The 56,175-nt window shown below is 71.9% G+C and carries 52 protein-coding genes and 1 pseudogene (1 of these 53 only partly in view); 19 read left to right on the forward strand and 34 right to left on the reverse strand.

The window, feature by feature from the left end:
- Window positions 1–176 carry the beginning of an alpha/beta hydrolase gene (locus F7R91_RS30015; protein WP_150953804.1) on the reverse strand. 952 nt of this gene lie to the left of the window's left edge, so 176 of the gene's 1,128 nt are visible here — the first part of the coding sequence; it begins with the start codon at window positions 174–176; its stop codon lies beyond the left edge, outside the window.
- A gap of 222 nt (window positions 177–398) precedes the next feature.
- Between F7R91_RS30015 and F7R91_RS30020 the strand changes: the two genes are divergently transcribed.
- From F7R91_RS30020 to F7R91_RS30045, 6 genes are all read left to right on the forward strand, one after another.
- The gene (locus tag F7R91_RS30020; protein ID WP_150953806.1) at window positions 399–2,219 is read left to right on the forward strand and encodes a phosphatidylglycerol lysyltransferase domain-containing protein; all 1,821 of its coding nucleotides are present in this window, start codon (window positions 399–401) and stop codon (window positions 2,217–2,219) included.
- 381 nt (window positions 2,220–2,600) lie between these two features.
- Window positions 2,601–3,500, forward strand: a complete 900-nt coding sequence (folP, locus tag F7R91_RS30025) for a dihydropteroate synthase (protein ID WP_150953810.1) — start codon at window positions 2,601–2,603, stop codon at window positions 3,498–3,500.
- The gene (locus tag F7R91_RS30030; protein WP_150953813.1) at window positions 3,497–4,000 is read left to right on the forward strand and encodes a nuclear transport factor 2 family protein; all 504 of its coding nucleotides are present in this window, start codon (window positions 3,497–3,499) and stop codon (window positions 3,998–4,000) included. The genes folP and F7R91_RS30030 overlap by 4 nt, the downstream gene beginning before the upstream one ends.
- 281 nt (window positions 4,001–4,281) lie before the next feature.
- Complete coding sequence (gene folB, locus F7R91_RS30035; RefSeq protein WP_150953816.1) at window positions 4,282–4,641, forward strand: dihydroneopterin aldolase; 360 nt, start codon at window positions 4,282–4,284, stop codon at window positions 4,639–4,641.
- Window positions 4,638–5,249, forward strand: coding sequence for a 2-amino-4-hydroxy-6-hydroxymethyldihydropteridine diphosphokinase (gene folK / locus F7R91_RS30040; protein ID WP_150953819.1), 612 nt, complete (start codon window positions 4,638–4,640; stop codon window positions 5,247–5,249). Before folB ends, folK begins: the two co-directional genes overlap by 4 nt.
- Before the next feature lie 61 nt (window positions 5,250–5,310).
- Complete coding sequence (locus F7R91_RS30045; protein ID WP_150953822.1) at window positions 5,311–5,796, forward strand: DUF3180 domain-containing protein; 486 nt, start codon at window positions 5,311–5,313, stop codon at window positions 5,794–5,796.
- Window positions 5,797–5,808: 12 nt separating this feature from the next.
- Here F7R91_RS30045 and folE read toward each other — a convergent pair whose 3' ends face one another.
- From folE to dacB, 6 genes are all read right to left on the reverse strand, one after another.
- On the reverse strand, window positions 5,809–6,414 hold the full coding sequence (gene folE, locus F7R91_RS30050; RefSeq protein WP_150953824.1) for a GTP cyclohydrolase I FolE: 606 nt from the start codon (window positions 6,412–6,414) through the stop codon (window positions 5,809–5,811).
- Between the two features lie 128 nt (window positions 6,415–6,542).
- A complete protein-coding gene (gene ftsH, locus F7R91_RS30055; RefSeq protein WP_150953969.1) occupies window positions 6,543–8,582 on the reverse strand; it encodes an ATP-dependent zinc metalloprotease FtsH in 2,040 nt (679 codons plus the stop codon).
- Window positions 8,583–8,777: 195 nt separating this feature from the next.
- Window positions 8,778–9,338 (reverse strand): hypoxanthine phosphoribosyltransferase, encoded by a 561-nt coding sequence (gene hpt, locus F7R91_RS30060; protein ID WP_150953971.1) that lies wholly within the window; start codon window positions 9,336–9,338, stop codon window positions 8,778–8,780.
- A 75-nt stretch (window positions 9,339–9,413) separates the two neighbouring features.
- A complete protein-coding gene (tilS, locus tag F7R91_RS30065) occupies window positions 9,414–10,460 on the reverse strand; it encodes a tRNA lysidine(34) synthetase TilS (protein WP_150953827.1) in 1,047 nt (348 codons plus the stop codon).
- A gap of 189 nt (window positions 10,461–10,649) precedes the next feature.
- Window positions 10,650–11,783: a zinc-dependent metalloprotease gene (locus F7R91_RS30070; protein ID WP_150953830.1), complete on the reverse strand. Its 1,134-nt coding sequence runs from the start codon at window positions 11,781–11,783 to the stop codon at window positions 10,650–10,652.
- A gap of 3 nt (window positions 11,784–11,786) precedes the next feature.
- Window positions 11,787–13,439 (reverse strand): D-alanyl-D-alanine carboxypeptidase/D-alanyl-D-alanine endopeptidase, encoded by a 1,653-nt coding sequence (dacB, locus tag F7R91_RS30075; protein ID WP_150953974.1) that lies wholly within the window; start codon window positions 13,437–13,439, stop codon window positions 11,787–11,789.
- Between the two features lie 124 nt (window positions 13,440–13,563).
- Between dacB and F7R91_RS30080 the strand changes: the two genes are divergently transcribed.
- Window positions 13,564–14,055 (forward strand): inorganic diphosphatase, encoded by a 492-nt coding sequence (locus F7R91_RS30080; protein ID WP_003991985.1) that lies wholly within the window; start codon window positions 13,564–13,566, stop codon window positions 14,053–14,055.
- A gap of 101 nt (window positions 14,056–14,156) precedes the next feature.
- A complete protein-coding gene (locus F7R91_RS30085) occupies window positions 14,157–15,785 on the forward strand; it encodes a threonine/serine exporter family protein (RefSeq protein ID WP_150953833.1) in 1,629 nt (542 codons plus the stop codon).
- 45 nt (window positions 15,786–15,830) lie between these two features.
- Here the strand turns inward: F7R91_RS30085 and F7R91_RS30090 are convergent, their stop codons facing one another.
- Entirely contained in the window at window positions 15,831–16,703 is an 873-nt protein-coding gene (locus F7R91_RS30090) for a DedA family protein (RefSeq protein ID WP_150953835.1), read from the reverse strand.
- Between the two features lie 132 nt (window positions 16,704–16,835).
- Here F7R91_RS30090 and F7R91_RS30095 point away from each other — a divergent pair, with 132 nt between their 5' ends.
- Window positions 16,836–17,201, forward strand: a complete 366-nt coding sequence (locus F7R91_RS30095; RefSeq protein WP_150953838.1) for a YbjQ family protein — start codon at window positions 16,836–16,838, stop codon at window positions 17,199–17,201.
- 20 nt (window positions 17,202–17,221) lie between these two features.
- Here the strand turns inward: F7R91_RS30095 and F7R91_RS30100 are convergent, their stop codons facing one another.
- Window positions 17,222–17,992 carry a MerR family transcriptional regulator gene (locus tag F7R91_RS30100; protein ID WP_150953841.1) on the reverse strand — a complete coding sequence of 257 codons (771 nt, stop codon included), beginning with the start codon at window positions 17,990–17,992 and terminating at the stop codon, window positions 17,222–17,224.
- A 110-nt stretch (window positions 17,993–18,102) separates the two neighbouring features.
- Between F7R91_RS30100 and F7R91_RS30105 the strand changes: the two genes are divergently transcribed.
- Window positions 18,103–19,386, forward strand: a complete 1,284-nt coding sequence (locus F7R91_RS30105) for an ion channel protein (protein WP_150953844.1) — start codon at window positions 18,103–18,105, stop codon at window positions 19,384–19,386.
- A gap of 31 nt (window positions 19,387–19,417) precedes the next feature.
- Window positions 19,418–20,830 (forward strand): glutamate decarboxylase, encoded by a 1,413-nt coding sequence (locus F7R91_RS30110; RefSeq protein WP_150953847.1) that lies wholly within the window; start codon window positions 19,418–19,420, stop codon window positions 20,828–20,830.
- 30 nt (window positions 20,831–20,860) lie between these two features.
- Here F7R91_RS30110 and F7R91_RS30115 read toward each other — a convergent pair whose 3' ends face one another.
- The 6 genes from F7R91_RS30115 to F7R91_RS30140 form a co-directional block, all read right to left on the reverse strand.
- Window positions 20,861–21,622 (reverse strand): ABC transporter permease, encoded by a 762-nt coding sequence (locus F7R91_RS30115; protein WP_225320861.1) that lies wholly within the window; start codon window positions 21,620–21,622, stop codon window positions 20,861–20,863.
- Complete coding sequence (locus F7R91_RS30120) at window positions 21,619–22,575, reverse strand: ATP-binding cassette domain-containing protein (protein WP_150953850.1); 957 nt, start codon at window positions 22,573–22,575, stop codon at window positions 21,619–21,621. The genes F7R91_RS30115 and F7R91_RS30120 overlap by 4 nt, the downstream gene beginning before the upstream one ends.
- A 76-nt stretch (window positions 22,576–22,651) precedes the next feature.
- Complete coding sequence (locus F7R91_RS30125) at window positions 22,652–23,293, reverse strand: PadR family transcriptional regulator (protein ID WP_150953854.1); 642 nt, start codon at window positions 23,291–23,293, stop codon at window positions 22,652–22,654.
- Window positions 23,294–23,318: 25 nt separating this feature from the next.
- The gene (locus F7R91_RS30130; RefSeq protein WP_150953857.1) at window positions 23,319–23,867 is read right to left on the reverse strand and encodes a DinB family protein; all 549 of its coding nucleotides are present in this window, start codon (window positions 23,865–23,867) and stop codon (window positions 23,319–23,321) included.
- Window positions 23,868–23,977: 110 nt separating this feature from the next.
- Window positions 23,978–25,441 carry an aldehyde dehydrogenase family protein gene (locus F7R91_RS30135; RefSeq protein ID WP_150953860.1) on the reverse strand — a complete coding sequence of 488 codons (1,464 nt, stop codon included), beginning with the start codon at window positions 25,439–25,441 and terminating at the stop codon, window positions 23,978–23,980.
- A gap of 135 nt (window positions 25,442–25,576) precedes the next feature.
- A complete protein-coding gene (locus F7R91_RS30140; protein WP_150953980.1) occupies window positions 25,577–26,401 on the reverse strand; it encodes a helix-turn-helix domain-containing protein in 825 nt (274 codons plus the stop codon).
- Window positions 26,402–26,744: 343 nt separating this feature from the next.
- On the opposite strand from F7R91_RS30140, the gene F7R91_RS30150 reads away from it, so the two are divergent.
- Entirely contained in the window at window positions 26,745–27,248 is a 504-nt protein-coding gene (locus tag F7R91_RS30150; RefSeq protein ID WP_161067561.1) for an ATP-binding protein, read from the forward strand.
- A 73-nt stretch (window positions 27,249–27,321) separates the two neighbouring features.
- On the opposite strand, the gene F7R91_RS30155 is transcribed toward F7R91_RS30150, so the two are convergent.
- Window positions 27,322–27,600 carry a DUF397 domain-containing protein gene (locus F7R91_RS30155; protein WP_191971691.1) on the reverse strand — a complete coding sequence of 93 codons (279 nt, stop codon included), beginning with the start codon at window positions 27,598–27,600 and terminating at the stop codon, window positions 27,322–27,324.
- A 545-nt stretch (window positions 27,601–28,145) separates the two neighbouring features.
- On the opposite strand from F7R91_RS30155, the pseudogene F7R91_RS43065 reads away from it, so the two are divergent.
- From F7R91_RS43065 to F7R91_RS30170, 3 genes and pseudogenes are all read left to right on the forward strand, one after another.
- Window positions 28,146–28,282, forward strand: a pseudogene (locus F7R91_RS43065) (30S ribosomal protein S14); the annotation flags it as partial.
- A 209-nt stretch (window positions 28,283–28,491) separates the two neighbouring features.
- Window positions 28,492–29,028 carry a hypothetical protein gene (locus tag F7R91_RS30165; protein ID WP_225320862.1) on the forward strand — a complete coding sequence of 179 codons (537 nt, stop codon included), beginning with the start codon at window positions 28,492–28,494 and terminating at the stop codon, window positions 29,026–29,028.
- Window positions 29,029–29,055: 27 nt separating this feature from the next.
- Entirely contained in the window at window positions 29,056–29,580 is a 525-nt protein-coding gene (locus F7R91_RS30170) for a DUF4232 domain-containing protein (RefSeq protein ID WP_150953870.1), read from the forward strand.
- A 28-nt stretch (window positions 29,581–29,608) separates the two neighbouring features.
- On the opposite strand, the gene F7R91_RS30175 is transcribed toward F7R91_RS30170, so the two are convergent.
- Complete coding sequence (locus tag F7R91_RS30175) at window positions 29,609–30,739, reverse strand: DUF2786 domain-containing protein (RefSeq protein ID WP_150953873.1); 1,131 nt, start codon at window positions 30,737–30,739, stop codon at window positions 29,609–29,611.
- Window positions 30,740–30,826: 87 nt separating this feature from the next.
- On the opposite strand from F7R91_RS30175, the gene F7R91_RS30180 reads away from it, so the two are divergent.
- A complete protein-coding gene (locus F7R91_RS30180; protein WP_150953876.1) occupies window positions 30,827–31,594 on the forward strand; it encodes a Clp protease N-terminal domain-containing protein in 768 nt (255 codons plus the stop codon).
- 53 nt (window positions 31,595–31,647) lie between these two features.
- Window positions 31,648–33,333: a bifunctional 3'-5' exonuclease/DNA polymerase gene (locus F7R91_RS30185; protein WP_150953879.1), complete on the forward strand. Its 1,686-nt coding sequence runs from the start codon at window positions 31,648–31,650 to the stop codon at window positions 33,331–33,333.
- Here F7R91_RS30185 and F7R91_RS30190 read toward each other — a convergent pair whose 3' ends face one another.
- The 8 genes from F7R91_RS30190 to F7R91_RS30225 all read right to left on the reverse strand — a co-directional run bounded on the left by F7R91_RS30190 (window position 33,334) and on the right by F7R91_RS30225 (window position 43,873).
- Window positions 33,334–36,483, reverse strand: coding sequence for an AfsR/SARP family transcriptional regulator (locus F7R91_RS30190; RefSeq protein ID WP_191971693.1), 3,150 nt, complete (start codon window positions 36,481–36,483; stop codon window positions 33,334–33,336). It lies immediately after the preceding gene.
- Between the two features lie 297 nt (window positions 36,484–36,780).
- Complete coding sequence (locus F7R91_RS30195; RefSeq protein ID WP_150953882.1) at window positions 36,781–37,677, reverse strand: glycosyltransferase family 2 protein; 897 nt, start codon at window positions 37,675–37,677, stop codon at window positions 36,781–36,783.
- Window positions 37,678–37,824: 147 nt separating this feature from the next.
- Window positions 37,825–38,262, reverse strand: a complete 438-nt coding sequence (locus F7R91_RS30200; RefSeq protein WP_150953884.1) for a DUF3052 domain-containing protein — start codon at window positions 38,260–38,262, stop codon at window positions 37,825–37,827.
- 20 nt (window positions 38,263–38,282) lie between these two features.
- Complete coding sequence (locus tag F7R91_RS30205) at window positions 38,283–39,968, reverse strand: putative PEP-binding protein (protein ID WP_150953887.1); 1,686 nt, start codon at window positions 39,966–39,968, stop codon at window positions 38,283–38,285.
- On the reverse strand, window positions 39,965–40,591 hold the full coding sequence (gene dhaL, locus F7R91_RS30210) for a dihydroxyacetone kinase subunit DhaL (protein WP_150953890.1): 627 nt from the start codon (window positions 40,589–40,591) through the stop codon (window positions 39,965–39,967). Before dhaL ends, F7R91_RS30205 begins: the two co-directional genes overlap by 4 nt.
- A 448-nt stretch (window positions 40,592–41,039) precedes the next feature.
- Complete coding sequence (gene dhaK, locus F7R91_RS30215) at window positions 41,040–42,038, reverse strand: dihydroxyacetone kinase subunit DhaK (RefSeq protein WP_150953893.1); 999 nt, start codon at window positions 42,036–42,038, stop codon at window positions 41,040–41,042.
- Window positions 42,035–42,802 carry an MIP/aquaporin family protein gene (locus tag F7R91_RS30220; RefSeq protein WP_150953895.1) on the reverse strand — a complete coding sequence of 256 codons (768 nt, stop codon included), beginning with the start codon at window positions 42,800–42,802 and terminating at the stop codon, window positions 42,035–42,037. The genes dhaK and F7R91_RS30220 overlap by 4 nt, the downstream gene beginning before the upstream one ends.
- Window positions 42,803–43,096: 294 nt before the next feature.
- Window positions 43,097–43,873: an IclR family transcriptional regulator gene (locus F7R91_RS30225; protein ID WP_150953899.1), complete on the reverse strand. Its 777-nt coding sequence runs from the start codon at window positions 43,871–43,873 to the stop codon at window positions 43,097–43,099.
- 61 nt (window positions 43,874–43,934) lie between these two features.
- Here F7R91_RS30225 and dhaM point away from each other — a divergent pair, with 61 nt between their 5' ends.
- Both dhaM and F7R91_RS43070 read left to right on the forward strand, forming a co-directional pair.
- Window positions 43,935–44,327 (forward strand): dihydroxyacetone kinase phosphoryl donor subunit DhaM, encoded by a 393-nt coding sequence (dhaM, locus tag F7R91_RS30230; protein WP_150953904.1) that lies wholly within the window; start codon window positions 43,935–43,937, stop codon window positions 44,325–44,327.
- Window positions 44,311–44,724, forward strand: a complete 414-nt coding sequence (locus F7R91_RS43070) for an HPr family phosphocarrier protein (RefSeq protein ID WP_225320863.1) — start codon at window positions 44,311–44,313, stop codon at window positions 44,722–44,724. The genes dhaM and F7R91_RS43070 overlap by 17 nt, the downstream gene beginning before the upstream one ends.
- Window positions 44,725–45,110: 386 nt before the next feature.
- Here F7R91_RS43070 and F7R91_RS43075 read toward each other — a convergent pair whose 3' ends face one another.
- From F7R91_RS43075 to F7R91_RS30280, 9 genes are all read right to left on the reverse strand, one after another.
- Window positions 45,111–45,803 (reverse strand): NADase-type glycan-binding domain-containing protein, encoded by a 693-nt coding sequence (locus tag F7R91_RS43075; protein ID WP_225320866.1) that lies wholly within the window; start codon window positions 45,801–45,803, stop codon window positions 45,111–45,113.
- 640 nt (window positions 45,804–46,443) lie between these two features.
- The gene (locus F7R91_RS30245) at window positions 46,444–47,007 is read right to left on the reverse strand and encodes a phage tail protein (RefSeq protein WP_150953910.1); all 564 of its coding nucleotides are present in this window, start codon (window positions 47,005–47,007) and stop codon (window positions 46,444–46,446) included.
- Window positions 47,004–48,965, reverse strand: coding sequence for a putative baseplate assembly protein (locus tag F7R91_RS30250; protein ID WP_150953913.1), 1,962 nt, complete (start codon window positions 48,963–48,965; stop codon window positions 47,004–47,006). Before F7R91_RS30250 ends, F7R91_RS30245 begins: the two co-directional genes overlap by 4 nt.
- Entirely contained in the window at window positions 48,965–49,387 is a 423-nt protein-coding gene (locus F7R91_RS30255; protein ID WP_150953916.1) for a GPW/gp25 family protein, read from the reverse strand. Before F7R91_RS30255 ends, F7R91_RS30250 begins: the two co-directional genes overlap by 1 nt.
- The gene (locus F7R91_RS30260) at window positions 49,387–49,704 is read right to left on the reverse strand and encodes a PAAR domain-containing protein (protein ID WP_150953919.1); all 318 of its coding nucleotides are present in this window, start codon (window positions 49,702–49,704) and stop codon (window positions 49,387–49,389) included. Before F7R91_RS30260 ends, F7R91_RS30255 begins: the two co-directional genes overlap by 1 nt.
- A 41-nt stretch (window positions 49,705–49,745) precedes the next feature.
- On the reverse strand, window positions 49,746–51,575 hold the full coding sequence (locus tag F7R91_RS30265) for a VgrG-related protein (RefSeq protein WP_150953921.1): 1,830 nt from the start codon (window positions 51,573–51,575) through the stop codon (window positions 49,746–49,748).
- The gene (locus F7R91_RS30270) at window positions 51,572–52,294 is read right to left on the reverse strand and encodes a CIS tube protein (RefSeq protein WP_150953924.1); all 723 of its coding nucleotides are present in this window, start codon (window positions 52,292–52,294) and stop codon (window positions 51,572–51,574) included. Before F7R91_RS30270 ends, F7R91_RS30265 begins: the two co-directional genes overlap by 4 nt.
- A 73-nt stretch (window positions 52,295–52,367) precedes the next feature.
- The gene (locus tag F7R91_RS30275; protein WP_150953927.1) at window positions 52,368–52,793 is read right to left on the reverse strand and encodes a phage tail protein; all 426 of its coding nucleotides are present in this window, start codon (window positions 52,791–52,793) and stop codon (window positions 52,368–52,370) included.
- Window positions 52,794–52,826: 33 nt separating this feature from the next.
- Window positions 52,827–56,174 (reverse strand): hypothetical protein, encoded by a 3,348-nt coding sequence (locus tag F7R91_RS30280; protein ID WP_150953930.1) that lies wholly within the window; start codon window positions 56,172–56,174, stop codon window positions 52,827–52,829.
- Window position 56,175 lies beyond the last annotated feature (1 nt).

Below are 56,175 nucleotides of genomic sequence, written 5' to 3' on the forward strand. Positions count from 1 at the left end.
GCCAGGCCCACCGACACGAAGATCGCCAGCTGCGTGGCCAGCAGCAGCCCCACCCGGCCGCTGACGGCCCGCCAGCCGCGCCGAGCCAGCCGTGGCCACAGCCACACCGTACCGACGAACAGCACCAAGGCGAACGAGACCGCCGACGCCAGTGCCGTGTTGCTCGTGAGTCCCATGGGCTGCTTCCCGCCTGCGCTTTCCGCCCGGCCCCTCACTCCTTCGCGAGGGCTTGTCCGGGACTTTCCTCGGCCTTTGAACCGGCTTTGAGGAGAGGAGTGAACCTCTCCCCCCGAGACACCGTCCTAGAGGGCGCAATGTCGCCGGATGCCCGAATCGGCACCGGATCCAAGGTCTCTCGCAACCAGTGGGATGCGATGTCTGTCAGGACAGATGAGGAAATGTCGGTCGAGGTTCCGAAACGATCACACCCCCTGCAGCGCGTCCTGCGTGGCCCGCGCCCCGAAGCGGTGCCCGCCCTCGTAGCCAGGGCCAGTGCCCTGGTCGGGCTCCTGGACATCGCCGCCGGCGTCTTCCCCCGCTTCCGGCACAGCCGTATGCACACCCTCGCCGAGGTGCTGCCCGGCGCGCTCGGCCCGTTCGCGGCCGCGCTCTCGCTCAGCGCCGGCGTGCTGCTGCTCCTGCTCGCCCACGGCCTGCGGCGCCGCAAGCGCCGGGCGTGGCGCGCGGCCGTGGCGCTGCTGCCGGCCGGCGCGATGGCGCAGTTCACCTACCGCCACTCCGTCCTCGGAGTGGTCATCTCGCTCCTGCTGCTCGCACCGCTGCTGCGGCACCGCGACCAGTTCCGGGCCCTGCCCGATCCGCGCAGCCGGTGGCGCGCGCTCGCCAACTTCGTCCTCATGGGCGCCGGTTCCCTCGTGCTCGGGCTGATCATCGTCAGCGTCCACCCGAAACGCATGGTCGGCGACCCCAGCCTGGCCGATCGCATCAGCCACGTCCTCTACGGCCTGTTCGGCTTCGAGGGTCCCGTCGACTACCAGGGCAACACCTCCTGGACGGTCGCCTTTTCCCTGGGCGCCCTCGGCCTGCTCACCGCGGTCACCACGATCTACTTCGCCTTCCGCCCCGAACACCCGGCCGCGCACTTGACGGAGGAGGACGAGGCCCGGCTGCGCGCCCTGCTGGACAAGCACGGCGGCCGCGACTCCCTCGGCCACTTCGCGCTGCGCCGCGACAAGGCCGTCGTCTTCTCGCCCAGCGGCAAGGCGGCGGTGACCTACCGGGTCGTGTCCGGCGTCATGCTCGCCAGCGGCGACCCCATCGGCGACGTCGAGGCCTGGCCCGGCGCCATCGAGCGCTTCATGGACGAGGCCCACGCCCACTCCTGGACCCCAGCCGTCATGGGCTGCTCCGAGACCGGCGGCGAGGTGTGGACCCGCGAGACCGGCCTGGACGCCCTCGAACTGGGCGACGAGGCGGTGGTGGACGTCGCGGATTTCTCACTCGCCGGCCGCGCGATGCGCAACGTGCGCCAGATGGTCAAGCGCATCGAGCGTGCCGGTTACGAAACCCGCGTACGGCGCGTCCGTGACCTCGGCGAGGCCGAGCTGGAGCGGATCCGCCGTGCCGCCGACGACTGGCGCGGCACCGACACCGAGCGCGGTTTCTCCATGGCGCTGGGCCGCATCGGCGACCCCGCCGACGGCGACTGCCTCATCGCCACCGCCCACAAGGCAGACGGCGAGCCGGGCCCGTACGGCGACCTCAAGGCGATCCTGCACTTCGTGCCGTGGGGCACGGACGGTGCCTCCCTGGACCTGATGCGCCGCGACCGCTCGGCCGACCCCGGCATGAACGAACTGCTCATCGTGGCGGCCCTCCAGGCGGCCCCGCGCCTCGGCGTCACCCGCGTCTCGCTCAACTTCGCCATGTTCCGCGCGGCGCTCGCGCGGGGGGAGAAGATCGGCGCGGGCCCGGTGCTGCGCGCCTGGCGCGGGCTGCTGGTCTTCCTCTCCCGCTGGTTCCAGATCGAGTCGCTGTACAAGTTCAACGCGAAGTTCCGGCCCCGCTGGGAGCCCCGCTTCGTCGTCTACCGCGCCTCGGGCGACCTGCCCCGCATCGGCCTGGCCGCGATGCAGGCGGAGGGCTTCGTCAACGTCGCCCTCCCGCTGCCGCGCTTCCTGCGCCGCCACAGGACGGCCCCACGCGCGTGCACCCACGCCGTCGCGGAACAGGACATCCGGGACATCCGCGCGGCCTGACCCTGACAGGCGATCGCCACGCAGGCAGGCAGGCATTGACGACAGGGCCCGGCCCGAGCGCCTCCGCTCGGGCCGCAAGATGCGGCAGCTTGCCCGACCCTGCCCGGGACCTCGCACCGCCGCAAGGCCGCCCCGCGCGCGTGCACCCACGCCGTCGCGGAACGCGATACCAGCGAGGCCTGACCCGGCCCGAGCCGGGGCCCGCCCCAGGCGCCGCCAGGCAGGCGGGCATGTGACGACAGGGCCCGACCCAAAGGCGTCCGCTCGGGCCGTACGAAGCGGCGGCACCCGAGCCGTGGCCCCGCCCCTCCTGCAGGGGCCCCTGCTCGGGCCGCTGGACGGGTGGGCTTGCCCGGGGCGCCCGGGGCCTACGCTGAACATATGAGCAAGCAGAGCGGACGCGGGCGCGTCGCGGGCCTTCCTGAGTGGGACCGCTGCGCGGTCATGGGAGTCGTGAACGTGACCCCCGATTCCTTCTCCGACGGCGGCCGCTGGTTCGACACGACGGCCGCCGTCAAGCACGGCCTCGCCCTCGTCAGCGAGGGCGCGGACCTGGTCGACGTCGGCGGCGAGTCCACCCGGCCGGGCGCCACCCGCGTCGACGAGGCCGAGGAACTCAAGCGGGTCATTCCCGTCGTCCGCGGCCTCGCCTCCGAAGGCGTCTCCGTCTCCGTCGACACCATGCGCGCCTCCGTCGCCGAAAAGGCCCTCGCCGCCGGCGCCGCCCTCGTCAACGACGTCAGCGGCGGCCTCGCCGACCCCGCGATGATCAGCGTCGTCGCCCAGAGCGGCGCACCCTTCGTCGTCATGCACTGGCGCGGCTTCCTGGACGGCGGCGCCATCAAGGGCGTGTACGACGACGTCGTCACCGAAGTCGTCGAGGAACTGCATGCGCGCGTGGAGGCCGTGCTGGCCGGCGGCATCGCCCCCGACCGTGTCGTCGTCGACCCCGGCCTCGGCTTCTCCAAGGACGCCGAACACGACCTCGCCCTGCTCGCCCACCTCGACCGCCTGCTCGTCCTCGGCCATCCGCTGCTCGTGGCCGCCTCCCGCAAACGGTTCCTCGGCCGCGTACTCGCCGGACCGCAGGGCGCACCCCCGCCCGCGCGCGAGCGCGACGCCGCCACGGCCGCCGTGTCCGCACTAGCAGCGCACGCCGGCGCATGGGCCGTACGCGTACACGAGGTGCGTGCCACCGCGGACGCGGTACGCGTCGCACGCGCCGTCGAGGGAGCGCGCGCAGAGAGAAACGCTCCGGACTCGCCCGAAGGAGCCCGGTGAGCGCCCCCCACACCGATGTCGAAGAGGTGGAACTCGCCAACACCGCCTTCTACGAGGCGATGGAACGCGGCGACTTCGAAGAGCTGACCTCCCTCTGGCTGACCCCGTCCGACCTGGGCATCGACGAGGAGTACCACGACCCGGCCGACGCCGGGGTGATCTCCTGCGTGCACCCCGGCTGGCCCGTGCTCACCGGCCGCGGCGACGTCCTGAGGTCGTATGCGCTGATCATGGCGAACACCGACTACATCCAGTTCTTCCTCACCGATGTGCATGTCTCCGTCACCGGCGACACCGCCCTGGTCACCTGCACCGAGAACATCCTCAGCGGCGGCCCCGCACCCGAGGGCGGCGAGGAACTCGGACCGCTCGTCGGCCAGCTGGTGGTCGCCACGAACGTGTTCCGCCGCACATCCGACGGCTGGAAGCTCTGGTCGCACCACGCCTCCCCCGTTCTGGCCGAAAACGACGAGGACGAGAACGACGACTCCCCCTCCTGAGTGGGTAGGCGCGCCGTACGGGCACCCGGCGGACCGCCGGAGCCCGCCCGCAAGGACCAAGAAGTGGTTGGAATCACGGAAGCAGGGGTAAGGGCGGCTACCAGCCCGTGAGCCACCGGATTCCCCAGGGGAAACGCACGGTGAAAACTCCTGGGACCGGCTCGGGCCGCGCCCCCGTGGCCCGACCCTGTCAGTGCCCGCAGGTAGATTCGTTCGAGGCCGGTGTGCCGCCCGCACACGGCAGTGACCGGCCGACACCGACGATTGCAGGAGTGATTCGCGTGGATCGTGTCGCGCTGCGCGGCCTGAAGGCCCATGGGCACCACGGGGTGTTCCCGCAGGAACGCGAGGAGGGGCAGACCTTCGTCGTGGACCTCGTCCTCGGCCTGGACACCCGACCGGCCGCGGCCGACGACGACCTGGCGAAAACCGTGCACTACGGCATCGTGGCCGAGGAGGTCGTGGCCGTCGTCGAGGGCGAGCCCGTCAACCTCATCGAGACGCTCGCCGAGCGCATCGCCCAGGCCTGTCTGAAGCACGAAGGGGTAAAGGAGGCCGAGGTCACCGTCCACAAACCGGACGCCCCGATCACCGTCCCCTTCGACGACGTGACCGTCACCATCACCCGGAGCCGAGTATGACCGCGTCCTTCACCGAGGGTCACAGCGACCCGACCGTACAGCCGGTACCCGCCTCCGTCGTGCAGCAGGTGGACGCCGCGGACACGACGCTCCACAACCCCAAACGGGCCGTCATCTCCCTCGGCTCCAACCTCGGCAACCGCCTGGAGAACCTCCAGGGAGCCGTCGACGCGCTGGAGGACACCCCGGGCGTGCGCATCAAGGCCGTCTCGCCCGTGTACGAGACGGAGCCGTGGGGCGTCGAGCCCGGCAGCCAGCCGTCGTACTACAACGCCGTGGTGATCCTGAAGACCACCCTCCCCCCGTCCTCCCTCCTGGAGCGGGCCCACGCCGTCGAGGAGGCCTTCAACCGCGTCCGGGACGAGCGCTGGGGCCCGCGCACCCTCGACGTCGACATCGTCGCGTACGCCGATGTCGTCACCGACGACCCGCATCTCACGCTCCCCCACCCGCGCGCCCACGAACGCGCCTTCGTCCTCGCCCCCTGGCACGACGTGGAACCGGAGGCCCAACTGCCCGGCCGCGGCCCGGTCGCCGCCCTCCTCGGCACCGTCACCCGCGACGGCGTCGAGCCCCGCCACGACCTGGAACTCCGGCTGCCTGAATAGTCGTTAAGGTCAAGACGACCGACCACGGTCCGTGGGGACCCGGGGGAATCGAAGGGACACCGTGAGAGAGCTGCGTATCAGGGTGCTGGCCGGCGTCTTCCTCGTCGCCGGGATCCTGTCCTGGGCGGGCGCCCGCCTCTGGAACTCGATCGGGACCCTCCCCAGCGTCCCCCTGGCCGCACCCATCGTCCTCGCGGTGATCGCCGTCGTCCTCCTGGCCACCGCGCTCTCGCTGCGCGCCCGCCTCAAGGCACAGCGCGAGCGCCGCCCGGGGGCGAAGGGAGTCGACCCGCTGATGGCGGCTCGCGCGGTCGTCTTCGGGCAGGCCAGCGCCCTGGTCGCCGCCCTCGTCGCCGGCATGTACGGCGGCACGGGCGTCTTCCTCCTGGAGTCCCTCGACATCCCCGCCCGCCGCGACCAGGCCATCTACGCCGGCTTCGCGGTCCTGGCAGGCATCGGCGTCATAGCGGCGGCCATCTTCCTGGAGCGCGTCTGCAAACTCCCCGAGGACGACGACCGGAACACGGGGGCCGCGTCGACGGCGTGACCCGCCGGAGCGTCAGCGGGCCATGATGAGGCTCATCGCCTCGTTGCGGGTCGTCATGTCCCGCAGCTGCCCGCGCACGGCGGACGTGATGGTCTTGGCGCCGGGCTTGCGGATGCCGCGCATCGACATGCACATGTGCTCGCACTCGATGACGACGATGACACCACGAGGCTCCAGGATCTCCATCAGGGAGTCCGCGATCTGCGTGGTGAGTCGTTCCTGCACCTGCGGCCGGCGGGCGTAGACGTCCACGAGACGGGCCAGCTTGGACAACCCCGTGATCTTTCCGGTAGTGGCCGGAATGTATCCGACGTGCGCGACGCCCCGGAACGGCACCAGATGATGTTCACAGGTCGAGTACACCTCGATGTCCTTCACGAGCACCATCTCGTCGTGCCCCAGGTCGAACGTCGTGGTCAGCACGTCCTCGGGCTTCTGCCACAGCCCCGCGAATATCTCCTTGTACGCCCGAGCGACCCGCCCCGGCGTCTCCCTGAGACCCTCCCGGTCGGGGTCCTCTCCGACCGCGATCAGCAGTTCGCGTACGGCGTTCTCGGCGCGCTTCTCGTCGAACTCGCCGATGGTGCCCTCGCCGTCCAGCGTCACGGGGTCGGTCATGTGGTGCCTCGTTCCTGTGTGTCTCGCATGCATGCATGCATGCATGCGGAAATGCCGCGCCCCCCAGGCTAGAACCTGGGGGGCGCGGCATTCATTCCGGGCCGGGTGAGGTCACGGTGCCTGAGACGTCAGGCCTCCGGACGGTCCTCGGTGGCCGTCTCCGCCGCCGGGGCGGGCTCCGTCGCGGTGGACTTGACGGTGGAGATCGCCGGCGTCGCGCCGTTGGCGCCGTTCGTCAGTGCCAGCTCCTTGGGGGAGAGCACCGGCGGGCGGGTCGAGGGCGTGCGGCGGGAGGAGCCGGTCCAGGCCGGCCGCGGGGGACGCTTGACGATCGGGGCGAAGATCTCGGCGATCTCCTCCTTGCCCAGCGTCTCCTTCTCCAGCAGCTGAAGCACCAGGTTGTCGAGGACGTCGCGGTTCTCGACCAGGATCTCCCAGGCTTCGTTGTGCGCGTTCTCGATGAGCTTCTTGACCTCTTCGTCGACCAGCGCGGCGACCTCTTCCGAGTAGTCGCGCTGGTGGGCCATCTCACGTCCGAGGAACGGCTCGGTGTTGTCGCCGCCGAACTTGATGGCGCCGAGACGCTCGGTCATGCCGTACTGCGTGACCATCGCGCGGGCCGTAGTGGTGGCCTTCTCGATGTCGTTCGCGGCGCCGGTGGTCGGGTCGTGGAAGACCAGTTCCTCGGCCGCCCGGCCGCCCAGCATGTAGGCGAGCTGGTCGAGCATCTCGTTGCGGGTGGTCGAGTACTTGTCCTCGTCCGGCAGGACCATCGTGTAGCCGAGGGCCCGGCCCCGCGAGAGGATCGTGATCTTGTGGACCGGGTCGGAGTTCGGGGACGCCGCCGCGACCAGGGCGTGGCCGCCCTCGTGGTACGCGGTGATCTTCTTCTCCTTGTCCGACATGATCCGGGTCCGCTTCTGCGGGCCCGCGACCACGCGGTCGATCGCCTCGTCCAGCATCTGGTTGTCGATGAGCTTGCGATCGCTGCGGGCCGTGAGCAGCGCCGCCTCGTTCAGCACGTTCGACAGGTCGGCGCCGGTGAAGCCCGGAGTGCGGCGGGCGACCGCCGACAGGTCGACGTCGGGGGCGACCGGTTTGCCCTTCTGGTGGACCTTGAGGATCTCCAGACGGCCCTGCATGTCCGGGCGGTCGACCGCGATCTGGCGGTCGAAGCGGCCGGGGCGCAGCAGCGCCGGGTCGAGGATGTCGGGCCGGTTCGTGGCGGCGATGAGGATCACACCGCCCTTGACGTCGAAGCCGTCCATCTCGACGAGCAGCTGGTTCAGGGTCTGCTCGCGCTCGTCGTGACCGCCGCCGAGGCCGGCGCCGCGGTGGCGGCCGACCGCGTCGATCTCGTCGACAAAGACGATCGCCGGGGCGTTCGCCTTGGCCTGCTCGAACAGGTCACGGACCCGGGAGGCACCGACACCGACGAACATCTCGACGAAGTCGGAACCGGAGATCGAGTAGAAGGGGACGCCGGCCTCGCCCGCGACGGCGCGCGCGAGCAGGGTCTTGCCGGTGCCGGGAGGGCCGTACAGGAGCACGCCCTTGGGGATCTTCGCCCCGACCGCCTGGAACTTGGCGGGTTCCTGGAGGAACTCCTTGATCTCCTGGAGTTCCTCGACGGCCTCGTCCGAGCCGGCGACGTCCGAGAACGTCGTCTTCGGGGTGTCCTTGGTGATGAGCTTCGCCTTGGACTTGCCGAAGTTCATGACGCGGGAGCCGCCGCCCTGCATCTGGTTCATCAGGAACAGGAACACGACCACGATGAGGACGAAGGGGAGCAGGGACAGCAGGATCCCGACGAAGGCGTTCTGCTTCGTCGGCGAGACCGTGTAGCCGTCGGGGATCTGCTTGTCCTGGTACTTGGTCTGCAGCGTGTTGGCGATGGTCACGCCCTGGTCGCCGATGTAGCTCGCCTGGATCTTCGAGCTGCCCTCGACCTTTGTGCCGTCCTTGAGCTGGACCTTGATGGTCTGCTCGTCGCCGGTGGTCAGCTTGGCCGACTCGACCTTGTTGTCATTGATCGCCTGGACGACCTGGCCGGTGTCCACCGTCTTGTAGCCGCCGGACGAGCCGACGACCTGCATCAACACGACCACGGCAAGGACGGCCAGCACGATCCACATGACCGGCCCACGGAAGTATCGCTTCACGTCCATCCATACGGAGCGGTGCCGCCCCGTCCCTCCTGCCATAGTGAGTTTGATAAGACAGTTCTTCTGACGGTACCCCAGCATTGTCGCGCGAAGCCGCATGGGACGGCTGGCAAGCCCGTCTGCATGCTCCAACGGCGCGAGGCCCGCCGGGGTTCCCGGTCGCGCTGCGAGCGTTCCGAGGGTGTGGGGTCCCTCGGGTCAGCCGCCGTACACGTGAGGCGCGAGCGTACCGACGAACGGAAGATTGCGGTACTTCTCGGCGTAGTCGAGGCCGTAGCCGATGACGAATTCGTTGGGGATGTCGAAGCCGACCCACTCGACGTCGATGGCGACCTTGGCGGCGTCCGGCTTGCGCAGCAGGGTGCACACGTTGAGAGAGGCGGGCTCGCGCGAGCCGAGGTTGTTGATCAGCCAGGAGAGGGTCAGACCGGAGTCGATGATGTCCTCGACGATCAGGACGTGCTTGCCCTTGATGTCGGTGTCGAGGTCCTTGAGGATCCGCACGACACCGGAGGACTGGGTGCCCGCGCCGTAGGAGGACACGGCCATCCAGTCCATGGTGACGGGGGTGGACAGCGCCCGGGCGAGGTCGGCCATGACCATCACCGCGCCCTTGAGGACGCCGACGAGGAGCAGGTCCTTGCCCTCGTACTCAGCGTCGATCTTCGCGGCCAGCTCGGCCAGCTTCGCGTCGATCTCTTCCTTGGTGATGAGTACCTGCTTGAGGTCGGCACCCATGTCTTTCGCGTCCACCCGCATCACTTTCGGTCGTCTCAACCGGCTGTCCGGCCCCTTCGCGGGGCCGGGTCCTCACCCGAAGGGGGCGGGGACTTTTCAGCCTTGCCGAATCACCAGTCTGCCACCCTGCCGCTGGGCGACGACCCTGCCGGGGAGATTGATGGCGCCCTGGCCGCGCCAGCCGGTGATCAGCCGGTCGACTTCCTCGATGTGGCGGGCGAACAGCGAGCCTGCCGGGGCACCGGCCTCGATGGCGGCTCGGCGCAGGATGCGGCGGCGCACGGCGGGCGGCAGGGCGTGGAGTTTGGCGCACTCCAGCAGTCCGGTGGCATCGCGCACGGAGGCCTCGGCCTGGCCGGCCCAGCTGTCGAGGGCGTCGGCGTCGTCGCGGGAGAGCTGGGCCGTACGGGCGAGGGCCTCGACGACCCCCTTGCCGAGCGCCTTCTCGAGGGCGGGCAGGCCTTCGTGGCGCAGCCGTGAGCGGGTGTAGGCGGGGTCCGTGTTGTGCGGGTCGTCCCAGACCGGCAGGGACTGGGCCATGCAGGCCTTGCGGGCGGTCTGCCGGTCGAGCTGGAGGAAGGGGCGGCGGTAACGGCCGTCGGCCCCCGAGACCGCGGCCATTCCGGACAGGGAGCGGATGCCGGAGCCACGGGCGAGACCCAGCAGGACGGTTTCGGCTTGGTCGTCGCGGGTGTGACCGAGCAGGACGGCAAAGGCGCCGTGGCGTTCGGCGGCGTCGTCGAGGGCGGCATAGCGGGCGTCGCGGGCGGCGGCCTCGGGGCCGCCTTCACGGCCGACGGTCACGGCGGCGGACTCGACCGGATCCAGGCCGAGTTCGCGCAGACGCAGGACGACTTCCTCGGCGCGCAGGTCGGAGCCGGGCTGCAGGCCGTGGTCGACGGTGATGCCGCCGGCGCGGATGCCGAGTTTGGGGGCTTCGAAGGCGAGGGCGGAGGCGAGAGCCATGGAGTCGGCGCCGCCGGAGCATGCCACGAGCACGAGCGGCGACGGAGGGCGCTCGTGCGGGGTCTGTGCGGGGGTCGCGCTGGTCTCGGTGTCGTCGGTCAGGTGGTCGTCGAGGATGTCGTGGAGGACGCGGCGGACCGCCAGGCGTATCGCCGCGACCGCAGGATGGGGACCCATGTCCGGTTCCCTTCATGAAAATGTCGGGGGTGAGCCCGAGCTCGGTCACTCAGAGTGTGTAGATGGTGACAGAACCGGGCCGTTCCCCGAGCATTGCACGCCTACCCACGGCTCACGGTCCCTCCAACGGGTGATTGGCGGGGCTTTCGTCTGCCGTCGGCCGGAATCGTTTCACGGCGTGCCGTGGGTTCACGGCTCGGCTTTGCGGTGCACGCGCGCGACCCAGTTCGCCGGTTTGGCGATCTCGGCCTTGGTCGGAAGTGTGTTCGGGGAGGTCCACACGCGGTTGAAGCCGTCCATGCCGACCTGGTCGACGACGGCCCTGACGAAGCGTTCGCCGTCGCGGTACTGCCTGAGTTTGGCGTCCAGGCCGAGCAGTTTGCGCAGGGCCAGATCGAGCCGGGAGGCACCCTTGGCGCGGCGCTGCTGGAACTTCTCGCGGATCTCGGCGACGGTCGGTACGACCTGGGGGCCGACGCCGTCCATCACGAAGTCGGCGTGGCCCTCCAGGAGGGACATCACGGCGGTGAGCCGGCCGAGGATCTCACGCTGGGCGGGGGTCTGCACCAACTCGACGAAGGAGCGTCCGCCGTCGTCCTCCTCGCCCTCGGGGCGGCCTCCGGCCAGGGACTGGGCGGCGTCCCGGATGCGTTCCAGGACGGTCATGGGGTCGACGTCGGTCTCCCCCAGGAAAGACTGGATTTCGCCCTCGAGGTGGTCGCGCAGCCAGGGCACCGCCGTGAACTGGGTGCGGTGCGTCTCCTCGTGCAGGCACACCCACAGGCGGAAGTCATGGGGCTGGACGTCGAGTTCGCGCTCGACGTGGACGATGTTCGGGGCGACGAGCAGCAGTCGGCCGCCGCCGTTCTCGCCGGCGGGCAGCTCGCGGGTGCTCGGGGCGAAGGTCTCGTACTGGCCGAGGACGCGGGAGGCCAGGAAGGACAGGAGCATGCCGAGTTCGACGCCGGTGACCTTGCCGCCGAAGGCGCCGAGGACTGCGCCGCCGGGCGTGTTGCCGCGCCGTTCCTGCATCTTGTCGAGCAGTGGTTTGAGGATCTCGCGGAACCCGGCGACGTTGGCCCGCACCCACCCGGGCCGGTCGACGACGAGGACCGGGGTGTCGTGGATGTCCTCCGTGCCCATGCGAGTGAAGCCACGGACGTGCGCCTCCGAGGCCTTGGCGTGTCGGCGCAGTTCCGCGACGACCTCGCGGGCCTCGTCACGGCTCACCTCCGGACCCGGCCGTACGAGCCGGGTCGCGGTCGCCACCGCGAGATTCCAGTCGACCATGCCGGATGAAGCAGCACCACCGATGCTCGTCATGCGTCAACCGTACGTGAGCGCCGCCGCTGCGGGCAGGCCGTGCCGTGGCGGCCGCCGGGACCTGTCCTCACCGCAGCCGCATCCCGCGAGCGCGGTCGCGGCCCTGTCCAGTGCCGCCTGGGCCGCCTGCGGGTCCGTCGTGCCGGAGGCGAGGAACGCGAAGGCGAGGAGGCGGCCGTCCTGGTCGACGACCGTTCCGGCCAGGGAGTTCACCCCGGTCAGGGTGCCTGTCTTGGCTCGTACGACGCCTGCGGCGCCGTCGGTGTAGCGGCTGCTCAGGGTTCCCGTGAAGCCGGCCACGGGGAGGCCGGTGAGGACCGGGCGGAGTTCGGGGAGGGCGGGGTCGCCGGCCTTGACGAGCAGCTCAGTGAGCAGGCCGGCGGTGAGACGGTCGGAGCGGTCGAGGCCGCTGCCGTCGTGGAACTCGGTGCCGGATAGGGGCAGTCCGAGCTTCTTCAGCCGGTCGCCGATCGCGGCGGCGCCGCCGGCGAAGTCGGCGCGCTTTCCGGTCGCCAGGGCGGTGTGGCGGGCGAGGGCCTCGGCGATGTCGTTGTCGCTGTTGGTGAGCATGCGTTCGACGAGGTCGGACAGCGGCGGCGAGGAGACGGCGGCGAGGGTCTTCGCCCGGCCGGTGGCCCGGGCGGGGCCTGCGGCGGTCGCCCTGATGCCGCGGTCGCCGAGGAACGCCGCGAACTTGGCGGCGGCGTCGGCCGCCGGATCCGGCACACGGGCCGCCGGGCCGCTCGTGGAGTCGTCCGTGCGGCCCTCGTCGGCCATGAGGGCGCTGACCGGGGCGAGGTTGTCGTTGACCCCGATGGGGTGCATACGGGCGCCCGCGAAAAGGGTGGTGTCGTACGAGAGGGCCACCTCGCGGACGTCGCGCTTCTTGAGGGCCGCCGCCGTCCGGTCGGCGAGTGTGCGCAGGCCGGCCCAGCCCTCGGCGTTCTTCTGGGCGGTGAGGGTGGGGTCCCCGGCGCCGACGAGGACGAGTCCGCCGGTGCCGGGTTCCAGGGCGGTGCGGGTGATGAGGCGGTGGTCTGCGCCCAGGGCGGACAGGGCGGCGACACCGGTGGCGATCTTGGTGGTGGAGGCGGGGGTCAGCGAGGCGCCGGCGGCGGTGCCGTAGAGGCGCTTGCCGGTGGCGACGTCCACGACCACGGCGGCCCGGCGCGAACCGAGTGCCGCGTCCGTCAGCAGCGGGTCCAGGACACCGGCGAGGGCCTGCGCGTCCGGAGCGGAACCGGTGCTGCCCGCGCTGCCGGCGGAGCCGCCGAGGCCGGTGAGGACGGAGGCCGCGCTGGGGGCCGGCCGGGGCGCCGGGGGCGTGGAACCCGGCCCGGCGGCACGGCCGTGAGATGTGCCACCCGCGCCCTCCCAGGCGGCTGCCCGGTCCCGCTCCGCCGTACGCTGACCGGAGGAGTCCCAGGGACCGGCGGCGGTCACCACCGCGGCGGCCAGCGCCAGCCCGGCGGTGGCGGCGCCGGCGGTGTACTGCCAGGTCTTCGGCCTCGTGATCCGCGCGACCTGCGGTCCCGTGGCCCGTGCGATCCGCGCCACCTGCGGTTTCGCGGTCCTCGCGAGCCGTGTGATCTGCGGTTTCGCGGCCGCCGCGGCCCGTGCCAGTCGCGGTCGTACGGCGTTCGCGGCCCGCACCATGTGCGGTCTCGCGGTCCGCCAAGGCCTCAGCTCTGGCACGATCACCAGCCCCTTTCGCGATCACACACGTGCGTGAGGGACACTTAACCACCAGAACTATGTGCTGATCATGGAGGAGCCACCGGTGGAGTTCGACGTCACGATCGAGATTCCGAAGGGTTCGCGGAACAAGTACGAGGTGGACCACGAGACCGGTCGGATCCGCCTGGACCGTCGCCTCTTCACCTCGACCAGCTACCCGGCCGACTACGGCTTCGTCGAGAACACCCTCGGCGAGGACGGCGACCCGCTGGACGCGCTGGTCATCCTGGACGAGCCGACCTTCCCCGGCTGTCTGATCCAGTGCCGTGCGATCGGCATGTTCCGGATGACGGACGAGGCCGGCGGCGACGACAAGCTGCTCTGCGTGCCCGCACACGACCCGCGGGTCGAGCACCTGCGCGACATCCACCACGTGTCCGAGTTCGACCGCCTGGAGATCCAGCACTTCTTCGAGGTGTACAAGGACCTGGAGCCCGGCAAGTCCGTCGAGGGCGCCAACTGGGTGGGCCGCACCGACGCCGAGGCCGAGATCGAGCGGTCCTACAAGCGCTTCAAGGAGCAGGGCGGTCACTGAGCCCTGAGCCGTCTCACGGGCCGCACGCGTACGCGTGCGGCCCGTTTGCGTATCTGTGCGCATACTGGGCTGCCGAACCGTCGTACAGGGAGCGCTGCGCAGTGACGGACGCGGAGAACCGCAAGCCGCGATCGGACGAGGCGCGGAGTGTGTTCGCACCTCCGGGACCTCCGGCGGCGGACGGCGAGTCGTCGACGACGTCCGAGTTCGCCGTGCCCGACGGGCTCGCCGTCCCGCAGCAGCCCGGGGCCGAATCCGAGGGGTCCGCCTTCAGCCCGCCGCGTACCTACAGCGCCCGGCAGGCCCCGCCGGCCTTCACGCCGCCGGTCGGCATCCCCGCGGTGAGCCTGACCAAGGACCTGCCCTGGCAGGACCGGATGCGCACGATGCTGCGGATGCCGGTGGCCGAGCGGCCCGCGCCGGAGCCGGTGCAGAAGGCGGAGGAGGAGGGCCCGGCCGTCCCGCGCGTGCTCGACCTGACGCTGCGCATCGGCGAGCTGCTGCTGGCGGGCGGCGAGGGCGCGGAGGACGTGGAGGCGGCGATGTTCGCGGTCTGCCGCTCCTACGGCCTCGACCGCTGCGAACCGACCGTCACCTTCACCCTGCTGTCGATCTCCTACCAGCCGTCCCTGGTCGACGACCCGGTGACGGCGTCGCGGACCGTGCGCCGCCGGGGCACCGACTACACGCGTCTCGCGGCCGTGTTCCGGCTGGTGGACGACCTCAGCGACCCGGAGACCCATATCTCCCTGGAGGAGGCCTACCGGCGGCTCGCGGAGATCCGCCGCAACCGGCACCCGTATCCGACCTGGGTGCTGACCTCGGCGAGCGGCCTGCTCGCGGGCGCGGCCTCGGTGCTGGTCGGCGGTGATCTGGTCGTGTTCGTCGCGGCCGCGCTCGGCGCGATGCTCGGCGACCGGCTGGCGTGGCTGTGCGCGGGGCGCGGGCTGCCGGAGTTCTACCAGTTCATGGTGGCCGCGCTGCCGCCCGGCGCGATCGGGGTCGCGCTGACGCTGGCACATGTGGACGTGGAGGCGTCCGCGGTGATCACCGGTGGGCTGTTCGCGCTGCTGCCGGGACGGGCGCTGGTGGCGGGCGTCCAGGACGGGCTGACCGGCTTCTACATCACGGCGGCCGCGCGCCTGCTGGAGGTCATGTACTTCTTCGTCGGCATCGTCATCGGCGTGCTGGTGATGCTCTACGTCGGTGTGCAGGTGGGCGCCCATCTCCGTCCGGACGCGGCACTGGGCCTCGCCGAGCGGCCGCTGTGGCAGATCGGCGCCTCGATGCTGCTGTCCCTGACCTTCGCCGTGCTCCTTCAGCAGGAGCGGTCCACCGTGCTGGCGGTGACGCTGAACGGGGGTGTCGCGTGGTCGGTGTACGGCGCGATGCACTACGCCGGCGGGATCTCACCGGTGGCGTCCACGGCCGCCGCGGCGGGGCTGGTGGGGTTGTTCGGGCAGCTGCTGGCGCGGTACCGGTTCGCTTCGGCGCTGCCGTACACCACCGCGGCGATCGGGCCCCTGCTGCCGGGGTCCGCCACGTATTTCGGGCTGTTGTCGATCGCTCAGAACGAGGTGGACAAGGGGTTGGTGTCGCTGACCAAGGCGGTGGCGCTGGCCATGGCCATCGCGATCGGGGTGAATCTGGGGTCCGAGATCTCGCGGCTGTTCCTGCGGATCGGGTCCGTGGAGAAGCGGCGGGCCGCCAAGCGGACACGGGGCTTCTAGCGCCGCCGCACAGCGTCACGGCCCCGCACCCCTTGGGGGCGCGCCTCAGTAGCCCTCGTTGTAGGGGTACTGGTTGTTCTGCTGCTGGTTGTACGGCTGTTGGGCGTAGCCCTGGGGGTACTGCTGGACGTAGGGCTGCTGGGGCGGCTCGGCGTAGTGCTGCCGGCCGTGGTTGCCGTACTGCTGGTGGTTGTTGTTCTGGGGGTCGTCGGTCGGCGGGATACGGCGCAGGCGGGTCGTGGCGTCGTCCATGAGCGGCGGCTGCTGCTGAGGGGTCGCCGGGGCCTGGGCCGCGGCGCGCTTCTTCTTGGAGCGCTCGCGCAGGTACTCGATGGCGATCGGCACCACGGAGACCAGGACGATCAGGACGAGGATCGCCTCGACGTTCTTCTTGATGACGTCGATCTGGCCGAGCCAGTAGCCGGCGAGCGTGACGCCGGTGCCCCAGGCCACGCCGCCGATGACGTTGTACGTGAGGAACGTGCGGTACTTCATACGGCCGGCGCCCGCCACGATGGGCGCGAACGTGCGGACGATCGGCACGAAACGGGCCAGGACGATCGCCTTGGGGCCGTACCTCTCCATGAACTCGTGGGCCTTGTCCAGGTTCTCCTGTTTGAAGAGCCTGGAGTTCGGCCGGTTGAAGATCTTCGGGCCGAAGAACTTGCCGATCATGTAGCCCACCTGGTCACCGAGGACGGCGGCCAGCACGATCAGGAAGCAGACGAGCCACAGCGGCTGGCTGATGTACTGCCCCTGGGCCACGAACAGGCCCGCGGTGAACAGCAGCGAGTCGCCCGGCAGGAAGGCGAAGAGCCCCGACTCGGCGAAGACGATCAGCAGGATGCCGGCCAGGCTGAAGGTCTCGATCAGATAGTCGGGACTGATCCACTCGGGGCCGAGCGCAAGGGTGGTCACGGGTTTGTGGCTCCTGCTGGGAAGGCGGGCTGGGTCGGGCTGCCCCAAAAGTATCAACGCGGCACCGGGGGCCCAGGTTCCAATGGCTCTCCCAGGATGCACTGTGCCCCTGCTGGGACAAAGCTGAGAGCCATGAGCATCGAAGAGTACGGCGGCGGTCAGGGCCCCGAGCCCGACGTCCTCGTAGTGACCACGAACGACGTACCCGGCCACCGTGTGCAGTCGGTCCTCGGTGAGGTCTTCGGGCTGACCGTGCGCTCACGGCACCTGGGCAGCCAGATCGGCGCGGGTCTGAAGTCGATGATCGGCGGTGAGCTCAAGGGGCTCACCAAGACGCTGGTGCAGACCCGGAACCAGGCCATGGAGCGGCTCGTCGAGCAGGCACGCGCGCGGGGCGCGAACGCCGTGCTGATGTTCCGCTTCGACGTCACCGAGGCGGCCGACGTGGGCACGGAGGTGTGCGCGTACGGCACGGCGGTGGTCCTGGCCCGGGAGTAGCCCTCTCCCGGACCGGGTTCCTACGCGGTCCTGCGGGCGGCGTTGGCCAGGATCGCCTCCTTGAGGTGTTCGGCGAGGCCGGGGCGCACGGCGTCGTAGTGGGCCTTGAAGCGGTCGTCGGCGACGTACATCTCGGCCAGGCCCGTGTGGAGTTCGTACGAGCACGCGTAGAACCATGTGCAGATGTGCTGCCGGTGTTCCTCGGCCAGGTCCGTCGCCGCGTCGCCGGACGGCGGCTCACCGGCGTCCACGAGGGCGGCGTAGCGCTCGCCCCACGCGGCCGCTTCGGCCTGCAGGCGTTTCCAGTCGTCCTTGGTGTAGCGGGCGACCCGGCGCTGCGACTCGGCGTAGGGCTCGGTACCGCCCCAGCGCTGCTCCGCCTCCTGCGCGTACTGCTCGGGGTTCTGGTCGCCGAAGACCTCGAACCTCTCCTCGGGCGTGAGGTTGATGCCCATCGTGCGTGCCTCCATGGCGTGCTCCACGGCCGCCGCCATCTTCTGCAGCTTCTCGATCCGGGCGGTCAGCAGTTCGTGCTGGCGGCGCAGGTGCGCGCGCGGGTCTGCTCTTCCGGTGGCCTGATCGTCGAGCAGGGCGGCGACCTCTTCGAGCGGGAAGCCGAGCTCCCGGTAGAACAGGATCTGCTGCAGCCGGTCGAGGTCGGCGTCGTTGTAGCGCCGGTGGCCCGCGTGGCTGCGCTCACTCGGGGCGAGCAGGCCGATGTCGTCGTAGTGGTGCAGGGTGCGCACCGTGACCCCGGCGAAGCCGGCGACCTGTCCCACGGAGTAGCTCACTTCGTCCGCTCCCTTCTCGGTACGACTCCACGCTGACGCCTCACGCCACGTGAGGTGCAAGCCCGTTCACTCAAGATGTTCCGCCCGTTTTGCCCGCTTATGGTGACCCCGTGGCCCAGGACACCGCGCAGCAGGCGCCCACCGCCCCGGCGACCCCGGCGCGCGCCCTGCTGCCGCTGATCCTGCCTGCCCTTGTCGTGGGCGTCGGGGCGAGTCTGCTGCTGCTCGGGGTGGAGGCGGCGGCCGAACAGCTCCAGGACGTGCTGTGGCAGGACCTGCCGGACGCACTCGGGGTGGGCCGGTACTCCGCGCTGTGGATGCTGGTCGTGCTCACCTCGACCGGCGTCCTGGTGGGCCTCGTGGTGTGGAAGGTGCCGGGGCACGCGGGCCCCGACCCGGCCACCATCGGACTGAACGCTCCCGTGCTGCCGCCCGCCGTGCTGCCGGGGCTGCTGCTGGCGACGGCCCTGATGCTGGCGGGCGGGCCGAGCCTCGGCCCGGAGAACCCGGTCATCGCCGTGAACGCGGGGCTGGCGTTCTGGCTGGGCCGCAGGCTGTTTCCGCGCAGCCCGGGGGAAGGGTGGGTGGCGCTGGCGGAGGCGGCGACGATCGGTGCCCTCTTCGGCACTCCCGTCGCGGCGGCGCTGATCGTCTCCGAGGCGCTGGCCGGGCGCGCGGTACGGGGGCCGCTGTGGGACAGCGTCTTCGCACCGCTCGCCGCGGGCGCCGCGGGTGCCATCACCACCACCGTGGTGGCCGAACCGGCCTTCGACCTGCATCTGCCCCCGTTCGGACAGCCCGGCTGGAGCGATCTGCTGGCCGCGCTGGTGGTCGCGTCGGTGGCGGCGCTGCTCGGCATGTGCGCCGTGCACGCCTTCCCGTACGTCCACGGCGGCTTCGCCCGCCTCCGGCACCCGATGCTGGCGCTTCCGGTCGGCGGGCTGGTGCTGGGCCTTCTCGGCGCCCTGGGCGGCCATCTGACGCTCTTCAAGGGGCTGGAGGAGGTCGAGGAGCTGGCGCGCGATCCCGACGGCTGGTCGGCCGGGGAGTTCACCACGATGGCGGTGGTGAAGCTCGCCGCACTGGTCGTGGCCGCGTCCTGCGGCTTCCGGGGCGGGCGGATCTTCCCGTCGGTCTTCGTCGGCACCGCCTTCGGCCTCGGCGCCCATGCCCTGGTACCGGCCGTACAGCCGGCGCTCGGTGTCGCCGCGGGCGTCCTGGGCGTGCTCCTCGCCATCACCCGGCAGGGCTGGGTGAGCCTGTTCACGGCCGCCGTCCTGGTCTCCTCGCCCGCGATCCTCGCTCTTCTCTGCATCGCCTCGCTGCCCGCCTGGCTGCTGGTCACCGGCCGGCCGCAGATGCAGTTGCGCGCGGACGGAACCTCCGTCCGCTGATCCCCCGTTGAACCTCTCAAGGAGGCACGACATGCCGCTTCACAAAGGTCCCGAGAAGCCCGACGAGCGCCCGATGTCCGTCAACCCCTTCTTCGGCGAGGCGAATCCGGTCGGAGGCATGACCGAGGCCCCGCCCAAGCACCGGCTCCCCGACGCTCCCCTGCCGCCGATGACGGCGTATCAGGTGGTGCACGACGAGCTGATGCTGGACGGCAACGCCCGGCTGAACCTGGCGACGTTCGTCACCACGTGGATGGAACCGCAGGCCGGCGTCCTGATGGCGGAGTGCCGGGACAAGAACATGATCGACAAGGACGAGTACCCGCGCACGGCCGAGCTGGAGCGGCGCTGTGTGGCGATGCTCGCCGATCTGTGGAACGCGCCCGATCCGTCGTCGGCCGTGGGCTGTTCGACGACCGGGTCGAGCGAGGCGTGCATGCTCGCCGGGATGGCGCTCAAGCGCCGCTGGGCGCAGCGCAACGCCGACCGCTACCCCGCCGGCGACGTCCGCCCGAACCTCATCATGGGGGTCAACGTCCAGGTCTGCTGGGAGAAGTTCTGCAACTTCTGGGAGGTGGAGGCCCGCCTGGTGCCCATGGAGGGCGAGCGCTTCCACCTCGACCCGCAGGCGGCGGCGGAGCTGTGCGACGAGAACACCATCGGGGTCGTGGGCATCCTCGGCTCCACCTTCGACGGCTCGTACGAGCCGATCGCGGACCTCTGCTCCGCGCTGGACGACCTCCAGGAGCGGACCGGACTCGACATCCCGGTGCATGTCGACGGCGCGTCCGGCGCGATGGTCGCGCCCTTCCTGGACCAGGACCTGGTGTGGGACTTCCGCCTCCCGCGCGTGGCGTCGATCAACACCTCGGGGCACAAGTACGGGCTCGTCTACCCGGGGGTCGGCTGGGCGCTGTGGCGGGACAAGGAGGCGCTGCCCGAGGAGCTCGTCTTCCGCGTCAACTACCTGGGCGGCGACATGCCGACCTTCGCGCTGAACTTCTCGCGCCCCGGCGCGCAGGTGGCGGCGCAGTACTACACGTTCCTGCGGCTGGGCCGCGAGGGCTACCGGTCCGTTCAGCAGACCACACGGAACGTGGCCCGGAGCATCGCCGACCGGGTGGAGGCGCTCGGCGACTTCCGGCTTCTGACCCGGGGCGACCAGCTGCCGGTGTTCGCCTTCACGACGGCGCCGGAGGTGAAGGCGTTCGACGTCTTCGACGTCTCCCGGCGGCTGCGCGAACGGGGCTGGCTGGTGCCGGCGTACACCTTCCCGCCCCACCGCGAGGACCTGTCCGTCCTGCGGATCGTGTGCCGCAACGGCTTCTCGACCGACCTCGCGGACCTGTTCCTGGACGATCTGAGCCAGCTCCTGCCGGAACTGCGCCGCCAGGACGGCCCCCTGGACCAGGAGAGGGGCGCCGCCACCGGGTTCCACCACTAGGGGGTCCCTCGGGCGGCGCCCCTGAAAGCCCTACCGGCTCAGGCGCGCGAACCGTCGTACCGCCAGGGGGAAGAACACCGCCAGCAGTGCGAGGGGCCAGGCGATTGCCGCCCATGCGTGCCCCGGCTCGCCGCCGGGGCCGCCGAGCAGGTCCCGGACCGCCGTGGCGGTGTGGGACATGGGGTTCCAGCCGACCACCGTGCCCAGCCAGCCGGGCATGGACTCGGGGAGGGCGAACGCGTTGGACAGGAAGCCGACCGGCCAGACCAGGATCTGCACGGCCTGCACCAGCTCCGGTTTTCCGGCCACCAGGGCGAGGTGAATGCCGATCCAGAGCATCGCGAAGCGGAAGAGCAGGAGGAGCCCCATCGCCGCGAGGAAGGCCCCCGGCCCGCCGTGCGCACGCCAGCCGAGCGCGTACCCGACGCCGGTCAGCACGGCCAGGCCCAGCGCCGACTGGAGCATGTCGGCGGCGGAACGGCCCACCAGAACGGCCCCGTTGGCCATCGGCATGGAACGGAAGCGGTCGATCACGCCCTTGTTGAGGTCCTGGGTGACGGCGAGCATCGTGCCCTCCAGGCCGAAGGCCATGGTGAGGGCGAGCATGCCGGGGACGAGATAGCCGAGGTAGTCGCCGTGCACACCCCGGCCGCCGCCGACGAGGTAGCCGAACATCATCAGCAGCATCACCGGGAAGGCGAGGGCGACGAGAACCTGCACGGGCTGCCGTGCCCAGTGGGCGAGTTCACGGCGGGTCATGGTCCAGGAGTCGGTCAGCGCGTAGGTGGTCACACGGCCTCCTTCGTACGGTCGTCCCGTCCCGTCAGATGCAGGAACACCTCGTCCAGCGTGGGCCGGCGCAGGGCGATGTCCTCGGCCTCGATGCCGGCCTCCTCCAAGGCGCGGACGACGCCGGAGAGCGCCGCCATGCGGTCGGTGACCGGTGCGCTGATCAGACGGCGGTCGCGGTCCGCGGAGACGTCCTCCTTCGGGACGGGCAACAGGGCGACCGCCGCGCCCAGTTGTCCCGGGTGGCGCAGGACCACGTCGATGCGGTCGCCGCCCGTGTCCGCCTTCAGTTCGTCCGCCGTGCCGTCGGCGATGACCCGGCCGCGGTCGACCACCGAGATACGGTCGGCGAGCTGGTCGGCCTCTTCCAGGTACTGGGTGGTGAGCAGGACCGTCGTACCGCCGCCGACCAGGGAGCGGACCGCGGACCAGACCTCGGCGCGGCCGCGCGGATCGAGGCCGGTCGTGGGTTCGTCCAGGAACAGCACCTCCGGTTCGGTGATCAGGGACGCAGCGAGGTCCAGACGGCGCCGCATCCCGCCGCTGTAGGCGCGGACCGGCTTGCGGCCGGTGTCGCCGAGACCGAAGCGGTCCAGAAGCTCACCGGCCCGCACGCGCGCGTGCCGGGCGCCCAGGTGGTAGAGGCGGCCGAACATCTCCAGGTTCTGGCGGCCGCCGAGCTCCTCGTCCAGGGCCGCGTGCTGGCCGAGCAGGCCGATGCGGAAGCGCACCGCCTGGGCCTCGGTCACGATGTCGTGCCCGGCCACCTGGATCCGGCCCGCGTCCGGCCGCAGCAGGGTGGCCAGGATCCTGACCAGGGTCGTCTTGCCCGCGCCGTTGGGCCCGAGCACTCCGTGCACCGTGCCGCGGGCGACCCGGAGGTCGAGCCCGTCCAGTGCCGTCCTGTCTCCGTACGTCTTGTGAACGCCTTCGACGGTGATCGCCGTGTCGGCCACGTGCCCGCACTCCCTCCCTAGTCAAACTTGACTACCTATGGAACGTAACGCACTCGAAGTGATTGGTCAAACTTGATTAGCGTGCATCTCCCGGATGCCGCTCCCCCGTCGCATACGGGTTCTCCTCGCCCTCCGCCAGCACCCCGACGAAAGGCTCGCCCTCCCCGGCGAACGTGTACGCCCCGCCCTCGATCCGCTCGATCAGACCACCGGTCCACTCGGCCTCCGCGTCGGCGGTGTGGACCCAGAGGTTCATGATCTCCCCGATGTGACCGAGCTGTTCGGGCCCGCCCTCGGGGACGTAGTGCTCGGTCACCGCGGAACGCCACTCCTCGATACGGCGGATCCGCTCCTTCAGAAGAGCCACCGCCTCACCCCGCGGCAGGTCGAGCATGAAGCCGATGGCCGCCGACTTGACGTCCATGTTCTGGTCGTAGGAGGTCAGCGCCTCGCGCACCAGCCTGAGGTATTCCTCGGTGCCCTTGCCGGTGATCTCGTACTCCGTGCGCGGCGGGCCGCCGGCCGTGGACGGCGCGATCTCGTGCGCATGCAGCAGGCCCTGCTTCGCCAGCTGCTTGAGCGCGTGGTAGATCGAGCCGGGCTTGGCGTTGGACCACTCGTGCGCGCCCCAGTACTCCAGGTCGTTGCGCACCTGGTAGCCATGGGCCCGCCCGTGCTGGCGGACCGCGCCGAGCACGAGGAGACGGATCGCTGACATGCGGTCCAGCGTAGGACCCCGGGCGTCACCCCCAGGAGCTGCCCTGCTCCTGTGCCACCAGCTCGAACGCGGTCTTCCCGTCCAGCGACTCCCGGATGATGTCGGCGTGGCCCGCGTGCCGGGCCGTCTCACGGATCAGATGCAGGACCAGCCAGCGCACCGAGACCCTCTCGTCCGGCGGGAACCAGGGGTCGTTCGGCAGCGGGAAGGTGTCGTCCAGGCTGGGGACCGAGCGGACGTAGGCCTCCGTCTCGGCGGCGGCCTTCTCCCAGTACGCGAGCTGCTGCTCCACGCTCTCGCCCTCGACCAGGACGAAACACTCCTGCCAGGTCGACTCGTCCCGGTGGACGGCCGGCGGCTCGCCCTTGGCGCGGGCGACCCAGCCCTGTTCCACCTCGCCGACATGCTTGAGCAGGCCGGACAGCGAGAGGTCGCTGGCGCTGGGCTTGCTCGCGGCCTGCTCCTCGGTCAGCCCGAGCAGGGCCCGCCGGATACCGCCCCGCTGCTCCGCCAGGAAGGAGAGCAACGCCCCGCGCTCGTCGCCCTGCGCCTCTGCCCGCACGTGAGTGACCATGACCGGCTGCCTTTCGTAGGACTTCCCCTTGCCGACACCGACAAAGCTAGGGGCCCTTGCGGTCAGCTTCAGTCCGCAAGGGCCCGGTCCCACAAAAGACGGCGAAAGACTCAGAACGGGAACCCGCTCCGGCCGTGCTGCACCGAGATCCACTTCTGAGTGGTGAACGCGTCCAGCATCGTCTCGCCGTTGAGGCGGCCGACGCCGGAGTTCTTCTCGCCGCCGAAGGGGACGATCGGCTCGTCGTGGACGGTGCCGTCGTTCACATGGAACATGCCGGTGTCGATCTGCTTGGCGAAGTTCACGCCGCGCTCGATGTCACCCGTGTGGACGGCACCGCTGAGGCCGTACGGGGTGTCGTTGACGAGGCGTACGGCCTCCTCCTCGCCGTCGAACGGGATGAGGTAGGCGACCGGGCCGAACAGCTCCTGCTGGAGCAGGGCGGAGTCGGCGGGGATGCCGGTCAGGACGGAGGGCTCGACCAGGTTGTCGGTGGTCGCGCCGTGCACCAGCGCCGTGGCGCCCTCGGCGATCGCCTGCTCGACGGCGGACGAGATGGCGTCCGCCTGGGAGGAGTTGATGACCGGGCCGATGACGGTCTCGGGGTCGCGCGGGTCGCCGGCCTTCAGGGTCCTGACCTTGGCCACGAACTTCTCGGTGAACTCGTCCGCGACCGAGCGGTCGACCAGCACACGGTTGGCGGCCATGCAGACCTGGCCCTGGTGGACGTACCGGCTGAAGACGGCCGCGTCGACCGCGTAGTCGAGGTCGGCGTCGTCGAGGACCACCAGCGCGCTGTTGCCGCCGAGTTCGAGGACCGAGCGCTTGAAGTGCGAGGCGCAGACCGTGGCGACATGGCGGCCGACCTTGTCGGAGCCGGTGAAGGAGATGACCTTCGGGACCGGGTGCTCGATGAAGGCGTCGCCGATCTCCGCGATGTCGGTGACGACGACGTTGAGCAGACCGCCGGGCAGGCCGGCCTCCTCGAGGACCTTCGCGACCAGGGTGCCGCCGACGATCGGGGTGTTCTGGTGCGGCTTGAGCACCACGGCGTTGCCGAGGGCCAGGGCGGGCGCCACCGACTTGATCGACAGCAGGAACGGGAAGTTGAAGGGGCTGACGACGCCCACGACACCGACCGGCACGCGGTAGACGCGGTTCTCCTTGCCGTCGATCGGCGACGGGATGATGCGGCCCTCGGGGCGCAGCGCCAGATGGATCGCCTCGCGCAGGAACTCCTTGGCGAGGTGGAGCTCGAAGCCGGCCTTCAGCCGGGTGCCGCCGAGCTCGGCGATGATCGCCTCGGCGATCTCCTCCTCGCGCTCCTCGATCACTCTGAGTGCCTTCTCGAAGACCGCGCGGCGGGCGTAGGCGTTGGTCGCCGCCCACTCCTTCTGGGCGCGCGCGGCGGCCCGGTAGGCGTCGTCGACCTCCTCGACCGTGGCTATCGTGATCGACGCCAGCTTCTCGCCGTCGTACGGGTTGAAGTCGATGATGTCCCAGGACCCTGTGCCCGGGCGCCACTCACCGTCGATGTACTGCTGGGCCAGATCGGTGAAGTAGGACGACGACATGTGATCCCTCAATCCCAACATACTTAACGGTCTGATCACACGTCATCGTACTTGTGTTTCAAGTGAGTTGTGGTGTTCGCACGGGATCCGCCAACAGACCAGCGGAGAACTTCCCCAGGACAGCGGGGTGAATTCTCAGGACAGCTGAAGCAGCCCGCGCAGCAGGTCCCTGCTCTCGTCCGGACCCGGGCTGTCGTGCTGCAGTTCCTTCAGCGCCTTCTCGTACTGGGCGACGTCCTCGTGCTTGTCCAGGTACAGCGCACTGGTGAGCTGCTCCAGGTACACGACGTCCGACAGATCGGACTCCGGGAAGCTGAGGATCGTGAACGCACCGGACTCGCCGGAGTGGCCGCCGAAGCTGAACGGCATGATCTGCAGCCGTACGTTGGGCCGTTCGGAGAGCTCGATCAGGTGCTGCAGCTGGCCGCGCATCACCTCGCGGTCGCCATACGGCCGGCGCAGGGCCGCCTCGTCCAGGACGATGTGGAACTCGGGGGCGCCCTCCGAGAGGAGGTACTTCTGCCGCTCCAGGCGCAGCGCCACACGCCGGTCGACGTCCTCCTCGCTCGCGCCCTTCATCCCGCGCCGCACCACCGCGCGGGCATAGGCCGGGGTCTGCAGCAGCCCGTGCACGAACTGGACCTCGTAGGCGCGGATGAGGGAGGCGGCGCCCTCCAGGCCCACATAGGTGGGGAACCAGCTGGGCAGCACGTCCGAGTAACTGTGCCACCAGCCCGCGACGTTGGCCTCTCTGGCGAGGGAGAGCAGCGAGTTGCGTTCCGTCTCGTCGGTGATGCCGTACAGCGTCAGCAGGTCTTCGACGTCCCGCGTCTTGAAGCTCACCCGGCCCAACTCCATCCGGCTGATCTTCGACTCGGACGCGCGGATCGAATATCCCGCTGCTTCGCGCGTGATGCCACGCGCCTCACGCAGCCGCCTGAGTTGCGAGCCGAGCAGCATGCGCCGCACCACCGATCCGGGCTCTCCCGCGCTCACGTTCGCCAGCCTCCCCAACCGTCTTAGGGGCCAAAGTCTGCCACTAAATCACTCCGAGCAGTACTCGTCCGATTACAGAGATGGAAAGAAGCCAAAGTTTCCGCACAGGATGTGGGTGGGTCGCGGGGAGGAAGGGGCGAGCGCAGCCCTCGAATATGGCGGAAAAAATGGCCAACAAGTGGTACGGGAGGGTCCAATTCGGTCGCGTGCACGTGCATCTGCCCTTGCATCTGCAGTACGCATCCGAAACCATGGTCCCGCGCAACCGCTGCATCGCACCGACCGCGAATTCCCGGGAGTGCCTCGCATGGGGACGAATGGATCGACCATGCTCGAGCCGTTACGGCAGGGCCTTCCGCCGCTCGACCCCGCAGCCGTGTCCGGCGCCGCCTCCTGTGCTCTGCCCGCCCGCTACGAAGCGGTGCGCGACGCACGGCAGTTCACCCGCAGAACGCTGGACCAGTGGGAGCTGGACGACCGCTTCGACGACGTGTGTCTCGTGGTCTCCGAACTCGTCACCAACGCGCTGCGGCACGCGCTGCCGGCCAACACCCCGCGCGTACCGGAGCAGAACCAGCCCGTGCGGCTGCATCTGCTGCGCTGGACCGAGCGGCTGGTGTGCGCGGTGCGCGACCCCAGTCACGACAGCCCCGTGACGCGCGCGACGGACGACTTCTCGGCGGAGTCCGGCCGTGGGCTGTTCCTTGTCGACTCCTTCGCCGACAGCTGGGGCTGGCACCCGCTCGCCGGCACGCTGGGCGGCAAGGTCGTCTGGGCGCTGTTCCTCCTGGAGCAGCAGTCGGCCGAATGACGAACCGCGGCGCCTTCTGACGCCGCGGTTCTACGCGCGTTACGCTCTGCGTCCGGGCCGTCGCGGCCCGGGATCAGCCCGAGATCAGATGGTCGAACTCGCCGTCCTTGATGCCCAGGAGCATCGCCTCGATCTCCGCGCGCGTGTAGACGAGCGCGGGACCGTCGGGAAAGCGGGAGTTGCGCACGGCCACGTCTCCGCCGGGCAGCCGGGCGAACTCCACGCAGGATCCCTGCGAGTTGCTGTGCCGGCTCTTCTGCCAGGCCACCCCCCGCAGATGCGTGGCCGCCATGCCGTTGTGCACGTCGATCACGTTGTACTCCCCGTACACGCCGTCAACGTCGTGGTCCACAGGTCGCTCCCCGGTGGTGCACTGGCTGGTGTGGCCATTGATGCAGTACTCAACAGACCCGGATCATAGCCCTGTTCACGTGCAGATGCATGGGCAGATGCACGTGCACGCCGGGTGGCCCTGCGATTACAGGTTTGACGATCGCTTCACCGAATGCGTTCCGCGTCTGCCCCGGGCTTGCCGTGCATGCGACCGCCCCTACTGGAAACAGACGTACGCAGCGGCCTTCGTGTTCCACCATCCAAGTGAGGGGCCAGTCCGCAGGGTTGGCCGGATGGGCGTCCCACCGGCGGACCGACGGCATCCGTTCGATGACGTCAGCGCGAATCTCCGCCTCGGTATCACCCCCGCGCAGGCGGGAGCGGGGCCGGGCGTGGGCCCCGCCGTGTGACTCATGTCATGTCATCGTCGGGCACCCGGTCGAGCAGACCGCCGCGGTGCCGCCTCCGGGCGGTAGACGCGAGTCGGCCGGATCGCCGGAGGCCGCCGGGGCCCCCCTCCTCGGCGACTGCCGTACGCCAGCAGCGCCGCGTCCCGCGCGTTCTTGCGAGTTGCGTGGGCAGCCGCATGACGCCCGTGCCACGTCCGTGCCCCGCGCGTACGCAATCGCGACCGGATCGACGGACGGCCGCGCGGCTGCTTCCGGGCGTTCGGGCCGGCCCGGAGGTGTCTGCGGGGTAGGCGCATGCCGGTATCTGCAGCAGTCGGTCACGGCCGGCCCGGGGGTACGCAAGGCGGTCCTGGTAGCCCGCCCTGTCGTCAGGGTGGGCCGCCAAGACGTCCCGACAGGCCGCCCTGGTAGCTTGCTGCGGTCGTTTCGGCCACCGGCCGGCCGACCGCAGGCCCGACCGCTGCGGGCGGGCCCGACCGGCTACAGCTTGGGAGCTTCCAGTGACTACGGCGACTTCGGCGACCGTCTCGCGTCCCTCGCGTCGGCTGTCCCGTCGGCAGGTGCGGATCGCCGCGGCGGCCGCCGGCCTCGCGGGCACGCTGCTGCTGACCGCGTGCAGCGGTGACAGCGGCTCGGACGACGAGCCCTCGGCCGGCACCGAGACCTCCGCGAGCGCGGACACGGGCGGCGGCACCGGCGGCTCGGCGTCCGCCTCCCCCGCCGGCAAGCTCGAGGGCAGTTGGCTGGCGACGACCGATGGCCAGGCCGTGGCCCTGGTGATCAACGGCAGCCAGGCCGGGCTCTTCGCCACCGGCGGGACCGTGTGCAGCGGCACCGCGGGCGAGGAGGCGGGCATGCAGATGATCCACCTCAAGTGCACGGACGGCAGCAAGGACCGGGCGACCGGCATGGTCGACTCCGTCAGCAAGTCGGCGCTCAAGGTGACCTGGGAGAACGGCCTCGGCGCGGAAACGTACACCAAGACCGAGGGCGGCGCACTGCCGTCGGGGCTGCCCACGGCGAGCCTCGGCTCGTAAGTCGTCACACGGACATAAGGGACCCCTATGCGCGCCATCCCCGTCGCCGTCACCACGCTCACCGCGGCGCTGCTCCTGACCGCCTGCGGCGACGGCGGGGACGGGGGCGACGGCTCGGCCAAGAGCCAGGACGGCACGGCCTGCACGATCGACGAAGTTGCGGTGGAGGTCGGCCCCGCCAGCGCCGCCCCCGCCGCCGGTGACACCGGCATCGTCCCCGTCACGATCACCAACAGCGGCTCCGAGTGCACCCTCGACGGCATGCCCGCGGTCGGCCTGTACGCGGGCGGCACCTCCGCCACCGTCGCCCCGGACGAGGCCGCGAAGCCGCGGAAGCTGACCCTGGCAAAGGGTGGTGCCGTGACCTTCACGCTCACCTATGCACGCGGCGAGGCGGGGGGCGAGAAGAGCCTCGCCGTGAAGACGGTGAAGTTCAGCCTGCCCGGCGCCGCGCAGACACACGGTTTCCCCTGGTCGTACGGCGATGTGGCCCTCAAGAGCCCGGGCGATCCGGACGCTTCGGTGAGCCCGTTCCAGCAGGCGGGCGACTGAGCCGCTGTGCTGCTGAACCGCTGAGCGCTCAGCGGAGGGGCCGCCGGGCCCGTACCTGCGCCCGGTCGGCCGCCTCCGAACCCTCCGTCCAGCCCGCCGCGTCACTGACGCCGCGCAGGCGGGTCGTGGTCGTCTGCGGGAAGAGCCGGTCCAGGCTGTCGCTCACCGCGATCTCGCGGGTGGCCAGGACCGGGAGGAGGTCCGCGGCCACCTGGGTCTCGGCGGCGGCCGTCAGGTGGGTGCCGATGCGGTGGGCGTAGGCCGCGAGGAAGGACTGCCGGAAGGTCTTGGTCCGCTTGCGGCCGCCCGCGCGCTGGGCGGCCTCCGCCTTCGTCATCGCGGTCTGGGCCTGCACCAGGAGTGAGGTGTAGAGGAGTTCGACCGCCTCCAGGTCGGCCTCGAACCCGACGACCGTGGAGAAACCGAGGGGTTCGTTCCACACGGCCCGGCAGTGGTTCGCGCCGGCCACCGCGTCCAGCAGCACCGCCTTGGCCTGCTCGTACGGCGGCTCGACACCGATACGGCAGGCACCCGGCACGTCTCCGGCCGGCGCCCCCGCCGACAGCAGGGCCTCGTCGATGCTGTGCCGGGCCATCAGCTCCTGTGCCTTGGCGCTGAGCGCCTCCGCCTCCTGCGGGAAGCCGGTCGCCTCCGCCTTGGCGAGCAGCGCGCGGATACGGGAGAGCATGCGGGACTCGGGCCGCTGTTCGCGGTGCGGCTCCTGCCGGGGCTCCTCCAGCGGCTCCAGCGCGGGCAGTCTCAGCAGCAGGCGGTACAGCTCCAGGACGGCGGTGGCGTGCGCGAAGCGGTCTGTGCGCGGCGGTGCCGTGTCGGTCGGGCCGTCCGGCTGGGCGAGCTGTGCCAGCTGAGCGGTCCAGCGGGGTCCGCGCGGACGGTCGTACGGCGCCTGGCTGCGGATCAGCGACGACACCAGGCGTATGTGCACGTCGTCCAGCTCGCGTCGCACGATCCGTACGAGGTCCGCGGGCTGCCAGCCCCGCCGCCAGGCCCCCGCCACGAACTCCTCCCCGCGCCGGGCGAGTTCGGCGTCCGCCGAAGGGTCGGCGGCGAGCAGCGACGCGCCGGTGTCTAGGGCGGTGTCGGTGTCGGCGTAGAGGGCGGCCCGGAAGGCGCGTTCGACAGTGCTGGTCGTACTCACCCGGCGATGGTCTCACTCCGCGAAAACCGGCCCGCATGGTGTCAACCCGAGGTTGACAGTCAGGGAGCGTCAACCTAGGGTTGACACATGACGACGAATCCGATCATCACGTCATCCGTACGCCTCGACGACCTCATCGCGGCGATCAAGAAGGTCCACTCCGACGCCCTCGACCAGCTCGAGGACGCGGTGATCGCCGGGGAGCATCTCGGCGACGTGGCCGACCACCTGATCGGCCACTTCGTGGACCAGGCCCGCCGCTCGGGCGCCTCCTGGACGGACATCGGCAAGAGCATGGGGGTCACCCGGCAGGCCGCGCAGAAGCGGTTCGTGCCGAAGGAGTCCACGGACCTCGACGCCGGCCAGGGCTTCGGCCGTTACACCCCGCGCGCCCGCAACGCGGTGATGACCGCCCACAACGAGGCCATCGCCGCCCGCAACCCCGAGGGCCGCCCCGAGCACCTGGTCCTCGGCGTGCTGGCCGAGCGGGAGGGACTGGCCGCCAAGGCGATCACCGCGCAGGGCGTCCTCCTCGACTCCGTACGCCAGGCCGCCACCGCGGCACTGCCGCCCGCCGCCGACGAGGTCCCGGAACTCGTCCCCTACGGCTCCGACGCCAAGAAGGTCCTGGAACTGACCTTCCGCGAGGCCCTCCGCCTCGGCCACAACTACGTCGGCACCGAACATCTCCTGCTGGCCCTGCTGGAGTTCGAGCACGGCGAGGGCGTCCTGTCCGGCCTCGGCATCACCAAGGCGGCGGTCGAGGGGTACGTCGCCGATGCCCTCGCCGCGTTCGCCAAAGAGAACCCGCAGAACGCAGAGAACACGGAGAACACGGAGAACGCGCAGAGCTAGGGGGAGCCTGCGCGCCCGTCCTCGCTGTCAGACCCCCCTGGCACACTCGCAGCATGGCCGACCGGTGGGCGCTCGCTCCGGCCGAGGACGGTGGCGTGGAGATCGCCCCCCTCGGTCCGGCCGGGCTGCCCGCCGGGCCCGTCCTGCGGGAGGCGGACCTCGCCGCGGCCGTGCGCGGCCGGCCCGAGGTCACGCGGTGGGTGTGGCGGTCGACGTCCGAGGTCTATCCGCGTCTGCTCGCCACGGGGGTGCGAGTGGAGCGGTGCTACGACATCGAGGACGCGGAGACGCTCCTCCTCGGCCACGAGGGCCGGTACGGCGAACCCCGCTCGGCCGCGGCCGCCCTGGCCCGGCTGCGCGGTGGTCCCGTACCGCCCGACCCACCGCTGAGGTCCGCCGAACCCGGTTCGCAGTCCTCGCTCTTCGAACCGCAGGCCGTCCATCTGCCGCTGGCCGACCTCGCCGAGGTCTACGCCGAGCAGCAGCGCCGGCACGACCGGACCGCCCACCCGGAGCGCATGCGGCTGCTGACGGCGGCCGAGTCGGCGGGCATGCTGGTCGCCACCGAGATGAACCGGTCCGGCCTGCCGTGGAGCGCCGACGTGCACCGCCAGGTGCTGCACGAACTGCTCGGCGAGCGGTACGCGGGCGGTGGCGAGCCCCGCCGACTGGCCGAGCTCGCCGACGAGGTGTCCGCCGCCTTCGGCCGCCGTGTCCGGCCCGATCTGCCCGCCGATGTCATCAAGGCTTTCGCGCAGGCGGGCATCAGGATCGGATCGACCCGCCGCTGGGAGATCGAGTCGATCGACCATCCGGCCGTGAAGCCGCTGATCGAGTACAAGAAGCTGTACCGCATCCGGGTCGCGCACGGCTGGTCCTGGCTCCAGGACTGGGTGCGCGACGGCCGGTTCCGGCCCGAGTTCCTGGCGGGCGGCACCGTCACCGGCCGCTGGGTCACCAACGGCGGGGGCGCCCTGCAGATCCCCAAGGTGATCCGGCGTGCCGTCGTCGCCGACCCCGGCTGGCGGCTCGTCGTCGCCGATGCCGACCAGATGGAGCCACGGGTCCTGGCGGCGATCTCCCGCGACCCCGGTCTGATGGAGGTGGCCGGGCGGGAGGGCGACCTGTACCAGTCGGTCTCCGACCGCGCCTTCTCCGGCGACCGCGCCCAGGCCAAGCTCGCCGTGCTCGGCGCGGTCTACGGCCAGACCTCCGGCGACGGCCTGAAGAACCTCGCCGCGCTCAGACGCCGTTTCCCCAGGGCGGTGGCGTACGTCGACGACGCGGCCCGCGCGGGCGAGGAGGGACGGCTCGTCCGCACCTGGCTGGGGCGGACCTGCCCCCCGGCGGTCACGGCGGACGACGACGCGGCGGAGGAGGCGGGCATCCCGGCGGTCGAGGACGAGGCGGCAGGGCAGGAGTGGGTGCCCGGGTACGCCTCGACCAACGCCCGGGCCCGTGGCCGCTTCGCCCGCAACTTCGTCGTGCAGGGCAGCGCCGCCGACTGGGCCCTGCTGCTGCTCGCCGCGCTGCGGAAGGCCTGTGCGGACATGGCGGCCGAACTGGTCTTCTTCCAGCACGACGAGGTGATCGTGCACTGTCCCGAAAAGGAGGCCGAGGCGGTCGTGACGGCGATCCGGGAGGCGGCGGACCTCGCGGGCCGGCTGACGTTCGGCGAGACCCCGGTGCGGTTTCCGTTCACCACGGCGGTGGTGGAGTGCTATGCGGACGCCAAGTGATCAGCAGCGGTCGGGGGTGGCATACGTGTCCGTTCCCAGGTCGACGAGCAGCTCCCGGAGCTCCGCCACCACCGCGGTCTCGTCCGTCCCGGCCAGCGCGTCCAACGCCGACCGCCACTCCACGTACGCCTCCCCGGCACGCCCCAGCTCCCGCAGCAGAAGCCCGTGCTCATGGCGGGCGAGACCGCCCGTGTAGTGGTCGGCGCGGGCGTCCGCGCCGCGCAGCAGCTCGGCGCACTCGCGGCCGGCCCGTTCCGCGCGGCCGAGCAGCCGCAGGGCGCGGACCAGACCGAGCCGGGTCTGGGACTCGCCGTGCCAGTCGCCGTGGCCGCCGAGGATACGCAGGCTCTCCTCGAAGTGGGGTACGGCGGCGGCCGGTTCGCCGAGGGTGAGATGCGCATAGCCGATGTTGCAGTGCGCGGAGTGCTGCACGATGACGTTGCCGATCGCGTCGCCGATGGCGAGGGACCGCCGGTGCTGCTCGATGGCGGCCCGCGGGTCGGTGTGCTCGTACAGATTGCCGAGGTGGCTGTGGGTCACGGCCTCGCCGTGCGGGTCGCTCAGCTGCCGTGAGTACGCAAGGCTCCGTCTCAGCGCCCGGCCGGACTCGGCGTAGCGGCCCAGCCCTTCGAGCAGCAGCCCGCGGTTGTTGAGGCAGCGGCGTATCCACGACACCGCGCCGAGCCGCCGCCAGCTCGTCAGGGCCTGGTCGTTGAGGGCGAGGGCCTCGTTCAGCCGGCCGGTCAGGAAGTGCACGGCCGCGAGATCGCCCAGCGCGTACGCCTCGGCCGGCTCGTCACCCAGCCGCTGTGCCACGGCGAGGGCGGCCCGGCCGAGGACCTCCATCTCTGTGACATGGCCGCTGCGCAGGAGGTAGGGGAAGAAGAGGCGCAGCAGAGCGGAGACTCTGGCGGCCGTGCGGTCGTCGGGGGCGTCGGTGTGGCGCTCCACCAGCGCCACGATGTTCTCCAGCTCCAGATCTCCCCAGGCGAAGGCCTCTTCGGAGCTGCCGAAAGGCCGGGCGGCGGTGACGTGCACCGCGTGCTCGGGCAGCTGCGCCGGGGTGGGCCGGCGGCGGTCGTCCTGGTCGAGGCCCGGTTCGACGATCGCGGTGAGGGTGCGTTCGGCGACGGCGGCGTACCAGCTCAGCGCGTCCTCGGCGGCCCTGCCGTCGGGCTGCGCTCCGGCCAGTTCGCGGGCGAAGTCACGGACCAGATCGTGGGGCGCGTAACGCCCGTACGCCGTCTCCTCCAGGAGGGCCACGTCGACGAGGCGGTCGAGGGCGGCCTCGGCGCGGGCCGTGTCGGTGCCGATGAGGCGGGCGAGGAGAGGGGCGCCGTACGCCGGGAGGTCGAGGCCGCCGATACGGCGCAGGGCGAGAGCGGCGTCCTGGTCGGCGCGGCGGTCCGAGGCGGCGAGCGCGTCCTGCGCGACGGCCAGGGAGCGGCGGACGCTGAGGTCGTCGTACTCCAGATGCTGCAACCGCCCCTCGGTCGCGGCCAGTTGGCCCGCCAGCGCATCCGCGGTGAGGGCCTGGCGCGCGGCCAGCCGGGCGGCGACGATGCGCAGGGCGAGCGGAAGGCGGCCGGTGAGTTCGACGAGGGGGTGGGCCGCGTCGAGGGCGATCCGGCCGGAGACCGCCCGCAGCAGCGCCGCGCTCTCCTCGTCGCTCAGGGGGCCGAGCGGGAAGCGGCGGGCCCCGTCGAGCGCGGTGAGCGGCGAACGGCTCGTGACGATCACCGCGCATCCGGCGCCGGCCGGCAGCAGCGGCCGTATCTGCGCGGCGTGCGCGGCGTCGTCGAGCACCATCAGCGTGCGGGTCGGCGCGAGCAGCGAACGCAGCAATGCGGCTGCCCCTTCCGGGTGTTCGGGAGTGCGGCGGGGTTCGGCCCCGAGGTCGCGGAGCAGCGAGGTGAGGGCCTGGCCGGGCGTGAGGGGGGTCATGCCCGGGGTGGCGCCGTGCAGGTTGATGTACAGCTGGCCGTCGGGGAAACGCTCCCGCAGGCCATGGGCGGCTTCCAGCGCGAGCGCGCTCTTGCCGACGCCGGCCATGCCGCTGATGACAGCGACGGCCGGCTGCCCACCGGCGGTCAGGGTGCGGCGCAGGCCGTCCAGGACGCAGTCTCGGCCGATGAAGTGCGCCGGGGGTGGGGGAAGTTGGGCTGGGCGGGGTGGAGGGTCGGCCGGGGCGTGGGTGAGGGTGGTGGCCGGGTCGGCCGGGTGGCCGGCGGTGGGATGGTCCAGGGCGACTGCCGGGTCGGCTGTGTCGGGGGTGGGGTGGTGGACCGTGTCGGGGGTGGTGTGCCCGTCCGCCACGTCGGTGGCGGCGGAGCGGTCGGCCGCGCCGGCCGCGACCGCCTCCGACGTGCCCCGGAGCACCTCCAGATGGGCCTCCCGGACCGCCGGGCCCGGCTCGATGCCGAGTTCCTCGACCAGGCGCCTGCGCAGATCGCGGTGGACGGCCAGCGCCTCGGCCTGGCGGCCGGTGCGGTGCAGGGCGAGCATCAGCTGGCGGTGGTAGGCCTCCCGCAGCGGATGCGCGGCGGCCAGCGCCGCCAGCTCCGGTACGAGGACGTCGAGTCGCCTGCCGGAGACGACCAGTTCGGCGTCGTACCGCCATTCGAGGAGAAGCAGTCGTGCCTCCTCCAGCCGCTGTATGAACGCGTACCCGCCGAAGTCGGAGGGCAGGCCGCTCAGCGGCGCGCCCCGCCACAGTGCGAGCGCCGCCATGCACTCGCGCACGACCCTCTCCCAGTTCCGGGTGGTGTGCGCCCCGCGCGCCGCGGCGACGTACCGTTCGAAGACCTGGACGTCCAGCTCGCCCGGCTCGACCCGCAGCAGATAGCCGGGCGGCACCGTCTGCAGCCGTTCGGGGTCGTCGAGCAGCCGCCGCAGCCTGGTCACATGGTTGTGCAGCGAGGCCCGGGCGGACGGGGGCGGAGCGCCGTCCCACAGCGCGTCCTTGAGCGAGTCGACGGAGACGACACGGCCGGCTTCGAGGAGCAGGGCGGCGAGCAGGGCCCGCGCCTTGGGACTCCGGACGGCCCGCACGCCGTGCTGGGCGTCATGAGCCCTGATGTCACGAGAACCGCACTGTACGTCGTACAGGACAGGGGGTCCCAGCAGTCCGAACCGCAGCTCGCACCGCATCACGCCGCCCACTGCCTTCCTGCTTCCGGTCTCGCGGTCCGACGTTCTCGCGTCCCGGGGATCGCCTCTCTTTTTACAGGTCGGATTCCCGCCAAGCGGAAAACCGTTGGCCATATGTTAGCGATCCGTTAGGGCGACCTGATGTGATCACTCCATCGGATCTGGCCGGAGGGCGCGCGCGTACGACGCGCAACTCGGGGGAGTGTCGCCGTCGCGGCCGGATCCGGGGACGCACGGGGGTTCCGGTCGGCGGAGGTGAACGGCCGGGACCCTCGTCGAGTCGTCCGCCGGCCCGTGTCAGATGACGGGCGGCCTGCCCAGCCGGCTGAGCCGCCACACCGTACGCCAGCTCATCGGCCGCCGCTCAGCGGCCGGCTCCCGGATCCCCTCCGCGAACCCGCCGAACCAGGCACGCAGCCCTTCCGTCGAACGGACGCGTACGAGCGTGAGCAGCACCCACACACCGAGATGGACGGGGATCAGCGCGATCGGCAGCCTCCTGCGCACAAGCCACACCCGGTTGCGGGCGTTGACCCGGTAGTAGATGGCGTGCCGGGCGGGCGAGGTCCTCGGGTGCCGGAGCAGCAGTTCGGGCGCGTACCGGATCCGCCAGCCCGCGTCGGCGGCCCGCCAGGCCAGGTCGGTCTCCTCATGGGCGAAGAAGAACTCGGCGGGCCAGTCGCCGATCTGATGGAGCATCGCCGTCCGGAGGGCGTGCCCGCCGCCGAGGAACCCGGTGACATACCCGCCGCGCAGGGGGTCCGAGGACCCGATCCGGGGGATGTGCCGCTGCTGTGTCTCCCCGTGCTCGTCGGTGATACGGAACCCGACGATCCCGAGCCGGGGGTCGTCCTCGAACAAGTCCCTTGCGCGGCGCAGGACATCGGCGTCGACCAGCAGTCCGTCGTCGTCCAGCTCGACGACGACGTCGATGTCACCGAAATCCCGCAGCCGGGCCAGGGCCACGTTCCGCCCGCCGGGGCAGCCGAGGTTCTCCTCGACATCGATCGTGGTGACCTCACCGGGCAGGGACAGCCGGCGCGCGAACTCGGGCAGCCGGCACCCGTTTCCGACGATCACGATCCGGGCGGGGGCGAGATCCTGCTTGGCCACGGACTCGAGCAGCGCGTCCACTTCGGCCGGCCGGTTGCCCATCGTGACGACGGCAACGGCGATCCTCGGCGGCGCTCCCACGTTCCTCACCCCATCCCGGTCGGCGTCTGCGCCCGCGATGCTAGCCGTTCACGGTGAGGACTTGTTCCATACGCCGATGCGTCAGTCGGACGCGTCGGCAGGTGCTTGTTCTTCCTGCGTTTCTCTTACCGCTCTCCTACCCCTCTCCTACCGTCTCTCTCTGCGATTCTCCTTGCGATTCTCCTTGCGGCACACGAACTTGAGGCCCGACCAGTCCTCCCCCAGCGCCGCGACTTTCACGTCCACGACACCGAGCGGGAGGAACAGTTCGCGCAGCGCGTTCTCGGTGATGTCGCTGACGTGCCCGGCGGCCTTGCGGGGCCAGGCGATCCAGAGCATGGCGTCGTCGGCCAGGTCGCCGACCAGCCCCGGCGCGTCCGCCGAGAGGGTGCTGTGCTCGCGGTAGAAGGCGAGGGCGACATCCGCTCCGCGCGGCCCGCCGTCGGCGACGTCACAGCCGTCGGGCAGCCCGGGGATCTCCCACCCGGCGGGGGCGGCCCTGAGCCGCACCCGGTCCCCCGACCTGACGCCGATCTTCCTGGCGAGCGGCGTAGCGGAGTACCCGCTGGGGCTTCGACCGCTCATGAAGCCAGTAAACACCGCCGTCACGGCAGGGGTGGCCGGCAGTGCTGCCGGACGAGCTGCCACACCTCCTCGGGCGTCCGCAGGGTGAGGGCGGTGGCGGCCGTGGTCGCACAGGTGTCGTGGCGGAGCCGGCGGATGCGGGCGCGGACCTCGTCGAGTGCGGCCGGGGCCACGGAGAGGCTGTCGACGCCGAGACCGACGAGAAGAGGGGTGACGAGGGGATGTGCGGCGGCGTCGCCGCAGACGGAGACATGACGGTGATGACGGTGTGCGGCGGTGACGACCTGGTGGATGGCGGCGAGCACGGCCGGGTGAGCGGCCATGGCGGGGGTGGCGGCGGGATCGCGCCGGTCCAGCCCCAGGATCTGGCAGGTCAGGTCGTTGCTGCCGATGGACAGGAAGGAGGCTTCGCGGGCGAGGCCGTCGGCTGCGGCGACCGCTTCCGGGAGTTCGACCATGACGCCCAGCGGGGGTGCGGCGAGCTCGAGTTCCGCTGCCGCGCTGTGCAGAAGTGACCGGCAGGCGCGGAGTTCGTCGACGGTCGCGACCATGGGGATCATGATGCGCAGGTCGGTCTCGGCTCCGGCACCGAGCAGGCTGCGGAACTGGTCCGCGAACGCCTGGGGTTGGGCGAGCATGAGGGGCAGGCCACGGCCGAGACGCCCGCCCTGCGCGAGGAAGGGTGGGAGCTTGTCGTCGGCGAAGTCGAGGGTGCGCGCGGTGACGGTCTGTCCGGTGAGTGCGCGCAGGACAGGGACCAGGGCGGCCGCGTGCTGGTCACGGGTGGGCCAGGCGGGGTGGTTGAGGAAGGGCAGCTCGGTGCGGAGCAGCCCGACGCCCTCCGCACCTGTGGTCAGGGCTGCCCGGGCATCGGCGGCGACGGCCACGTTGGCCCGCAGGGCGACGCGGTGTCCGTCGCGTGTCCGGGCCGGCAGATGGCGTTCCCCGGCGAGTGCGAGGCGGCGGGTGCGGGCGGCTTCGACGGCTTGGAGAGCCGCGGTGCGTTCGCCGGCGTCGGGATGGACGACGGCGGTGGCCCGGTCGGTGTCGAGCAGTATCTCCCGTCCGTCGGGCAGTTCGAGGAGTTCCGGGTCCACGGCGAGCAGGAGGGGTATCCCCTGGGAGCGGGCGACGATCGCCGCGTGGGAGTTGGGGCCGCCGGTGACGGAGATGGCCGCGGTCACCGTCCGGCCGGGTTCCAGCAGGTCGGCGGCGCCGATCTCCTGGGCGGCCAGGACGAGGGGCTGGTCCGGGGCCGGGCCGGTGCCTCCGTGCAGGTGGGCCAGGACGCGGCGGCCGACCTGGCGGACGTCTGCGGCGCGTTCGGCGAGGGTGGGGTCGTCGAGGGCCGCGATCGTGCCGGCGTAGGAGTCGACGGCCTGCCGGACGGCGACGGGGACAGGGACGGGCCGCCCGTCACGGGCCCGCCTGACGGCCTGGTCGCGCAGGTCAGGGTCCTGGGCTATGTAGCCGTTGACCTCCATGATGTCGGCCTGCTCGTCCTTGCCCTGTTCGCGCAGGGAGCGGGACAGATCGAGCAGACGCTCGGCCACGGCGTCGAAGGCGTCGGTGATCTGCCGGGCGGGGTCGCCGTCGGCGCGGCGGGGCAGCGTGGCACGGGTGAGCGGGCGGTCGGTGCGATGCAGGAAACCGAGGGCTGTGCCGGGCGCGGCAGTGTGGCCCGTATAGGTACGACGGCCGGTCATCTGGCCACCGCCGTCTCGGCGAGGGCGCGGAAGATCAGGGCGGTGGAGGTGGCGCCGGGGTCCTGATGACCGATGCTGCGGGCGCCGAGGTAGGAGGCACGGCCCTTGCGGGCCTGCATCGGGGTGGTCGCGCGCATACCGTTCTCGGCGGCGTCGGCTGCGGCGAGCGCGGCGGCGGCGAGGTCGGCTCCGGCGTCCACCTGCTGCTGGAAGGCGGCCAGCGCGGGGGCGTAGGCGTCGATCATGGTCTTGTCGCCGGGTGCGGCCGCGCCGAGCTTCCGGACACTCGCCAGGCCGTCGGCGAGTGCGGCGGCGAACTGCCCGGGCGTGACGGTGGGGGCGTCCAGGGGCTTGCCGATGGCGCGGAAGGCTCCGCCGTACAGCGGACCGGAGGCTCCGCCGACGGTGGAGATGAGCGTGGTGCCCGTCTTGACCAGGACGGCCCCGACGGTGTCCGGCTCCAGCCCTGCCAGGGCCGCGGTGGCGGCGGAGAAGCCGCGCTGCATGTTGATGCCGTGGTCGGCATCGCCGATGGCCGAGTCGAGCTGGGTGAGGTGGTCCTTGTGCTGGTCCACGGCGGCGGCGATGGCCTGCACCCAGGTGCGGGCGAGGTCGATGTCCACGGTGTCTCCGTTCGTGGTCGTGGTCGTGGTCGAAGTCGAGGTCGAAGTCGTGGTCGAGGTCGATGCGTGACGGGTTCGAGGTGGAGGAGCCGGGGACGGGGCGGATACGCGGTGGGCGGTCCGGGGGGAACGGCGCGGATACGTGCAGCGGTCGGGGGAACGGGCACGCGCAGCGCGGTCCGCCAGGGCCGACCCGGATACGCGGGGTGCGGTCCGGGAGGACCGGCACGGTTCGCGCCGTCCGGTCCGGGAGGACCGGCACGGTTCGCGCCGTCCGGTCCGGGAGGGCCGGAACGGGCACGCGCAGCGCGGTCCGCCAGGGCCGACACGTACACGCGCAGCGCGGTCCGCCAGGGCCGACACGTACACGCGCAGCGCGGTCCGCCAGGGCCGGCGCGGGAAGGCCCGGGCCCGGCCTCGCGCGTCGCGGCCCTGCCCCCGGCTCGGTTCAGACGCCCCAGCGCAGGGCCGGGGTGTTCACAGGTGCGTCCCACAGGGACAGCATGTCGGCGTCGGCCTTGCACACGGTGATGGAAACACCCGCCATGTCCAGGCTGGTCACGTAGTTCCCCACAAGACTGCGGGCGATGACCACGCCCTTGCCCGCGAGCGCGGCCGCCACCTCGTTGAAGACCACGTACAACTCGATGAGCGGTGTGCCGCCCAGACCGTTGACCATGACGATGGTCTCGTCCCGGGCGACCAGCGGCTGGTCGGCGAGGATCGCCTTCAGGGCGGTGGCCACGATCTCCCCGGCCGGGCGGAGCTTCTCCCTGCGGCGGCCGGGCTCGCCGTGAATACCGACGCCGACCTCCATCTCGTCCTCGGGCAGATCGAACCCCGGCTTGCCGGAGGCAGGAGTGGTGCAGGCGGTCAGTGCCACGGCGAAGGAACGGGAGGCGGCGTTGACCCGCTTGGCCATCTCGGCGACGGTGGCGAGGTCGGCGCCCTGCTCGGCGAGAGCCCCGGCGATCTTCTCGACGAAGACGGTGGCGCCGGTGCCGCGGCGGCCCGCCGTCCAGGTGGAGTCCTGGACCGCTACGTCGTCGTCGACCAGCACGGTCTCCACGGTGATGCCCTCCTCGCCGGCGAGTTCGGCGGCCATCCGGAAGTTGAGGACGTCACCCGTGTAGTTCTTCACGATGAACAGCACGCCCGCGCCGGTGTCGACGGCCTGCGCGGCGTTCAGCATCTGGCCGGGGACCGGCGAGGTGAACACCTCCCCGGGACAGGCCGCGTCCAGCATGCCGAGCCCCACGAAACCACCGTGCAACGGCTCGTGCCCGGAGCCTCCGCCGGAAACGAGGGCGACCTTGCCGGCCGCGGTGCCGCCCGCGCGGGTGATCACCTTGTTCTCCGCGTCGACCGTCAGCTCCCGGTGGGCGGCGGCGATTCCGGCCAGGGCCTCGTCCAGTACCGCCTCGGGGGCGTTGATGAGCTTCTTCACGACAGGGCTCCTTCGGCGGCGGCGGGCTCAACCACCGGGTTGTCGACGGCGGTTGCTTTGTGGTGGGAGTTGAGCGCGGTGTAAGCGAGACCGGCGGCGAGGGCGCCGAGCACCTCGGCGATCAGGTAGACGGGCAGTTGGTCCCAGTGGACCGTGCCGCCGTACAGCTGCCCGGTGATCATCGGGCCGAGCGTCCTGGCCGGATTGATGGACGCCCCGGTCGCCGGCGCCACCGGGATGATGATCGCGAACACCCCGAGGCCTATCGCCATGCCGGCGAAGCCCCCGGCCGCGCGCCGGTCGATGGCCCCGAAGACGACGAAGGCAAGGATGAACGTGCCCACCGCTTCGGCGAAGAACGCCTGTCCGGTGCCGACATCGGTGCCGTAGGCGGCGATCCCGAGGCCGACGTCGACGGCCTTCCTGCCCAGCACTCCGACGATCGCGAGGGCTCCCAGCACCGCCCCGGCCACCTGGGCCGCTATGTAGCCGGGGACGTCCCGCCAGGGCATCTTCCTCGTGGCCGCCAGCGCGAGGGTGACGGCCGGGTTGATCTGGCAGCCGGAGACATGGCCGATCGCGTAGACCAGGGCGATGACGGCGGTGGCGAAGGCCAGCGAGATCATGCCCAGCTGCGCCATGGTGAACGGGGCGTCGCCGCCGACGATGAGCGTCGCGGGGACCGAACCGACGCCGATGAACACCAGCACCGCGGTGCCGAGCATTTCGGCCGCGAGCTTTTGTGGGTAGGTGTTTTCTTCCATTGATGGCGCCCAGCGCCGAGCGGCGTGGGCGTCTCACCTCCTCCGCGTGGAGCGGGCTGTGAAGGGAGGTGGCCGCCAGGTGGTCAGGGGTGGGCATCCTGGCGGCCGGCTCAGGGGAACCGGATTGCCGATGACATCCGGGCTGCTAGTTCATCATTGATGAACGTTGTTCCGGAAATTAGGCCCGGCTTTCACGCGTGTCAAGAGGTGCGGCGGGAACGGGCACCGCGGACACGAGAAAAGCCCCTCGGCGCGATACCGAGGGGCCCGGTCGAGGCCTGTCGAGCAGGCGGATCAGGCGCCGGCCATGCGCGCGGCCCCGCGGGGAGCACCCAGGTCGCGCGAGAGGTTCCGGGCGGTCTCCCGGACCGCCACCGCAAGCTCCTGACGTGCCGATTCGACCAGCAGACGCTCGACAGGACCGACGATGCCGATGGCGCCGACCACCTCACCCGAGCGGTCGAACACAGGGGATGCGACGCCTGCGTCCCCGATGGCGGACTCCTGGTCCTCGATCGCGTATCCCGTCCGGAGCACCTCTTTCAGCTGGCCCGCCAGTTCCTCCGGGTCGGTGATGCTGGCGCCGGTCAGCACCACCGGCCCTCCTGCGAGCAGCCGTTCGCGTTCCGCGGCCGGAACCGACGCCACGATGGCCTTGCCCAGGGCACAGGTGCTCCACGGAATACTGGCCCCCACCTCCAGGATCTGCACGGCACCCTCGGGACGGAAGGCATGGTGGACCACCAGGACGTGGTCGCCGGTGAGCACGCCCACCCACACCGCCTCGTTCGCCCGGGTGGCGAGCTGGTCCGCCCAGGTCAGCGAGCGGGTCCGTAGCTCCTGGGTATCCAGGTAGGCGTTGCCCAGCTGCACCAGGTCCGGCCCGAGCTGGTACTTCGAGCTGCCCCGGTCCTGCACCACCAGCCCCTCGGCCTCCAGCGTGCGCAGCAGCGCATGCACGGTGGGCTTGGCCACGCCCAGGCGGTCGGCCAGCTCGGTCACACCCAGCCGAGGCCCCGTGGAGGCGAGCTCACGCAAGATCTGCACCGCCCGGTGTACCGCCTGCACCATCGAAAAGTTCTCCCTGATTCAGTATTGATGAACAGCGTTCTGACATCTACCGTGACTGTTCATGAGAACACCTGTCGGCATCGTACTCGTGTCCCACAGTGCCGAGCTCGCCGCGGGCCTTCGCCTGCTGGTGGAGCAGATCGGCTCCGACACAGTCCCCCTCGCCACCGCCGGAGGAACCGAGGACGGCCGGATCGGCACCAGCTACGACCTCGTCCTCACCGCCATTCAACAGGCCGACCAGGGAGCGGGCGTCGTCGTCCTTCCCGACCTCGGCAGCTCCGTCCTGACGGCACGAACCGTCCTGGAAGACCATCCCCGCACCGACGTCACCATCGTCGACGCGCCCTTCGTCGAAGGAGCCGTCGCAGCGGTCGTCACCGCCGCGTCGGGCGCCGATCTGACGACCGTCGTGAAAGCAGCCGAGGAGGCCCGCAATGTCCACAAGCTCTGACGCCCCCACCACCATGACCGGCCCGAGCAGTACGACCGACACGAGGTGTACGACCGGCACGGCCGGCGCGACCAGCACAACCGCCGCGACCGGCACAACCGCCGCGACGACCACCACGGCCGCCACGGCCGACGTGACCGCGGCTGGACACGAGATCGCCATCGTCCTGCCTGCCCACCTGCACGCCCGCCCGGCGGGCCAACTCGCCCGCGCCGCTGCCGGATTCACCAGTTCCATCCGGCTGGAGCACGGCGGACGGACCGTCAACCCGACCGGTGTCCTCGCCGTGATGGGCCTGGGCGCGACAGCGGGCAGCACCGTGACGGTCCGCGCAGAAGGCCCCGATGCCGAACGGGCGGTGACCGCGCTGGCCGACGTCCTCGCCAACGCCGAATGACCGTCCGGCCACGCCCCTGTCCACCACCGACGTGGCCCCGCACCCGCACACCGAACACCTCTGCCCGCTGCCGCACATCCCCGGTGCCGCCTCCCCGGTGCGCCGCCGGGCCGGGCACGTGGGGTCCTCACGGTCTGGGGCCTTCCCCCGGAGACCGTCGACGCGGCCGTCCTGGTGATGTCCGAACTGGTCACGAACGCGATCGCCCACGCGCCGCCCCCAGCGGTGCTGTGGCTGTCGCTGCCCGAGGCCGACGACCGCCGCACCCTTCTGCCGCGTCTTAGCCGGGATCGAGCGCGAAGCGGCAACTCCGTGTCATTCGAACAACTCCCGCCCGTGCCACCCGCAGTGTCCGTGACTCCCCGTACTTCCCCGTACTTCCCCCGTCAGCTGCGTTGGAAGAACTCGACCTCCGCCACGGCCAGATGACGGCCCTTGGTCAGGCCGGTGGGTGAGCGCAGGACCAGGCGGATCGTCCTGACGTCGCTGATGCCGGTGTGGATCGGCTGCGGGCCCGGCTTGTCGCTGAGGGTGAGCTGCTTGGTGCGCTTCTCGCCGTCCTGCGACGTCACCTCCATGGTGACCTGGAGCGCGCGGGCCTGGCCGGCGTACGCCTCCGGCTTCGCGGACGCGCCATTGGTGATGATCAGGTCGACCAGCCGGAACGGCTTGCCGAAGGTGTACGTCACTGACGCACCCGGCGCCGGCGCGCCCCAGTAGCGATCGCTCAGCCCGTCGGTGCTGTTCTTCGCCGGGTGCCCGGGGACCTCGGCGCTCGCCTCGATGCCCACCGGCGTCACGGGCTTGGCCTTGCCCAGCTTGTCCCGGGTGTCCTCCAACAGGGCACGGCCGGCCGGCAGCAGCAGGAAGCCGCCCGCGCACAGCGCCAGCACCACGGCCAGGATCACCAGCAGCCGCACCCCGCGGCCCGAGCTGGCCCGCACCCGGCGGCGGAACGGCCACACCGTACGCCACCACGGCAGCGGCGCCGCCTTCGCGGCGGGTTTCAGCTCGGCCGCACAACGTCGGCAGAACCGGCGGCTCGGCAGATTGGGCGTGGCGCAGGAAGGGCAGGGCACCCCCTCTCCCTCTTCCGGCACCGCCGCCTGTCGAACGACGGGGCGGGGGGCCACCGGCTTCGCGGGGCGCACGGGGCCGACGGGGTCCGCCGCCGGTGCCTCCGGGGTGGGGGTGGCAGGGGGGCGGGGGCCCGGCGTGTTCCGGGGGGCCGGTGCGGGGGCGGGGGCCGTGGCGGGGGCGGGGGCCGGTGGTGCGGGCGGGGCCTGGGGTGGCCGTGCCGTCGAAGCGGATGATGCGGTGGGTGCGGAACCGGCCGACGTGGGTGGTGCGGTGGGCGCGGGTGTCGTGGACTCAGCTGCCCCGCCGGAGGAAGCGTCTTGGGGCTCGTCGGTGCGGGAGGCCTCCTCGTCACCTCCGGTCGAGCGGCGCGCGGTGGCGGGCGCATCGGTACGGGCGTCGTCGTCGGGTCCGGCCTGGGGCCGCCCGGGCGCGCTCGGCTCCGACGGCGCAGGGGCCGACTGCTCGGGTCCCGACCGCCCAGAGCCCGGCCGCCCGGGGCCCGACCGCTCCGGCGCCGTAGCCGACGGCGTGTTCGAGGGCGATGTCCTGTCCGACCAGCCCAGATACGCGCCGCAGTTGCCGCAGAAGTCGTCCGTGGAGCCGTTGGACGCCCCGCACGCGGGACACGCGCGCATGGCGTCACCTCCCTTCGTCGGCGGGCGGGCCGGGCAGGACCTCCACCCGGCAGACGGTGTGCACCGGGCACATCGTCCGGACGATCTCGTGGACCCTGGCCGCATTCACCCGCGCCTCGCGGCCCGGCCACACCCGGACCAGTGGCCCGGCGGGGGGCTCCGGCGGCAGGTCGGTTCCGGCGGTGCTCGACCACCACGAGCCACCGTCGTCGGCCACCTCCGCGTGCACGCCGAGCGCGAGGTGCAGGGCCTCGACCAGGCCCCGCTTCGTGCCGCGCCAGCGATGCAGTTCGACCGCGCGGACGACCGCCTCGCGGCGCAGCTCCACCGGCCACTGCGGGTCGTCGATGGCGCCCACCCACGATGCCAGCCAGGCCAGGAAGTCGGTCGGCGTCACCCGGGGGTCGAGGTACGCGGGCAGGTTGTCCAGGGTCGCGAACACCGGGGCGAGGACGGTGTCAAGACCGGCGGTGAACCGTTGCGCGAAGTCGTCGTCGGCGTACAGGGCGGGCAGTTGCTCACCGATCGGGTACTTGCTCGGCAGGCCGGGCACGACGGCGCGGCTCATCCACGCCCCTCCGCCTCGATCGGTGCAACAACCACCTGGTGCTGGTACGAGAAGACCAGCGCGCCCGCGGCCACGTCGATGCGGTCCGACGGGGCGCCGCGGCGTCCGGTGACCGGGTCGGCGGCGAACAGCAGGATCTCCTCGACCAGCGCGTTGCCGGTGGCGCGTTGCAGCACGCCGAACACATCCCCGTACTGCACCGGCCGCCCGAACGGCCATCCGGTGCCGTCCGGACCGCCGTTCAGCGGGTTGAGGTGGCGGTACAGGGCGTCGAGGGCCGCGTCGCGGACGCGGTCGGTGTCGCCCGGTGCCGTCGCGAGCCGGGCCACCACGGTGACGCCTTGGTAGACCGGCGGCTCCACCACGAGGCGGGTGCCGATCAGGCGGCGTTCGTCGAGGCTCGCGGTGATCGCTTCGAGGACCTGGTCGGAGGGGATCAGCTGCTCGAAGCGGAGCCGGTCGTCGCCCTCGTCGGCCACCGCGTCCGGCACCACCAGCACCCGCACCGTGCCCGCGCCGTCCCCGGCGGGCAGACAGCGGACCCGGCGGATCGAGGGCGCCGCCTGGCGGCTGATGATCTCGTAGTCCTCGGCGGTCACCGCACGCTCCTGCATCCGCAGCACCTCCGGCGCCCGCAGCTTGGCGTTGGCGACGGTCTCACCGGCGACACCGCCGCGCGCCGCCTCCCGGTTGGTGACCCGTGCGACGTACGGAACGGAGCTGCGCAGCACGGAGATCGCGCCGCGGGCGACATTGCCCGCCGGGCCGCCGCCGGTGCGGTAGCGGGCCACCCGTATCCGGGCGCCCTTGGGCGGTACGGCGCCGCAGTGCCGCAGCGTGCCGTCCGGCTCGCGCAGCACCGGGGGAAAGCCGAACTCGCCGGTGGTGGCGTCCACGCGGACGTGCCGGTCGGCGGGTCCGGAGCGGCCGAAGTGCTCGACCACGTCCCAGCGTTGCCATCCCTCGTCCGAGGACACCTCCACGACCGGCGGGTCGGTGTCGAGCAGGACCGGCGGGCGGCCGAGCCGGAATGTCTGCCCGGCCACGCCCTCCGAGGTGCCGAGCGGTACGTCGGTTACGGTCTCGGCGTGCTCGACGGACATGGTGCCGCCGACGGTGAACACCACCGCCTCGCGCACCGTCGGGGACTCCGAGTAGAACGGCTGGCCCGGCTCCGCCTCGGTGACCCGGCAGCGCAGCCAGCCGGCCCGCGTCCCCCCGATCACGGAGGCCGCGTGTCCGGCAGGTACGTGCACGATGACCTCACCGGGGCGGTTCAGGCCGCCGGTGGTGTCCGTCCCGGTCTCACACTGCCGCCAGCCGCCACCGTCCCACGCCTCCCACACCAGCGGGGGCTGACGCGGGTCCACGCCGATGCCCTCGACCCGGCTGTCCAGGCGCACCGCGACGATGCAGCGCGGCACCGCCGCCGGCAGCCCGAACAGCAGCGCGTCGCCCGGCTCGGGTGCCGTCTGGAAGCAGCGTACGTCCCGGCCCTCGGCGAGGGTGCCGGTCATGTCGGTCTGCTCACCGGTGCGCGGCGCGGTCACCAGTCGTATCAACTCGCTGGGGACGATGGGCAGTTCGTCCGTGGTCGTGAACACCACGGTGTCCTCGGACTCGCCGCTCGCGGTGGTCACCTCGGTGCCCGCGGGCAGCGCCACGGTGTCGGGCTGCGGTGCCGACAGCCAGAAGTCGACGTCGGCCCCGGCCGCGGCCGGCGGGAACAGGCGGATGCCCAACAGGTCCAGGAACGCGGTGTAGTTCTTGTCCGGGACCCGGTTCAGCCGGTACAGCAGCTGGTCCACCATGTAGGCGAACGTCTCGATCAGGGTGACGCCCGGGTCGGAGACGTTGTGGTCGGTCCACTCCGGGGTGCGCTGCTGCACATACCGCTTCGCCTCGTCGACGAGTTGCTGGAACCGCCGGTCGTCCAGGTTGGGGGAGGGCAGGGCCATCAGTCCGCGACCACTTCCTCGGCCCCCTCCTCGGAGGGGATCGTGTAGAAGGGAAAGACCAGGTTGCGCCGGTCGTTGGTGGAACGCATCGTGTAGTGCACGTCGATGTAGAGGGTGCCGTCCTCGACCGCGTCGAAGGCCACCACCACGTCGTCCACCGCGATCCGCGGCTCCCACCGTTCGAGAGCCTCACGCACCTGCTGTGCGATACGCCCGGCGGTGGCGCCGTCGCCCGGGGCGAAGACGTAGTCGTGGATGCCGCAGCCGAACTCGGGGCGCATGGGGCGCTCGCCGGGCGCGGTGCCGAGCACCAGCCGGATCGCCTCCTCGATCTCCCGTTCCCGTTCGACCATGCCGATCCCGCCGGTCGGCCCGGCCCGCAGCGGGAACGCCCAGCCGCGCCCGATGAACCGCTCGCTCATCACACACCCCCGATCAGGACGTTCGGGGCGCCGGTCACGATCATGGCGCCGCATGTCGTCTGGTCGCGCGCCCGCGCGGCCGGCAACCCGCCGATGAGGACGGTGCCCGCCGTGGCCGCGGCCGGGTTGGGCATGATCACGTTGCCCGGTCCCAGGGCCGCGTGCGGCGGCGTCGCGCAGGTGTGCACGCTGCCCACGACGGCGGCGGGGCGGCCGCCGATCAGCACGGTCGCCACCGCCCTGGCGGCGGCGGGCGGCGGGGTGGCGATCACCCCGCCGTGGTTGGTGGGGTCGCCGGTACGGGCTGCGGCTGGCATGCGGCGCTCCTTGCGAAGATGTGAAGAGTCGTGGGCAAAGGTCAGTTGATGCGGATGAGCCTGGCCTTGAGGACACCGAGCAGACCGCCGTCGACGGTGACGTTCGAGCTGCCGGCGACTCTCACCGTGCGGCCGCCGATCTTCACCCCGACCCTGCCGTTGATGTCCACGTTCCGGCCCGACACGCTCACGTTTCCGCGCCCCGCGTCCAGGGTGATGCCCTTCTTGTCGAGCAGGACGGAGGTGAGGGGTTGCCGGCTGCCCTTCCCGGCGTACACCTTCAGCTCGATCCGGTCCCGCCGGTCGTCCAGGAACACTTCGAGGCGCTCGTCACCGGTCATCAACCGCACGCCGGAGCGACCGGGTGCCCTCGCGTCCAGCAGCTCCACCCGGTGCCCCGAACGCGACACGATGGAACGGCGGTTGACCTTCCCACTGGTTCTGTCGATCAGCGGGACGTCGTGCTTCGACGGCTTGTCCACGCCGTTGTAGAGCCCGCCGATGACGTACGGACTGTCCAGCAGGCCCTGTTCGAAGCCCACCAGGACCTCGTCGTTGACCTCCGGACTGACCACGCCCCCGCCGCCCTTGCCGCCCCACTGCACGGTGCGCACCCAGTCGGTGACGTACGTGTCGTCCAGCCAGGGGAACTTCAGCTTCACCGCACCGCTCTCGGCGCCGCCCGGCTCGCGCACATCCGTCACCACGCCGATCGCCAGACCCGGCATGCGCGGGCCACGGGACGGTGCGTTGGCGCCGGTGACCAGGCCGGTCAGGGAGCGGTCCGGGCTGGCGCTGACCCACACCGTCGTGCGGTATCCGCCGTGCGGTTCGAGGACGTGCTGCACGGCCGTCGCCGTGTACTTGCCGGAGAACGCCTGCCCGGCGTTGCCGAGCGCCACCGGCTTGCCCGCCCGCAGCCGGGGGTTGCCCACGACCAGCGCCTCCAGCTCCCCGAAGCCCGCGCTGACCTGACCGGCCACCGCGTCCGCGACCGCGGTTGTCTCCGCCTGAGTGCGGTACGGGGTGTCGGCGACGGTCACCTTCGACGACTTGCCGAACCGGGCGGCGAACGCCGGGCTCAGCCCCGGCACCACGGTCTCGCTGTTCACCGACGGCTGCCGGGCCACCAGCGGCCGCTTCGTGGTCACGTCCCAGCCGCGCACCTCCACCTGCTGCGCGCCGTCCGCGGCCGACAGCGAGGCCCGCAGCGCCAGCAGGTTCCGCCCGTACTCCAGCACCATCGGGTTACGGGTGGCCGAGGTCGACGGCGCGGGCGCGCCGGACGCCTTCTGCGGCTTGGTGAACTGCAGCAGCCCCTTGTCGTCGACCCACACCTGCGCGCCGCTCTCGGCCGCCAGGTACTGCAGGAAGTCCCAGTCGGACACGTTCGCCTGCGACAGCTGCTTGTACGTGACCGGCGCGGCCTGCACCGTTCCGCAGGCCAGGCCCGCCCCGGCGGCGACCTTGCGGACGATGGCGGCCGCCGTCATGTTCCGGTACGCCACCACCTTCCGGCCGCGCTGGAGGCGGTGCGCCTTGGAGTAGGCGCGCACCACCGTGAACGAGCCCGTGCGGTCCCCGTCCACCTCCAGGGCGGTCACCTCGCCGGTGAACAGCCGCTCGCGGGCCTGCCCGGACACGGTCACCACCGACACCTTCAACGGGGTGCCGATAGTGATGGCGGTCGCCTTCAGGAACTCGTGGTCGGGGTCGCGGAAGGTGAGCACCGCCGCGTCCGGCAGGCCCATGTTCTCGTCCACCACGCAGCTCACCAGCTGGGCGGCCCAGATCGGCGGAAGTTCGCCGGGCGTCTCCACGACCGGGTCCGCCGCGAACGACCGTCCGCCCCGTTCTGCGGCTGTGGTCACCGCTCCTCCTCTTCGCCCGCGTCGCGCAGCCCCGGCACCACCAGTTCGGTGCCGGGTACCAGCGCCATCGGGTCGTCGATGTCGTTCGCCTCCGCGATGACCCGCCAGGCCGTCGCGTCGCCGTACTCCCGCCAGGCCAGCAGAGCCAGACTGTCGCCCGCCACGACGGTGTGCGTACTGCGGGCGGTGCGCGCGCCGGACGTCGGGTTCTGGCCCGGCGGATCCACACTCGCCTCCTCGATGGACAGCGCGCAGGTGGCCCGCAGCGGCTTGCCGTCCACGTCGAACAGCGTGTACGTCACCGACAGGCTGGAGAGCACCCCGTCGAACGAGGTCGTCCGCGCGCTGCCCCACTCGAACCGCACCCACGGGCTGGCCGGCTTCTTGCGGCCCAGGCTGGCAGGGGTCGGCACGCACGCCTTCATCAGCTTCTCCACCGCGAGCTCCACGGAGTTGTCGTGGGTGGCGGTGGCATCCAGGAACACCAACAGGCTGAGCTCGCGCGGGCCGCTGCCGACGAACTCGGGCAGCGCCGACTGCCCCGCCATGCGGGACGGGGAGCGCCGCCACTCGGTGGTCTTGCGCAGCTCCAGGGTGGACGGGTTGAACTGGAGGTTCAGCCGCGCGATCGTCCCGCCGGGCTTCGCGCCGACCGAAGCGGGGGGCTCCTTCAGGGTCAGCTGGGCCCGGGCCCGACTGGAGCGGACCGAGGGGGACATGCCGGGACTTCCTTTCCGAGAAACGATTGGGCGGGCGGACAGGGGTCTATGACGGAGTGTTTATGACGGAGAGTCAGGACGGACGCAGTCCCTGGTGGGCGATCTCCAGGGTCTCCACCGCGGCCTGGGAACTGCTGGGGTCGAAGGACGGACCCTGCCAGCGCACCGGCACGATCCCGGACACCTGCCAGCTGATGATCCGGGTCAGGTCCGGTTTCAGCGCCACGATCTCGCCGTCCTTGGGCTCCACCCGCTTCAGCGTCTCGTCGAGCCAGCGGGCGATCTTCGCCGTGTCGGCGGTGACCGGTCGGGTCAGCGTGATGTTCGACCAGGTCACGCGGCCGGGCAACTGCCAGGTGAAGCCGTTGTTGCCGCCCTCGGCGTAGCTCTCCATCTCCACCTCCGCACCCATGCCGGAGCAGGTGTGGAAGGCGCCCAGGTCGTTGCCGCCGATCGCGAGCCGGAAGAACACGCTCGTCGCGAAGATGCTGCTTGTCATTCGTCCGTCATCCGTCCGATCCGTTCCGCGCCCTCAGCGGCGTCCGTCGTAGGGGCGGCCTGTGCGTTCCCGGCCGCGCCGCAGTTCGGTGCGCAGCAGCCGGGCCATCGGGTCCAGCAGACGGCGCGCCAGGTCGTCCAGGTCGATGCCGGGGTCCTGCGGCGCCTCGGCGCGGTGGGCGGCACGCTTGCCGGAGGAGCCGACGGAACCGGAGGACACGGAGGCCGACCGGGACCGGCCGCGCGTCGGCACCGCCTTGTCCGGTACGCCCTTGGGTACGGCACCACCGACGCCGGAGGCCTCCCGCTGGACCGGGGTTGCCGCCCCGCCTCCGCTGCCGCCGCCCACCGCCGGTCCGGGGCCCGGCGTGACGGGCCTGGGCCGGACCACAGGGACGCCTTCCGCCGGTGCCGACGGGGTCGGCGTGGCCGCCGGGCGGTCCGCGAGAGGCGGCGCCTGCGGGGCGGTCACGGGCAGGGGCCGCGCCGGTACGGCGGCCGCCGGAGCGACCACTGCGGGTGCCTGCCCCTGCGGCGGCGCGGGCCGGACGACCGGGACGCGTTGAACGGGAGCGGGGGAACCGGTGCCTCGTACACCCGGGTTGTCCGGTCCGGGATGCGCGGTGGCGGCGCGCCGGCCCGCGGGAGTCGCCGGGGCTCCGGCGGACGGTCCCGGTGTCGCCGGGGTTCCCGCGGACGGTCCCCGCGTCGGCCCTGCGGGTCCCCCGTGCGGTCCGGCGGGGTCTCCCCCGGCGTCGGCCGGTGTGCCCGGCCAGCGCGCGGCCACCACCGGACGGCCGCGGGGACGGGCCGCGGCGGGTGCGACGCCTTCCGGGGCGCGGGTGTTCAGGGTGAGGGGGCGCGCGGGGAGCAGTTGGAGAGTGCGGAAGGGTGCCGCCGGAGCGGTGAGGGCTCCGGGGCGTGTGACGGCGAGAGGGCGCGGGTCGGCTGCGCCGGGGGTCCGGGCGCCCCGGGCACCTTCGGCCGCGGCCCGGGCGCCCGCGATCGTTTCGGTCGTGGGCCGGGCGCCGCCGGTCGCGGCCCCGGCGCTTCCCCCGAATTCGGTCGTGGCCCGTGCGCCTGCGGTGGTTTCGGACATGGCACGGGCGACGACGACCGGGCCCGGGACGGCGGGGCCTTGGGACCGTCGGTCGCCGGGGCCCGGCCCGCCGGACGTCGCGGTGAGTCGTGGAGCCTTCCCGGCCGGACCTTCCGGGCCTACGGCGCCTCCCCGTGCCGGGCTGTGAGGCGCGACGCCCGGGGACGGCGTCACCAGCGGTGTGGGCGGCCCGTTCCCATGGTCCGCGGGGCCGGGCGGCGTGGTGCCCCGGGTGGTGGGGTGGTCCCCGAGGCTGCGCTGGACGTCGACGGCCCCCAGCAGCGGCGCGTCCGCTCTGCTCCCTTCCCGCGCGTCTTCCCGTGCGAGGGGTGCGGCCTCGCCGGGCGTCCGGTCGCGATCCGCGGCGGACGGTGCCGGAGCGGCTCCGGAACCCTGGTCCTGGCGGGCCGGGGCGCGCTGGACATCCGGGCCGGGCGCCGGGCGAGCAGGGCGGGTGCCGGACGCGGCTGAACCGGGCAGGTCGGCGCTGGGCGGCAGCGCGGGCAGCGGCGCGCCCAGGCCACCGCGCACACGTGCACCGCTCCGTCCTGGGCCGGGGGTGTGGCGCGGCTCGGCGGGGCCGTCCAGGGCACCGTGGGCCGTCCCCCCGCCGCCACCGCCATCGGCCGGACGCGAGGCGCCCCGAGTCGTCCCCCTCGCACCGCCGTCGTCGTCGTACGGGCGCGGGGTGCCGACGGTGCCTTCCGCTGTGCTGTCCACGTGACGCTGGACGACGGGGAGCGCCCGACCGGACACGGATCCGGCGCCGGGCGCGGGGTGTGGGGCCGGGGCGCCCTCCGCGGGCGGTGCGGCTGTGGAGGGCAGCTCGCTCAGCGGGGCGCCGAGGGGCGCGCGGCTCGCCGTGCGCGTGGCGGCACGCTGTACGGGGGCGGGCGAAGGCACCCCGGTACCGGACGGTGCGGTCGGGGCGGAGGCGGGACGGGGTGCGTCAAGGGTGGCGCCGTCTGCGGTCGCCGGGGTGGCGGGGGGCCGCAGGGCGCGGATACGGCGCACGGGTCCAGCCGGTCGCCGGGCGACCGTCAGGCGAGGCCCCACCGGCCGGAGCCGGACGGCAGGGTGGGGCACCTCGGCGCCGGAGACACGGAGCACCTCGGCGCCGGAGGCACGGGATGCCTCCGGCTGCCTGCCTCCCCGGGCGGACCGGGGCCCTGTCGTCCCCGTCTCGCTGCGCCGGACGGCGGGGCCGGCGGGCCTACGGCCCCCTGAACCGGCCGAAGACCGGGATGTGCTTCCGGAGTCCGGCTGGGGCGTGCCGACCCGTGTCTGAGAGGCGGACCCGTCGGAAGCGGACCGTGCCACGCCCCCGTCGGCGACTGCGCCCGGGAGCACCGACACACGTCGCACCAGCGGAATCTCCCGAGCGGCCGACGGGCGGCCGGTGTCGGCGGGGGTCACGACCGGGGCCGTGCCCGGCGCCACGGCCCGTTGGACGGGAGGAGGTGACGAGGAGAGCACGTCGGGGGAATCCCCGGACGTGATGCCACGGGTCCGCGGCGCTTCGCTCGAACGCCCCTTCCCCGCAGTGCTGTTGTCGCCGCCGTTGCCGGGACCGGCCACCACGGGCCCTGTCCCGGAGCCGGTGTCCGCCGCTAGTGCGCCGCCGGAGCCGCCACGGGAAGGCCCTGCGTCGGAGGGTGCCGGGCTGGAGGGGACCGAGCCGGACGCCGTCGAACCCGACGTCCTCGAACCGGAGGGCGCCGAGCCGGACGGACCTGTCCGGCGCGCGACCGGCGTGCTCGGGGCAGGGGCGTCGGGCAGCCCCGCGTCGGGCAGCCCCGCATCCGGCGCACTGTCCGCCCCCTCCGGCCGCAGTGCCCGGAGCAGCAGCGGACCTCCGCCGGTGCGGGTGGGCCGCGGGGCGGCCGGCCGGGTGACGCCGCGCATCAGGCCGGTCGGGGCGGAGGGCAGCAGGGCGTGGCCGAGGCCGCTGTCGAACGACGGGTTCTGCCAGGCGGCGAGGCCCGCGCGGAAGGCGAGGCCGTCGCTGACGCCGAGCGGGGCGCGGGAAACGGTGAGTCGCGGCGGTGCGGTGCGACGCCAGCCGCCGTCCCAGTCGCCGGGCAGGGAGGGACCGTGGCCGTCGGTCGCAGAGGGACCCGAGTCGCCGGGCATGGTGGAACCCCGGTCACCGGGCGCGCCCCGGTCCGGGCCCTCGCCGGACACACCGTCCGCCCCGGCGTCGGAACGCCCCGTACGCCGCGGACGACGGTCCGCGGCGTCCGGTCCGGCGGCCCGGCGGCGCAGCCTGTCCCGCCATGCCATG

Origin of the sequence: Streptomyces luteolifulvus (assembly GCF_008806595.1) — a bacterium.
Taxonomy (GTDB): Bacteria; Actinomycetota; Actinomycetes; order Streptomycetales; family Streptomycetaceae; genus Streptomyces; species Streptomyces luteolifulvus.

Bases quoted from the DNA above. Each gene is read 5' to 3' on its own strand.
- F7R91_RS30020 (WP_150953806.1), top strand. From the start codon at position 399: ATGTCGGTCGAGGTTCCGAAACGATCACACCCCCTGCAGCGCGTCCTG.
- folP (WP_150953810.1), top strand. From the start codon at position 2,601: ATGAGCAAGCAGAGCGGACGCGGGCGCGTCGCGGGCCTTCCTGAGTGG.
- folK (WP_150953819.1), top strand. From the start codon at position 4,638: ATGACCGCGTCCTTCACCGAGGGTCACAGCGACCCGACCGTACAGCCG.
- folE (WP_150953824.1), bottom strand. From the start codon at position 6,414: ATGACCGACCCCGTGACGCTGGACGGCGAGGGCACCATCGGCGAGTTC.
- ftsH (WP_150953969.1), bottom strand. From the start codon at position 8,582: ATGGACGTGAAGCGATACTTCCGTGGGCCGGTCATGTGGATCGTGCTG.
- hpt (WP_150953971.1), bottom strand. From the start codon at position 9,338: ATGCGGGTGGACGCGAAAGACATGGGTGCCGACCTCAAGCAGGTACTC.
- tilS (WP_150953827.1), bottom strand. From the start codon at position 10,460: ATGGGTCCCCATCCTGCGGTCGCGGCGATACGCCTGGCGGTCCGCCGC.
- F7R91_RS30070 (WP_150953830.1), bottom strand. From the start codon at position 11,783: ATGACGAGCATCGGTGGTGCTGCTTCATCCGGCATGGTCGACTGGAAT.
- dacB (WP_150953974.1), bottom strand. From the start codon at position 13,439: ATGGTGCGGGCCGCGAACGCCGTACGACCGCGACTGGCACGGGCCGCG.
- F7R91_RS30095 (WP_150953838.1), top strand. From the start codon at position 16,836: ATGAGCATCGAAGAGTACGGCGGCGGTCAGGGCCCCGAGCCCGACGTC.
- F7R91_RS30110 (WP_150953847.1), top strand. From the start codon at position 19,418: ATGCCGCTTCACAAAGGTCCCGAGAAGCCCGACGAGCGCCCGATGTCC.
- F7R91_RS30125 (WP_150953854.1), bottom strand. From the start codon at position 23,293: ATGTCAGCGATCCGTCTCCTCGTGCTCGGCGCGGTCCGCCAGCACGGG.
- F7R91_RS30130 (WP_150953857.1), bottom strand. From the start codon at position 23,867: ATGGTCACTCACGTGCGGGCAGAGGCGCAGGGCGACGAGCGCGGGGCG.
- F7R91_RS30135 (WP_150953860.1), bottom strand. From the start codon at position 25,441: ATGTCGTCGTCCTACTTCACCGATCTGGCCCAGCAGTACATCGACGGT.
- F7R91_RS30140 (WP_150953980.1), bottom strand. From the start codon at position 26,401: ATGCTGCTCGGCTCGCAACTCAGGCGGCTGCGTGAGGCGCGTGGCATC.
- F7R91_RS30150 (WP_161067561.1), top strand. From the start codon at position 26,745: ATGGGGACGAATGGATCGACCATGCTCGAGCCGTTACGGCAGGGCCTT.
- F7R91_RS30170 (WP_150953870.1), top strand. From the start codon at position 29,056: ATGCGCGCCATCCCCGTCGCCGTCACCACGCTCACCGCGGCGCTGCTC.
- F7R91_RS30180 (WP_150953876.1), top strand. From the start codon at position 30,827: ATGACGACGAATCCGATCATCACGTCATCCGTACGCCTCGACGACCTC.
- F7R91_RS30185 (WP_150953879.1), top strand. From the start codon at position 31,648: ATGGCCGACCGGTGGGCGCTCGCTCCGGCCGAGGACGGTGGCGTGGAG.
- F7R91_RS30190 (WP_191971693.1), bottom strand. From the start codon at position 36,483: ATGCGGTGCGAGCTGCGGTTCGGACTGCTGGGACCCCCTGTCCTGTAC.
- F7R91_RS30200 (WP_150953884.1), bottom strand. From the start codon at position 38,262: ATGAGCGGTCGAAGCCCCAGCGGGTACTCCGCTACGCCGCTCGCCAGG.
- F7R91_RS30205 (WP_150953887.1), bottom strand. From the start codon at position 39,968: ATGACCGGCCGTCGTACCTATACGGGCCACACTGCCGCGCCCGGCACA.
- F7R91_RS30220 (WP_150953895.1), bottom strand. From the start codon at position 42,802: ATGGAAGAAAACACCTACCCACAAAAGCTCGCGGCCGAAATGCTCGGC.
- F7R91_RS30225 (WP_150953899.1), bottom strand. From the start codon at position 43,873: ATGGTGCAGGCGGTACACCGGGCGGTGCAGATCTTGCGTGAGCTCGCC.
- dhaM (WP_150953904.1), top strand. From the start codon at position 43,935: ATGAGAACACCTGTCGGCATCGTACTCGTGTCCCACAGTGCCGAGCTC.
- F7R91_RS43070 (WP_225320863.1), top strand. From the start codon at position 44,311: ATGTCCACAAGCTCTGACGCCCCCACCACCATGACCGGCCCGAGCAGT.
- F7R91_RS30245 (WP_150953910.1), bottom strand. From the start codon at position 47,007: ATGAGCCGCGCCGTCGTGCCCGGCCTGCCGAGCAAGTACCCGATCGGT.
- F7R91_RS30250 (WP_150953913.1), bottom strand. From the start codon at position 48,965: ATGGCCCTGCCCTCCCCCAACCTGGACGACCGGCGGTTCCAGCAACTC.
- F7R91_RS30255 (WP_150953916.1), bottom strand. From the start codon at position 49,387: ATGAGCGAGCGGTTCATCGGGCGCGGCTGGGCGTTCCCGCTGCGGGCC.
- F7R91_RS30260 (WP_150953919.1), bottom strand. From the start codon at position 49,704: ATGCCAGCCGCAGCCCGTACCGGCGACCCCACCAACCACGGCGGGGTG.
- F7R91_RS30270 (WP_150953924.1), bottom strand. From the start codon at position 52,294: ATGTCCCCCTCGGTCCGCTCCAGTCGGGCCCGGGCCCAGCTGACCCTG.
- F7R91_RS30275 (WP_150953927.1), bottom strand. From the start codon at position 52,793: ATGACAAGCAGCATCTTCGCGACGAGCGTGTTCTTCCGGCTCGCGATC.
- F7R91_RS30280 (WP_150953930.1), bottom strand. From the start codon at position 56,174: ATGGCATGGCGGGACAGGCTGCGCCGCCGGGCCGCCGGACCGGACGCC.